Genomic DNA, 57,671 nt, shown 5'->3' with positions numbered 1-57,671 from the left:
AATAGCATCATCCATATACATCATTGGCATTTTGGTTTCTGAAGATAAAAAGCATTCATATTTTTTGTCGGCAATAGCTTTATAAAAAATATCAACCGCATAATCTGTAGTTCCGCCACCGGGAGGCGTAGACCAGCTGATTAAACCTGGATAACGTATACTGCGAACATCGACTCCGTAAATGTTATGGTAATATTCGCACCATCTTTCACCGGCTTGCTTGCTGATTCCATAAACCGTCGAAGGCTCCATAATGGTATATTGTGGTGTGTTTTCTTTTGGCGTAGTAGGTCCAAAAACCGCAATGCTCGATGGCCAGAATATCTTTTTTATTTTTTTTGCTTTAGCAAGATTTAAAACGTGAAAAAGCGAATTCATATTCAAATCCCAGGCAAATGCCGGATTCTTTTCGGCTGTTGCTGATAAGAGAGCCGCCATCAAATAAATATCGGTAATATGATGAATTTCTACAAGATGTTCAATCTGATTAAAATCCAAAGCATTAATCACTTCAAACGGACCGGAATTTACAACATCATTGTTTAATTTTCGAATATCAGAAGCAATTACATTTTCCGTTCCATATAACTTGCGTAGTTTTTGAGCCAGTTCTGTTCCAATCTGACCGCAAGCGCCAATGATTAATATTTTTGGATTCATTTGAATAGATTTAAAATACAAATATAGGTTTTTCGCAAATAAATATGTTTTTTATAAAGTTAAATTATTTATTTAATAATATTAAATACTGTTTTTTAAATTATTCTCTATGTGAAGCTTTATAATTTTAAAACCTTAATCACACATTTTGCAGAGTAAAATGATTTTTTATTACTGTTAGAGGATATTTATTTAAGAAATTATCTCTGTTAATGTGTGAAATCAGCGGCAAAAAAAGACAAGGATTTATAAAATTTGTAACAAAAAACAGAATTCGTAATTGTAAATTTACTTTGTAACTTTGTAGCTTAACGTTTTATCAAATGAAATACAAAATATCTCTTTTTCTTCTCTTAATTTTTATACTGAATTCATGTCAGGATGAAAATGAAAAACGTATCGCTGAAAATAAAAAGGAAGCGAAAAAGAAAGAAGTCATTTTTAATAATATAAATAAAGGCTGGTCGTTTATTGACGAACCAATTAATGAAGTTTCAGAACAAAATGAAGGCTCCTGGACTGAATGGCGTGAATTTTTAAAAGAGTTAGGAGGAAAACCCAGAAATACAATTGGTGCTTTTCAAAAAAAATCTTCTGCAATTGCTAAAAAGGCAATGGCATTAAACAATAATATTCCGGCACAATTTAATCAGCCTCAGATAAGAAGCCGAATTTCTATTTTGATTACTAAAGTAAGAATGATGGATTTGTTTATTCATTTGGATAAAATTCCGGATGAAAAAGTGACTTTTTTAATTGGAGAAATCAATAAAGAATTGGTTTCATTGGAAAGGCAAATGGATAAAATTGTTGAAAAAAGCAAAATACCAAAAGAAGAAGGAGAATCGGATTTCTTACGAATGCTGGATACGGCACGTGCTATTCCGAATACTATTGTAGATCCAAATTTACCTAAAGTTGAGTAAAAACGCCCTATATACTATTTATGACAATTTGCCAAAAACACAGCAGATTGCAACAAATTTACTGGAAGGAAATCAGATAAAAATGCACCTTAACGGTTTGCTGGGATCCGCAGTTTCATTTGTCATTCGCTCAGTTTTCAAAAAAACGGAACTGCCTTTTTTGATCGTTTTAGACAATAAGGAAGAGGCAGCGTATTATCTGAACGATCTCGAACAAATGATTGGTGAACAGGATGTTTTGTTTTATCCGGGTTCATTCCGCCGTCCGTATCAGATCGAAGAAACTGACAATGCCAATGTTTTGCTTCGCGCTGAGGTTTTAAACCGAATTAATTCCCGTAAAAAACCAGCCGTAATTGTTACGTATCCCGAAGCACTTTTTGAAAAAGTGGTTACGAGAAGAGAACTCGATAAAAATACTTTGAAAGTCGCCTTGAATGATAAAATTTCAATTGATTTTATTAATGAGGTTTTATTTGAATATGAATTTAAAAGAGTTGATTTTATTACGGAGCCAGGTGAATTTTCGGTTCGTGGAGGAATTGTTGATGTGTTTTCTTTTTCAAACGATCATCCATACCGAATTGAGTTTTTCGGTAACGAAGTCGACAGCATCAGAAGTTTTGATGTAGAAACACAACTGTCTGTCGAAACACATAAAAAAATCACGATTATTCCAAATGTTGAAAACAAGATATTTCAGGAAAACCGAGAAAGTTTCTTAGATTATATTGCTGAAAAAACAATTCTTTTTATTCAAAATACGGATGGGCTTTTTAGTCAGTTAGACAAACAATTTGCCAGGGCGGAAGAAGCTTTTGAGAAATTATCAAAAGAAATAAAACATGCAGAACCTGAGAAATTATTTTTAAATCAGGCTTCTTTCATTAAACGGGCTCTAGATTTTTCGATAGTGGAATTGCACTCAAAGCCAATTTTTAAAATAACAAAAAAGTTTGATTTTCATATTCAGCCTCAGCCATCTTTCAACAAACAATTCGATTTGCTGTTGAATAATCTGAGTGATAATCATTTTAACGGATACAAAAATTATTTGTTCTGTTCGAATGAAGCACAGGCAAAACGTTTTCACGATATTTTTGAAACGTTGGACGAAGCCAATTCAGAGAATATCCGAAAACAATATCACACTATTGTATTGCCTTTGTATCAGGGTTTTATTGACGAAGAAAATCAAATAACCGCATATACAGATCATCAGATTTTTGAGCGTTATCATAAATTTAATATCAAAAACGGCTATTCGAAAAAGCAAAATATTACGCTAAAAGAACTTACAGCACTTTCGGTTGGGGATTATGTAACGCATATTGATCACGGAATCGGTAAGTTTGGCGGATTGCAGAAAATTCAGGTGGAAGGCAAAACACAGGAAGCTATTAAATTGGTTTATGCCGATAATGATATCGTTTATGTAAGTATTCATTCGCTTCATAAAATCTCAAAATACAACGGAAAAGACGGAACGCCTCCTAAAATATACAAACTAGGATCAAACGCCTGGAAAATTTTAAAACAAAAAACCAAAGCACGTGTCAAACATATTGCATTCAATCTGATTCAGTTGTATGCGAAACGCCGTTTGGAAAAAGGGTTCCAATTTGCGCCGGACAGTTATCTGCAAAATGAATTGGAGAGTTCTTTTATTTATGAAGATACTCCCGATCAGACCAAATCAACGCAGGAAGTAAAAGCCGACATGGAGAGTGATCGCCCGATGGATCGTCTGGTTTGTGGAGATGTAGGTTTCGGAAAAACGGAGGTCGCAATTCGTGCCGCCTTCAAGGCTGTTGATAATAGCAAACAAGTTGCCGTTTTGGTTCCGACAACTATTTTGGCCTACCAGCATTACAGAACTTTTACAGAACGATTAAAAGATATGCCAGTTTCAGTTGGTTACTTAAACCGATTTAGAACTGCAAAACAAAAAGCCCAAACCTTAAAAGATTTAGCTGAAGGAAAACTTGATATCGTCATCGGAACACATCAATTGGTTAACAAAAATGTGGTTTTTAAAGATCTTGGTTTATTGATTGTTGATGAGGAACAAAAATTTGGAGTGAACGTAAAAGACAAACTTAAAACGATTGCTGCGAATGTAGATACGCTGACTTTAACGGCAACGCCAATTCCGAGAACGCTTCAGTTTTCGTTAATGGCAGCACGGGATTTATCTGTAATTACAACACCTCCTCCAAATCGTTACCCAATAGAAACGAATGTGGTCAGTTTTAATGAAGAAATAATTCGTGATGCAATTTCGTATGAAATTCAGCGAAACGGACAAGTTTTCTTCATCAATAACCGAATCGAAAATATAAAAGAAGTAGCCGGAATGATTCAGCGTTTAGTACCAAATGCACGAGTTGGAATTGGTCACGGACAAATGGAAGGTGCGAAACTTGAGGAATTGATGTTAGGTTTTATGAATGGTGATTTTGATGTTTTGGTTGCAACCACAATCATCGAAAGTGGTTTGGATGTACCAAATGCCAATACAATTTTCATTAATAATGCCAATAATTTTGGATTGTCAGATCTGCATCAGATGCGTGGCCGGGTAGGACGTAGCAACAAAAAAGCATTTTGTTATTTTATTTGTCCTCCGTATTCCTCCATGACCGAAGACGCCAGAAAACGTATTCAGGCATTGGAACAATTCAGTGAACTCGGAAGCGGTTTCAACATCGCCATGAAAGATCTTGAAATTCGTGGTGCCGGAGATTTATTAGGCGGTGAACAAAGTGGTTTTATCAATGAAATTGGTTTTGATACCTATCAGAAAATCATGAACGAAGCCATTGAGGAGTTGAAAGAAAACGAATTCAAAGATTTGTATCCTGAAGAGAATAATATTGATACCAAAGAGTACGTAAAAGACCTTCAGATTGATGCTGATTTTGAATTGTTATTCCCTGATGAATATATCAATAATGTTTCGGAAAGATTGGTTTTATATAACGAACTAGGTGCTATAAAAGACGAAGCCGGTTTGCAGGAATTCGAAAGAAAATTGATTGACCGTTTTGGACCATTGCCAAAACAAGCAACGGCATTACTAAACAGCATTCGTATAAAATGGATTGCAACGAGAGTTGGAATTGAGAAATTAGTTTTGAAACAAGGCAAAATGATTGGCTATTTTGTGTCTGATCAACAGTCAGATTATTATCAGTCATCTAAATTCAGAAACGTTTTGCAATTTGTGCAAAAGCAAAGTAGTTTGTGTAAAATGAAAGAAAAACAAACGGTAAACGGATTACGTTTATTATTGACTTTCGAGAACGTAAAATCAATCAAAAAAGCATTGGAATTGATGGAGTTATTTGAATAATAGGTGATTATAGTTTTTCTGCAATGCTCACAATTACCCAAGCCAAAGGGATGTAAAGAAATTGTCCCAATATAGTTCCAAGAATTCTTGCAAGTATTATGTAGGTCAGATGTCTTCTAAAATATGATTCTTTAACCGTTCCATCAATCACTTTGTCTGTAAGCGTTCCATGATAGGGTTCTATAAAAAGAAGCATCCCAACAGACCCCAATCCAACGGCAATCCCGCTCAATGATAGTGAGGTTGTTCGAAGATTAGGATTAAGATAACCTGCATACAAACAGGACAGTACACTAACAGTAATAAAACTATAAACCAATACATTCATAAAAATTAGTTTTAAGTATAAATCTTTATACTGTGTTAATCTGGTAAAGTTTTCTTTTCGGGGCAGAGATACACTTTCTTTAAAATGATAATAGGTTTTTTTTCGGAAAGATTTCATTAATACCCCTATAATTGAATTGTTTTCGTAAAGCGACTTGACTCCTTTTGCCATAAATCGATGTGTAGTAGGAATGGCGAATGCACCCAAAGTACATCCTAAAGTGGCACAAAAAATAATACTTCTAAATAAGAATTCATTAGGCTGAAATCCTGATATAATTGTGTTCTCAATAGATTTTGTTAACAATGGCGCTTGTATACTGCTTGAAAATTGGGCCGTTAGAGCAATAATATTAAAAATAGAGGCAGAAGAAGCAACTCTGCGTGTTCTTGTGCCTACTATCTTTGATGATAAACTAATAATACTGATAAAATGGATAACAAGAGTTAGAATACAAACGAGTACAAGGTTATTATTCATCTTTTATTTTAAAATTATTTAAGTGTTTTTTTAATAAAGGCATAACTTTTTGGAAATTTATAATTTAATTTTCATAATCATTCGAAAAGTAATTTTTATAATAGTTAGATAATTATAATAATTGAGTTTATATTTTCCTCGCTTATTATTGTTATACTCTTTAATTACTCTTGAATAGGTGTTTTCTAATTGGGTTACTATCGGCAGAAAATCGGCTTCTTTCCTAATAAAATTAGAGACTTTTAAGATGTTTTCTGCATCATATTTCTTGATCTCACGAACGATTAAATCAGTTTGTATTTTATTAGTCATGAGTTTCATTCCAAAATTATATTTTCTGTAATGAAGCATATTTTCGGGGGTTACTATCTCTGCCAATCCTCTAAAATCACATACAATCACGGCGGCACCTGTTGCCATAGCTTCTATTGCTGCTTTTGCCTTTCCAAATATAATGTCGTATTGTCCAAGAATATTTTCCGGAGTTGTAGTAGCATTACCATTACCGCTTCCTATCAGGTCTATTTCGATGCCCTGAGATAAACATGCTTCTTTTATAGAGGGGAAAATATTTGTTTGTGACATATAATTAGAAAATGCCAAAGCTTTTCTGGGTATCGCTGAAATTGTTTTACGTAGTTTAAAACGTGATAGATTTGCCCAATTATAAATTATTTCAATATCATCGTTTTTGAATCCGTTTTCCTGATAGCGTTCTTTGCAGTTGTAATCTACAGCTACATATTGTAAAATGTTAGCGTGTCTAAAAGGATAATCCAGAAAATGTGTCCTGTCATGAATAAAATATACAATTGGAGTTTTTTTAAAAAAGTGTGCAGCTTTGAGGGTTACAATATTATGATGGGCATGAATACAGTCAGGTTTCTTTTTTAATTTTTTTAAATCGGTACAAACATGTATTCCATTTTCAATTAAGGATTTTGCTAAATCTCCCATTGATAAGGTAAATATTTCAACATGATGTCCACGATTGTGCAATTCTATAGCTAACTCGTACACATACGTTTCTGTACCTGATGGTGAATTTATAAAACAATTCGTGATTAAAATATTCATTTCGTTATACGGTTGTTGCCAAACAAACTTCTGCGATGGGTTTGATGTGTTTCTCAAATTCAATGCAGGTTTTATATGCACCTGATGCTACTCGTTTTCTTCCTATTTCTTCATAATAAGGAAGTGGATTTTTCCAATTGATAATTTGGTTCAAATCCGTAATTCTAGTGTATGATTCCCATGAAAAAGCAGAAACTCCAAAACGTTCAATAGCCATTTCTATTTCTGTTTTTAATTCGGGATAATTTAGACCAGCCTTTATTTTCATTTCCAGTTCGAGCGGAGAAAGTTCAAAAGATAAATTATGGATGTGTTTTTTTTGGGATAATATATCTGGTGCTTTGTCAAGTACGAAATCATAATTTAGAATCGATTTTGAAGGATTACTTTTTTCTAACTCAGCAACGATTCCATTAATGATATATCTGCAAATATCATGAGTTGGATTAAAACCCTCTAAAGCATCACCATATATTTCATCATAGTTGTTTTCTTTTATCAAAATTAAAAGCTGCTCCTTTACTTGTTTAATTTTATCCAGGTCGCCGGATAAAATAATGTTATATAATTCCTTATCTGTAAAAGGATTAAAGGTATTTTTGTAAGTTGCACCTAATGATTCTATTAATTTTATAGATTGATATAATCGCGAATCATTATTTTGTCCGGAACCGTCTGTTAAAATATATACATCAGGCTTTGAATCTTTTAAAAATTTGAAAGCTCTTAATTCATGACCCGGATGCCCAATTATCAATGCTGATTTAGTTTTCATATTCTACGGATATTTTTTAAAATAGTTTATACACAATATAAATGAATTTAAAATATAAAACAAGTAAATATATTGATTATAATTCTTACAAATTACTCAAATGCATTTCTTTTTAGCACTAGGCTACAATCATTTTACCTAATAAATATTTGTTGTTTTATTTTTAAGTTACAAAGAGCAATTTCAATTAAGCTATATTGTATATATCATTGACCTTTTTTTATTTACTATGATTTTTTAGATTTAAATTTGTAAAATGTCAGATTCACCTATTTATCGAAAAATAATCCATATCGATATGGACGCTTTTTATGCTTCGGTAGAGCAAATGGATAATCCTGCTTTACGAGGAAAGGCTATTGCAGTTGGTGGTTCAGAAAATCGTGGTGTTGTTTCGGCAGCAAGTTATGAAGCTCGTAAATTTGGGGTTCGAAGTGCCATAAGTGGTGTTTTGGCCAAAAAATATTGTCCCGAAATTATATTTGTTCGTCCCCGTTTTGATCGCTATAAAGAAATTTCTACAAAAATTCATGAAATTTTTCATGAATACACGGATATGGTAGAACCTCTTTCACTTGATGAAGCTTATCTTGATGTTACTCAAAATAAAAAAGGAAATCCAAGCGCATCATTGCTGGCTCAGGAAATCAGGTTACGAATTTTCAATGAGGTAGGAATTACAGCTTCTGCGGGAATTTCAGTAAATAAATTTGTTGCCAAGATTGCCAGTGATTATAATAAACCTAATGGGCAAAAAACGGTAAATCCTGATGAAGTAATTCCGTTTTTGGAAGAATTACCTATTCGGAAATTCTACGGGGTTGGAAAAGTGACTACTGAAAAAATGTATCAACTGGGAATTTTTACCGGATTAGATCTGAAAAGTAAATCGGTGGAATTTTTGGAAAAGCATTTTGGAAAATCCGGAGGCTTTTATTTTAACGTTGTACGTGGTATTCATAATAGTGAAGTGAAAGCATCAAGAATTACAAAATCAGTGGCTGCCGAACATACTTTTGATGTCAATCTTTCCTCAGAAATTTTTATGCTGGAACAACTTGAAAAAATTGCTGTTTCATTAGAAAAAAGATTAAAAAAGTACAATATATTAGGGAAAACAGTCACTCTTAAAATTAAATACAGCGATTTTACACAACAAACCAGAAGCAAAACTTTGCCTTATTTTATTGCGGATAAAAGTTTGATTTTGGAGACTGTTGAAGAGTTGTTGTATCAGGAACGCATGAAAGATTCAGTTCGATTATTGGGAATTTCTTTAAATAATCTAAACACTGAACAAAAAAAAGCAGTTGTTGTACAGTTAAAATTTGATTTTTGAAAAACGAAACAATCATTAAATACTACAAACGTTATGTGTTGTAAAGTAATTTCTATCTAACTTTGAGCAAAAGTATTTTATGGATGCTGTAAATTATTATGGTGAATCTTTTGATGAATTGGATACAAATTTAAATTGTAACTCAGTTCCGATACTTTGTTGGGATTTTCATTATGAATCTATAAATGAATTAAAAATATTTTCTTCGGATATAAAAAAAATCAAACAAATTGCGAGTCAATTTAAATGGGATGAAGGAAGTTTAGATATAAATGAACGTCTGAAGGATGAGGTTGTTTTAATAACTGATGTGGAGCAAAAAATAATTTTTGCATCCGAAGGAATTTGTAAAATGACTGGTTATACTGAAAAAGAAGTTTTGGGGAAATTACCAAAAATGTTTCAGGGACCAAAGACTTCAACTGTCGTTTTAAAAGAAATTAGAATAGCAATTGAAAAGCAGACACCTTTTGAAAAGACAATTTTAAATTATAAAAAAAATGGTGAAACCTATAATTGCATTATTCATGGTTTCCCTGTTTTTAACGTCAAAGGAGTATTATCGCATTTTATAGCTTTTGAAAAAGCTGCATAAAAAAAGCCTTTTTGAATTTCAAAAAGGCTTTCGTTTTATAGAGTTCCAGAAAATTTAGTTTTTACTGGATAGTTTTGATAACAATCTTAAGAATTCAATATATAACCAGACTAAAGTTACCATTAGTCCCATAGCTCCGTACCATTCCATGAATTTTGGCATTCTTTCCTGAACACCTTTTTCAATTTGATCGAAATCTAAAAATAAATTTAAAGCAGCAATAATAATTACAAAAACGCTGATTCCGATACTCATCATTGAATTTCCGTAATGTACCGGAGTGAAATTGAAAATCAAAGATGCTAACCAGGAGAATAGGTAATAAGTTGCAATTGCCAGTGTAGCAGCAACAACTACTGATCTGAATTGCTCATTGACTTTCACAATTTTAAATTTATATAAACCTAAACAAACTAAAAAAGTCACTAATGTTGCACCAACTGCATTGATAACAATTCCGGGAAACCTGGCTTCAAAGATGGCCGATATTCCTCCAATAAATAAACCTTCAAACAAGGCATAACCTGGAGCTAAATAAGGAGAAGCTTGTGGTCTGAATGCTGCAATTACAACTAAAATAAGTCCAACAATAGCACCACCAATAGTTGGCAGCATTGCATTTAAACCATTAAATGCCATCCACCATGTTATCATAGCAGACCCGCATAATATTAAAAACAAAACAGCTGTTTTATTGATAGTCCCGGATATAGTCATTTCCTGATTATAATCAATAATTTGTGCCTGATGCACTTCTTCAGCTTTTGAAACAGCATTTGATGAAAAACGCTTGTTGCTTAAAAATGGATTTTTCGAATTGAAGCTCATATTTCTAATACATTTAATTGTACTCAAATATATGGAGTTTTTTTGATGTGAAGTTATTTCTGTAATTTTTTTAACATGATTTTTTCTTCTGAATAAATTCCTCTTAAAATAAAAATCCATCAGCGAATACTGATGGATTTTTATATATCGGGTTCGAAATTTTTATTTCAATAAATCTAAAACTAAAGAAGGAAACAACCCTAAAGCAATATTTAGAATAATAGAAATTACCGCAACAGCATAAATAAGAAATGGTTTTCCGGTACGCTTTTCATTTGCTTCTTTTGAATACATTGCCAAAATTAGTTTGAAATAATATCCAACACTAATAATTGAGTTTACTACTGCTACAATTACTAAAGCAATATAACCAGCCTGAATAGTTTGGTTGAATAAGAACAATTTGGCAAAAAATCCTGAAAAAATTGGAATACCGGCCATGGATAATAATGAACCTGTAAGTATAGCTGCCAGTAATGGATTTGTTTTTCCTAAACCATGAAAGTTTGTAATGTCTTCGTTGTCCTGATTTTTACAAACGTATAAAATAACACTAAACGCAGCGATTCCAGATAATGCATATGCAGCTGTATAGTACAATAAAACACCTGCGGAAGTTGCAATGCTTAATAAAGTCATTAACATAAAACCTGCATGCGAAATTCCTGAAAATGCCAACATACGTTTCACATTTACCTGACGCAATGCCATAATATTACCAACCGTCATCGAAGCAATTGATACAATTACTACAATTGTTTCGAAAGTTCCTAAAAGATCCTGGTTTTCAAGTGATGAAATTAAATTTAACCCACTGATTAATTTATATAAAGTTGCAATTGCAATAACTTTTGCCAAAGTACTCATTAATGCAGTTGTCAACGCAGGAGAACCTTCGTAAACGTCCGGAGCCCAAAAATGAAAAGGAACTGCGGCAACTTTAAATAACATTCCGATTACCATCAAAATCATTCCGATTGGAAACCAGATTGGCAATTCTGCAGATAAAGAGCTTTCATGTATTTCAGCAACGTCAAAACTTCCCATTGCACCATAAATCAAACAAATTCCGAATAAAATAATTCCTGATGCAAATGAACCCATCAAGAAATACTTCATACCTGCTTCGTTACTTTTTAAGTTTAAGCGTTCACTAGCCGCAAGTACATACAAAGCGATTGATAAAATTTCAATTCCTAAGAAAAACATAGCTAAGTTTCCAAAAGATACCATCGCTACACCACCGGCTAATAAAAATATTTTTATAGCAACAAAATCTGAGATTTTTGTTTGATGATTTTCATAAAAATTATGACTTAAGGCTACCAGAAATATTGTCAGAATAATAAACAATGATGAGAATGCAGTTGAGAATTTGCTCACTGTAATCATATTGTTATAATAACTTCCTGTCGACCCAAATTCAGAAAAATTAAGTGCCAAAACAGCCAAAAGTCCAATAATGGTAAAAGGAACGATGGCTTTCCTTAAATTAAGAATTTCAAATAATAGGCAGAAAATACCCAATCCCGTTATAGCTATTAATGTATTCATTTTTGTTTTTTTGATTTAGGAAATCTAAAACTAATGATGCCCTAATTTATTTTTATTTAAAATATTAATTTTTATTGATAACGTTTAAAATGGTTTCTAAACTTGGTGTAATCAAATCTGTAATTGGTTTAGGGTAAAATCCGAAGAAAATTAAAACAGCAATAATTGCTACTAAAGAAATTCCTTCATTTACTGAAATATCAGCGAATGTTTTTGGATTTGTTTCTCCTAACATTACATTTTGAAACATTTTAAGCATATAATAAGCTCCCAAAATAATAGTCGTTCCGCCTAAAACAGCAAACCAAACATTAATTTGAGAAAGACTATATAAAACGGTAAACTCTCCAACAAAGTTAAAAGTACCTGGCAATGCAACTGATGCCAAAACCAAAATTAAAAACATCGAAGTGAATTTTGGAGATTGTATACGTATACCACCCAATTTAGCAATTTCTCTGGTTTCAAATCTTCTGAAAATAATTTCAGCAGCAAAGAATAATCCAACTACAACAAAACCGTGAGCGATCATTTGTAAAACAGCTCCGCGTAAACCATCAACAGTTAAAGTATAAGTTCCTGCAGCAATTAATCCAACGTGGGCTAAAGATGAATAAGCCAATAATTTCTTTAAATCTTTTTGTCTTAAAGCTACTATTGAACCATAGATAACACCGGCAATTCCTAAAGCGATAAAAATATTCATGTATTCTTTTGCTGCAAGAGGAGCAATTGGCAATTGCCAACGAATAACACTGTACAATCCCATTTTTAGCATGATCCCGGATAAAAGCATTGTTCCAACAGTGGGTGCTTTTTGATACACATTTGCCTGCCATGTGTGGAAAGGAATGATTGGAATTTTAATTGCATATGCAAAAAAGAAAGCTAAGAAAATCCAGAATTGCTCACAAGCAGATAAGTTTAATTTATATAAATCTTCGATAAGGAAGCTTCCTGCTTTTTGATATAAATAGATAAAAGCAACTAACATAAATAAAGAACCGGCAAGTGTGTAAATAAAGAATTTTACCACTGCTTTTCTTCTTTCTTCTGCATCACCATTACCCCAAATAAGAGCAATAAAGTAAATTGGAATAAGAGATAATTCCCAAAAAATATAATATAACAAACCATCTGCAGCAAGAAATGTTCCTGTCATTGCAAAGGCCATAAATAAAATTAAAGTGTAAAAACCTTTTGCATTTTTATATTCATTTCCAAAAGAAGAGAATATAATAATTGGAGTTAAAGTAACTGTTAACAAAAGCATTGCCATTGCTAATCCGTCAGCATTTAAAACAAATGAGATTTTAGGTTGTGTAATCCAGGCGTTGATTAAGCTAATGTTTTCACCTGCGTTAAAGTGACTTAACAATACCAAAGAACAGCCCAAAGCTGTTAAACTAAAGAACAAGGCTACTTTTGAAGCTAGTTTGTCACCAACAAAATAAGTGACAAATGCACCAATTAAAAGAATAATTAATATAAGAGAAACGTTCATAGTTATAAAATTATTGAGCTAAAAATATATAGGAAACAATGGCGCAAAGACCCAAAACAAAAACAAAAAGATATAATCCGATACTTCCGTTTTGTAATTTTTTACCTTGAAAACCTATTTCATTGGTTACTTTACCTAATCCGAAAATAAGAGCAGATAAACCAGTTTCGATGTAATCCCTGAAGAATTTAGATAATGCGTTTACTGACCTTACAAATATTGCATCATAAGCTTCATCTACATAATATTTGTTATATAAAACTTTAGTCAAACCTGTAATATTTTCATCTGCTTCAGGAATATTATCTTGTTTAAAATATTTGATGTAAGCAATGAAAATACCGATAAATCCGCCAAGAACAGCAACTCCCATTAAAGTATATTCTGTAGTGCCTAAATGGTGTTCTTCGCCCGCTACTTTCGTGAAAAGTGGAGCTAAATAGTCATTTAACCAACTGTTTCCGGGTAAACTTATTAATCCTCCAAATGTCGCTAAAAGAGCTAAAATCATTAAAGGGAATGTAATCAAACCGTCACTTTCATGTAAATGATGTTTTTGTTCTTCTGTACCTCTAAAGTCTTTAAAGAAAGTTAAGAACATTAATCTGAACATATAAAAAGCAGTCATAATTGAAGCAATAGATCCAATAACATATAATGCTTTGCTATGGTGAAAGGCTGTCATTAAAATTTCATCTTTAGAGAAGAAACCCGAAAATAATGGAACTCCTGAAATTGCTAATGATGAAACTAACATTGTCCAGAAAGTGATTGGCATTGCTTTACGCAAACCGCCCATTTTACGCATATCTTGTTCTCCATATAAACCATGAATTACAGATCCGGAACCTAAGAACAAACAAGCTTTGAAAAATGCGTGTGTGATGACGTGAAAAACAGCTACTTCATAAGCACCAAATCCTAAGGCTAAAAACATTAATCCTAATTGAGAAACGGTAGAGTAGGCTAATACTTTTTTAATATCAGTCTGAACCAAACCTATTGTTGCAGCAACTAATGAAGTTACAGCTCCAATAACTGCGATTACGTTCTGAACATCCGGGGTTAAATCAAAAACAAAGTTTAATCTTGTTACCATAAAAATACCAGCTGTAACCATTGTTGCAGCGTGAATCAATGCAGAAACAGGAGTTGGTCCGGCCATCGCATCAGGTAACCATGTGTATAAAGGAATCTGAGCTGATTTACCACAAGCTCCAATAAATAAACACAATGCAGCTAATGAAAGTAATGGTAAATTTAAATTTGTTGCACCGGAAATTGCAGTTTTTAATGTTGCATAATCTAAAGTGGAGAACATGAAACCAATGATGAATATTCCGATCAAAAGACCTAAATCTCCAATTCTGTTCATGATAAAAGCTTTTTTTGCCGCATCATTGTAATCCTGATTTTTATACCAAAATCCAATTAATAAGTACGAACAAAGCCCTACACCTTCCCAACCAATAAATAAAACCAATAAGTTACTGCCAATTACAAGTGTAATCATAAAAAACACAAACAAGTTCAGGTAGGAGAAGAACTTGTGCATGTTTTCGTCATCATGCATGTAACTAATAGAATATAAATGTATCAATGATCCAATACCAGTTACAAAAAGCAGCCAAAGCAGAGACAATTGATCTAATAAAAATCCAAGATTAATATGAAGATTACTGATTTGAATCCAGTCAAATAATGTAATTTGAATGGCTTTTTGAGTTTGGGTAATTTGATTGAAAAAGAAAATCGTAACTAGAAAGGAAACCACTACAGAAGCAGTCCCGATGATTCCCGAAACTGTTTTGCCTAAGCTTTTTCCAAAGAAAACATTGATTAAAAACCCTAAAAAAGGAGCTAATACTAATACTAAAGCTAAATTGGTATTCATTTCCATTTATCCTTTTAATTTTTTTAAATTATCGATACTAATCGAACCTAAATTTCTAAAGATCGAAACTAAAATAGCCAATCCCACCGCAACTTCAGCTGCAGCAACTGCCATCGAAAAGAAGACAAAAACCTGTCCCTGAGCATCTTGATGGTAAGTCGAAAAAGCTACAAATAAAAGGTTAACTGCATTTAGCATAATTTCTATAGACATGAAAACAATAATAGCATTTCGTCTGTACAATACACCAAAAACACCAATACAGAAAAGTACAACACTTAAAAAGATGTAATTTTCAATACCTATTTGATTTAATATATTACCCATTATTTATTTAATTTTTCTTTTTTAGACAATAATACAGTTCCAATCATCGCTACCAAAAGTAAAATCGATGCAAATTCAAACGGAACCATATATTCGTTCAATAATATTTTACCTAATACTTTAATCGATTGAAAATCTTCACCGGTTGAATCATATGCACCAACAATTGGTTTCGAGTTAATAAAGATTGTAATCAATACAATACATATCAAACAAAATGAGACAATGGCGCCCAAACGTGTAATTCTTGGTCGGTGTACTTCTTTTTGTTCATTCAGGTTCATCAACATGATTGTAAACAGGAATAAAATCATAATCGCTCCCGAATACACTATAATATGAACAATAGCCAAAAATTGAGAATTCAATAATAGATAATGACCGGCAATCGAGAAGAAACAAATTACTAAATAGATAGCACTATGAATCGGATTTCTGCTAAAAATGGTAAGGAAAGCGGTAATTACTGTTATAAACGCAAGGAAACAAAATATAACTTGTACAGTAGTTGCGTGTGCAAAATCAGGAATATGTATCATTAATTAGCGTTTTTAAGTTGAGCATTTTTCATAGCCATATCTAAAGGCATCACTAATTTGTCTTTTCCAAAAATGAAATCTTCTCTTTCATAACTTGAAGGCACCAATACTTTCGAAGTAGTCAGATAGATTGCATCTTTCGGACATGCTTCTTCACATAGACCGCAAAAAATACAGCGAAGCATATTTATTTCATAAATCGAAGCATATTTTTCTTCTCTGTATAAATGTTTTTCGTCTGCTTTACGTTCAGCAGCCTTCATAGTGATAGCTTCAGCAGGGCATGACAAAGCACATAATCCACATGCAGTGCAGTTTTCACGACCTTGTTCATCACGTTTCAACTGGTGTTGACCACGATAAACAGGACTCATTTCACGTACTTGCTCAGGATAATGAATAGTAACTTTTTTTCTGAATAAATGTTTAACAGTAATAAACAATCCTTTCACAATCGCCACAAGATACAATCGCTCTAAAAAAGTCATCTCTTTGTTCGAGACTAACTTTTTTCTACCCGATAATGATATAGTTTCTATTGACATTTTTTTAATTTTTATTTTGAAGCTTAACCTGCTATCCGTTTGTATCTTTTTTGGCAGAAAAGCCAAAAAAGGATACCACTTCTATCAGGGCTAGGGCATTTTGGTATTAATATTATTATTTTTTATAGCCTATTTTGGTTCTTTCGATTTTATGCTCTTGTTTGTCCATCAACTCATCAAGATAAGTAAAGACTAATTCAATGTTTTTGTCGTGATTGATTAATTTTTTCTTAATCATATCCACTTCCAATTTTATATTCAAATTATCAGTCAATAAATCTCCCATACTCACAAAGACTTCAATAATCTTGATACTCATTTGAGTCGCTCTTTCACTTTTCAAGACACTTGCTAATTGCAAAACGCCATGTTCTGTAAAAACATAGGGCAGTGAACCTCCAAGACTTTGATTAGAAGGTATCGCATTTTGCGATACCATTAACTCAACTTCTATTTCATTTAATCGGAACATAAAATGCTCAGGGAATTTTGTACTATTCCTTTTAACTTGTTCCCTTAATCTCCTAGATTCTACCATAAATAATTCTGCTAAATCTCTATCAAGCATCACCTTTTGGTTTCTAATAAAATATATTTTATTAGTTATTATTTCGTTAGGAATGATTATTTGACTCATTATTTATAGCATAAAAATATAATTTCTTTTCTAAGGTGTCGCATTTTGCGACACCTTACAGTTTCCAGTTTTTTATATGTGGTTAAAATTCTGACTCCCTTCTTTTTATTATGAGGTGTTAATTATAAGTTTCTTAAATTTTTAATAATCTTAAAATCCTAAGGCAGCCGCTATATCATGTCTCAAAATAACAACACCTGTAATCATAATATTGATAATCGAAAGCGGAATCAAAATTCTCCAACCCAAATTCATCAATTGGTCATATCTGAATCTCGGAATTGTCCAGCGAACCCACATATAGAAAAATATGAAGAAACATATTTTTACAAACAGAACTGCAATTCCTAAAAGATTAGCTGTATTTACACCAACATTTTCTACCATCCACTGCATTCCCGGATAATTATACCCTCCAAAAAACAATACAGATATAATTGTTGCCGAGATAAACATATTCGCATATTCAGCAAATAAATAGAATCCCATTTTCATCGATGAATATTCTGTATGGTATCCACCAATCAATTCCGACTCACATTCTGCCAAATCAAAAGGAGTTCTGTTTGTTTCTGCAAAAGCACAAATTAAGAAGATCAAGAATGATAACGGTTGGTATAATATGTTCCAATGCCACTCTGATTGTTGTAAAGAAATCTCTTTTAAGCTTAAAGTTCCGGTCATCATCAATAAAGCAATCATCGATAATCCCATGGCAACTTCATAAGAAACCATTTGCGAAGCGGCACGAACAGCTCCCATCAAAGAGAATTTATTGTTTGAAGCCCATCCACCAATCATGATACCGTAAACTCCAACTGAAATTACTCCAAAAACATATAATAAAGCAATGTTGATATCCGTAGCCTGCAAAAGAACGTCTCTTCCAAAAATATGCAATCTGTCTCCCCACGGAATGACAGCACTGGTCATTAAAGCGGTACTCATGGCAATTGCCGGTCCTACAATAAATAAAAATCGGTTTGGTGTATTTGGGAAAAATTCTTCTTTGGAAAATAATTTCAAACCATCGGCAAGAGGTTGTAATAATCCTCCCCATCCGGCTCTGTTAGGTCCTACGCGATCTTGTAAAAATGCTGCTACTTTACGCTCAGCCCAGGTAGAATACATCGCCATGATCATCGTTACGGCAAAAACCACAACAATTACAACACTCTTTTCTATAATAAACGCACCATCTACCATCATTAAGAAATTTTGTTGTTAGTGTTTAATGGAATTTCAGCCATACTAATTTTTTTACGGTCTTCATCTCTGCCTAAAAGAATATTTTTTTCTGTAGCGATTTCTACTTTCTCTAATTTCTGAGTATAGTTATTTTGGTTGATAACAGAATCTTTTTCAAATTCTCTTGGTCCTTCAATAACCCAGTCATTCACATTTTTATGGTCAAAACGACAAGAATTACAGATGAATTCTTCCACTTCGTGGTACTCATCTTTACGACCGGTTACACGTTGAATTTCTCCCCCAAACATCCAGACAGTTGTTTTTCCACAGCATCCCGGAGTAGTACATTCTCTGTGTGCATTATAAGGTTTGTTGAACCAGACTCTTGATTTGAAACGGAAAGTTTTATCAGTCAATGCCCCAACAGGACAAACGTCAATCATATTTCCGGAGAATTCATTGTCGATAGCTTTTGAGATTCCAGTTGAAATATTAGCGTGATCACCACGGTCCAATACTCCGTGAACTCTGTTGTCTGTCAATTGATCTGCAACTTGTACACATCTTTGACATAAAATACAACGGTTCATATGCAGTTGAATATTCGGACCAATATCTTCTGGTTCAAATGTTCTTTTTTCTTCTATAAAACGTGATTTTGGATTTCCGTGTTCGAAACTTAAATTTTGAAGATCACACTCACCAGCCTGATCACAAACCGGGCAATCCAATGGGTGATTAATCAATAAAAATTCAGTCACGGATTTACGGGCTTCGGTAACTCTGTCAGAAGACTTGCTATTTACTTCCATTCCGTCCATGCAGCCAGTCACACAAGATGCCATTAGTTTTGGCATTGGTCTTGGATCAGCTTCACTTCCTTTAGAAACTTCAACTAAACAACAACGGCATTTTCCCCCGCTGCCTTTTAATTTTGAGTAATAACACATGGCTGGAGGAACTAGGTCTCCTCCAATCATACGTGCAGCCTGCAGGATGGTAGTTCCTGGTTCTACGTCAATACTTTGACCGTCTATGGTTACTTTCATCTCTCTTAATGATTTGAATGTCGAAAGCTTAGATATTCAAAAGATTTGCTGTCCTTTTAATACTACTTACTTTGTAACTTTCTTTTATAATTTTATTTATACGATTATTTTACCGCCTACCAAATGCTTCACTTGTGAAAAAGGTTCGGCTGTAAAATGATCTCTGTGTTTTATTTTTTCAGGGAAACGAACGTGGTATTCAAACTCTTCTCTAAAATGACGAATAGCTGCTGCTACTGGCCACGAAGCTGCATCACCAAGCGGACAAATCGTATTCCCTTCGATTTTACTTTGAATACTCCATAATAATTCGATATCCTCTTCACGGCCGTGACCGTTTTCAATACGATGTAATATTTTTTCTAACCAGCCTGTCCCTTCACGGCAAGGTGTACATTGTCCGCAAGATTCGTGGTGGTAAAAACGAGCAAAATTCCATGTATTTCTCACTATACAGGATGTGTCGTTGTACACTATAAACCCTCCTGAACCCAACATCGATCCGGTAGCAAAACCACCATCACTCAAAGATTCGTAAGACATTAAACGATCCTCGCCATTAGCTGTTTTAAAAATTAATTCAGCAGGTAAAATAGGCACTGAAGATCCTCCCGGTACTAATGCTTTCAAAGGTCTGCTTGAAGACATTCCTCCTAAATATTCGTCAGAATTCATGAATTCATCTACGCTTAGACCTAATTCAATTTCATAAACTCCAGGATTTTTGATGTGCCCGGAAGCTGAGATTAATTTAGTTCCTGTAGAACGACCAATTCCAATTTTAGCATATTCATCACCAGAATTGTTGATAATCCATGGCACAGCAGCAATTGTTTCAACATTGTTGACCACGGTTGGATTTGCCCAAAGTCCCGAAACAGCCGGAAATGGTGGTTTAATACGAGGATTTCCTCTTTTACCTTCCAAAGATTCAATAAGTGCAGTCTCTTCTCCGCAAATATATGCTCCGGCTCCACAGTGTACGTATAGGTCTAAATCGTAACCTGTACCTAATATATTTTTTCCTAACCAACCCGCAGCTTTTGCTTCGTTGATTGCTTTTTCCAAAATTTTATAAACCCACATATATTCCCCACGGATGTAGATATATGAGAGGTTTGCACCCAAGGCAAAACTTGAGGTAATCATTCCTTCAATCAATAAGTGAGGAATAAATTCCATCAAATAACGATCTTTAAAAGTCCCTGGCTCAGATTCGTCGGCATTACAAACTAAATGTCTTGGTTTTCCTGATTTTTTATCAATAAAACTCCATTTCATTCCTGCTGGGAAACCAGCTCCACCACGACCACGGATACCTGATTTTTTTACTTCTTCAACAACTTCGTCCGGTGTAAGCGTTTTTAATGCTTTTTCTACAGAAGCATAACCACCATTTTGGCGATATACTTCGTAAGTTTTAATGCCGGGAATATTGATTTTGTCTAATAATATTTTTTTTGACATCTTATTTATCGTGTAATATTATTTTATCATCTCTGCAATCAGCGATTAACTGATCGATTTTATCTTCTGTCAATTTTTCTTTGTAGAAATCGCCCAACTGCATCATCGGAGCATATCCGCAGGCACCTAAACATTCTACTCCGGCAATGGTAAACATTCCATCCGGAGTTGTTTCACCCATTTTAATGCCTAATTTTTCAGAAGTATAATCCATTAAATTTTCGGCACCATTTAAACAACAACAAGAAGTCTGGCAGAATTCGAACATGTATTTTCCAATTGGTTTTTGGTTGTACATGGTATAAAAAGTAACCACTTCGTAAACCTCAATTGGCTTGATATGTAAAATTTCAGCAACTTTATCCTGCAATTCAATACTCAACCAGTTATCATGAGCATCCTGCACTTCGTGCAAAACGGGCAACAAAGCTGATTTTCTTTTATCTTCCGGATAATGACTGATTAATTCATTGATGCGATTCATCAATGTTTCAGTCATATTTATTTCTTGTTTGTAATGTTTTCTTTCCATTCTTAATTTTAGATTTTAGATTTTAGATTTTAGATTTTTTCAATCTTCAATTTATAATCTACATTCTGCAATCTTTTATTAGTTTTTAGATTTTTCAATCTGAATTCTACAATCCTTGAAATATTAGTTTTAGATTTCTTCAATCTGAATTCTAAAATCTACAATCTTTTTACGCGTCTAATTCTCCGGCAATAACATTTAAACTTGATAAAATTACAATTGCATCTGATAATAAAGCACCTTTAATCATTTCGGGATATGCCTGATAATAAATAAAACAAGGTCTTCTGAAATGTAATCTATATGGAGTTCTGCTTCCGTCTGTCACTAAATAAAATCCCAGTTCTCCGTTTCCGCCTTCAACAGGGTGATAAATCTCTGCAACCGGTACAGGAACTTCTCCCATTACAATCTTAAAGTGATAAATTAAAGATTCCATAGAAGTATATACATCTTCTTTTGGAGGAAGGTAATAATCAGGAACTTCAGCATGGTATTCATTTCCCGGAGGCATTTTATCCAATGCTTGACGAATGATGCTTAAACTTTCCCAAACTTCTGCATTACGAACGCAGAAACGATCGTATGTATCACCTGATTTTCCAACAGGAACAATAAAATCAAAATCTTCGTAAGATGAATATGGCTGTGCAACACGTACATCGTAATCTACTCCGGCAGCACGTAAATTCGGACCTGTAAATCCGTAAGACATTGCTTTCTCTGCTGAGATTGCGCCTACGTTTACAGTTCTGTCAAGGAAAATTCTGTTTCTTTCGAATAAATTTTCGAATTCTTTCCAGGCAGCTGGAAATTCTTCAAGGAAAGTATCCAGTTTTTTGAAAGCGGCCGGAGTCCAATCTCTTTCAAAACCACCAATTCTTCCCATATTGGTTGTTAAACGGGCACCACAAATTTCTTCGTAGATTTCGTAAATTTTTTCTCTAAATTGAAAAACATATAAGAAACCGGTATAAGCACCAGTATCAACTCCCAAAATTGAATTACAAATTAAGTGATCTGTAATACGTGCAAGTTCCATTACGATAACTCTTAAATATTGGGCTCTTTTAGGAACTTCAATATTTAATAATTTTTCTAAAGTCATCCACCATCCCATATTATTGATAGGAGAGGAGCAATAGTTCATACGGTCTGTAAGTGGCGTAATCTGATAAAAAGGACGATTTTCGGCAATTTTTTCGAAAGCTCTGTGAATATAGCCAATAGTTGGTTCAGCCTCAAGAATTCTTTCACCATCCATTAACAGGATATTCTGAAAAATACCATGAGTAGCCGGATGTGTAGGCCCTAAATTCAGTACTGAAAGCTCGCTTCCGTCTTCGTTTAGTTTTTCCTTAATTATTTTAGCATAACGATGCTCTGGTGGTAATAATAGTTCTGACATTTTATAATGTTGAATTATTTTTTAGCAATTTGTTGTTGTTCTTCCAAAGAATCTGTCGTCTTTATCTGTTCTTCCGCTGTCTTCCATTGGAAATTCTTTTCGCATTGGGAAAGATATCATTTCATCCATATTCAAAATACGTTTCAGTTGTGGGTGACCAATGAAGTTCACACCAAAGAAATCGTATGTTTCTCTTTCCATCCAATTGGCGCTTAAGAAAATATTTGAAATCGTTTTTATTTCCGGTTTTTCGCCGTTAAGATACACTTTGATTTTAATACGTTTGTTTTCGTACCAGTTGTGCAAATGATATACTATTGCAAACTGATGATCTGTTTCGTTGTCCGGATAATGAATTCCGCATAAATCAGTTAAAAAGTGAAAACGTAAATCTGAATCGTTTTTCAGAAAAAGAATTAAAGCAGTGATTTTATCAGCTGTTGTCTCTAAAGAAAAAATATCTCTTTCCTGTTGAAAGTTAAAAACACTTGAATCAAATGTTTCTGTAAGTTTATCTTGAATAAGGGTGTTTTCTAAAGCCATCTTATGAAATATTATAGGAAGCCAGTAATTCCTGGTATTCTGGAGAGCTTCTGCGTCTTACAGACTCGCTTCTTACCAATTCTTGCAGTTTCATTACGCCATCAACAATTTGTTCCGGTCTCGGAGGGCATCCCGGTACGTAAACGTCAACCGGAATTACTTTGTCTATTCCTTGCAAAACTGAGTATGTATCGAAAATACCACCTGATGAAGCACATGCCCCAACTGCAATTACCCAGCGTGGTTCAGACATTTGTTCGTAAACCTGTCTTAAAATCGGCGCCATTTTTTTAGAAATAGTTCCCATAACCATTAACATATCTGCCTGACGGGGAGAAAAACTCACACGCTCAGAGCCAAAACGTGCCAAATCATAATGAGAAGCCATTGTTGCCATAAACTCGATTCCGCAACAAGAAGTTGCAAAAGGCAATGGCCAAAGAGAATTCGCGCGTGCCATACCTACAACATCATTTAGTTTTGTGGCGAAAAAACCTTCACCAACAACACCTTCAGGAGGGGCAACCATTTTTACATTTGAATCGCTCATTTTATTTTAGATTTTAGATTTCAGATTTTAGATTTGGATAAATCGTAAAAAATTAAAATCAATTTTAATATCATTAAATCTTTGCATTTGAGAAATCTAAAATCTGAAATCTCAAATCGTAAATTGTTATTCCCAGTCTAATGCTTTCTTTTTGATGATATAGAAAAAACCAACTAAAAGCAAAGCCATAAAAACAATCATTTTTAGCATTCCTTCAATGCCAAGTTCTTTAAAGTTTACTGCCCAGGGATAAAGAAAAATTACTTCTACATCAAACAATACAAATAAAATGGCTACCAGGAAGTATTTTACCGAAAATGGAATACGGGCATTACCAACAGATTCGATACCGCACTCGAAGTTTTTGTCTTTAACTTCTGAGGTTCTTTTTGGTCCTAATTTCCCGGAAATAATGATAGTACCAACCACAAAACCAACTGCTAAAATTAGCTGCATTAAGATAGGAAGGTAACTGTATTGATCTGATTGCATAAACTTGGGTTTTTTACTTAAAAAATAAGCCACAAAGATAGCTTTCAACTCTGTAAATCACAAGCTAAAAAATGATTTAAGTTTAGTCAGAAACAAGGTTTAAGTGTAATTTTTATTGATTATAAATAAAAGCTCAGACTTTTACATTTTTTTAACAAGAAAACAAAAAAAAACGTTTCGAAATAAATCGAAACGTTTTAAACCATTCAGAGGCAAAAAAAATAAATTGCTATATTTTTCTTAGATTACTGCTACTTTAGCAGCAACTTTCCCTTTTCTTCCTTCTTCTTCTTCGTAGCTTACTCGGTCACCTTCGCGTAATTCTTCCGCGTTAATTCCTGAAGCGTGAACGAAGATGTCTTTTCCTGTTTCTTCGTCTGTAATGAATCCATAACCTTTAGACTCATTGAAAAATTTTACTGTACCTGTACGCATTGTAATTGTAATAATAATTTATAATAAAGCAAATGTAATATATAAATTCATACAAAAGACACTAAGGTGTTAATTTTTTGTAAAAATTATTGATTTACAGTGTTTTCGGTATTTATATTACATCAAATTTGAGATGGATGACCTTAAATTAAGAATCATTTATTATCGTTTAAGTATTTTTTACAGTTATTTTGCTGTAATAATTATACTACGTATTGTGTTCGTTTGATTTTTTAAATTTAATTAGGATTGAAACAATAAAAAAACAGCAACTATAATTTATAATTGCTGTTTTATATTTCAAATTTTGATATAAAACTATTTCAAATCCAATTTAATTGATAATTCTTTCAATTGCGAATCATCAATTGCAGCCGGAGCATCAATCATAACATCACGTCCTGAATTATTTTTTGGGAACGCAATGAAGTCTCTAATCGTTTCCTGACCGCCCAAAATAGCAACCAAACGGTCTAAACCAAATGCTAATCCACCATGAGGCGGCGCACCAAACTGAAAAGCATCCATTAAGAAGCCAAATTGTGCTTTTGCTTCTTCTTCGCTAAAGCCTAAATATTTGAACATTAATTGTTGAGTGGCTTTATCGTGGATACGAATAGATCCTCCTCCAATTTCGTTTCCGTTTAAGACCATGTCATAAGCATTTGCACGAACTTTTCCCGGTTGCGTTTCTAATAAATGCATGTCTTCCGGTTTTGGAGATGTAAACGGATGGTGCATAGCGTGATAACGACCGCTTTCTTCATCTAATTCCAATAATGGGAAATCAATAACCCATAACGGAGCAAATTCTTCGGGTTTACGCAATCCTAAACGAGTAGCTAATTCCATACGAAGGGCAGAAAGCTGTCCGCGTGTTTTATCAGCAGGACCGGAAAGTACAAAAATCATATCGCCGGATTTTGCTCCGGTAATTTTTGCCCATTGCCCTAAATCATCCTGATCGTAAAATTTATCTACAGAGGATTTAAAAGTTCCGTCGTCGTTACATTTTACGTATACCATTCCTGATGCACCAACTTGTGGACGTTTGACCCAGTCAATTAATCCGTCAATTTCTTTACGGGTATAATTTCCTGCACCGGGAACTGCAATTCCGACAACTAATTCCGCAGTGTTAAAAATCGGAAATTCTTTATGTTGTGCAAATTCGTTTAATTCGCCAAATTTCATTCCGAAACGAATGTCCGGTTTGTCATTTCCGTATGTCTTCATGGCATAATCGTAGGTAATTCTTGGGAATTTATCTACTTCGATACCTTTTATTTCTTTTAATAAATGTCTTGTCAGTCCTTCAAAGACATTCAAAATGTCTTCTTGTTCTACAAATGCCATTTCACAATCGATTTGTGTAAACTCAGGTTGACGGTCTGCACGTAAATCTTCATCACGGAAACATTTCACAATCTGGAAATATTTATCCATTCCGCCTACCATCAAAAGTTGTTTGAAAGTTTGTGGTGATTGTGGCAATGCATAAAATTGCCCTTCGTTCATACGGCTCGGAACCACAAAATCCCTTGCTCCTTCCGGAGTCGATTTTATTAAGTAAGGAGTTTCAACTTCGCAGAAATCTAAATCAGATAAATATTTACGAACTTCCATTGCCACTTTGTGACGGAATAATAAACTGTTTTTTACGGGATTTCTTCTGATATCTAAATAACGATATTTCATTCGGATATCTTCACCGCCATCAGTTTCATCTTCGATAGTGAATGGAGGCGTTAAAGCAGCATTTAAAATAGTTAATTCAGAAACTAAAATTTCGATTTCACCAGTCGGAATGTTTTTGTTTTTGGCTTCACGTTCAATAACAGTTCCTTTTACCTGAATAACGAATTCTCTGCCAAGAGTTTTTGCCAGTTCAAAAACAGTTTTATCGGTACGGCTTTCATCGAAAATAAGTTGTGTAATTCCGTAGCGGTCGCGTAAATCAACCCAATTCATAAATCCTTTATCGCGTGATTTTTGAACCCAACCAGCAAGTGTAACTTCGGTATTAATATTTGAGGCATTTAACTCGCCGCAATTATGACTTCTATACATTGATCAAAATTTTAGACTGCAAAAGTAAACACAAAAAACAAAATAATATAGTAAAGTATGCAACTTGATGAGTATTAAAATAAAATATTTTGTTAACGGGTAAATTTCTCACATATAATTTCTTTAGATTTGAAGTATTAAAAACAAAACAATGTCAATTATGAAAAAAGTTTTTCTTTATAGTTTGATTGTTCTCAGTGCTTTTAGTGGTATTGCCCAGACAAAAAAACAAATAAAATTTACAGCTAAAATTACTAACAGAAATAGTGATACTTTGGTCATTAGAGGAAGAGATAATTTTAAGCAGGTGATTCCGATTAATAAAAAAGAAGTTTTTGTTGCTGCTTTTGAAGCTCCAAAAGGATTTTATCAGTTTTCTGATGGAAAAGAAGTTTCCAGTTTGTATTTAAAACCAGATTCTGAAATTAATTTAACAATGGATGCGAAAGAATTTGACGAAACAATTGTTTATAAAGGTAAGGGTGTAGCCGAAAGTAATTTTTTGGCACAATATGCATTGAAAGAAGAACAATTTCAAAAAGAAGCTTTTACAAAAGAAGCAACGGTTTTTAATACATTATTAGAAGCAAAGAAAAAATCGGATATAGAAAGTATTGAAAAAGGAAATTATGATCCTGAATTTAAAAAGGCTTTATTAAGTTCATTTGAACAGTCTCATCAATATGCTTTGCAAGCTTATGAAAGTGCCGCAAAAGCAAATAAACTTAACGGAAAACCTTCTCCGGATTTTGATTATGAAAATCATAAAGGCGGCAAAACGAAACTTTCGGACTTAAAAGGTAAATATGTTTATATTGATCTTTGGGCAACCTGGTGTGGGCCATGCAGAGGTGAAATTCCTTTTTTACAAAAGATCGAGGAAAAGTACCATGGAAAAAACATTGAGTTTGTGAGTATTTCAATAGATACTGCAAAGGATAATGAAAAATGGAAAAAATTTGTAGCGGATAAAAATTTAGGGGGTGTTCAGCTATTTGCTGATAAGGACTGGCAATCTGATTTTGTTACGAGTTATGGCGTAACGGGAATTCCAAGATTTATATTAATAGATCCAAAAGGAAATATTATAGATTCAGATGCAGACAGACCATCTTCTGCTGAATTACAAGAAAAATTAGACACTTTATTGAAGTAATTGATTAAATTTATAACGTTATAGTGATTTATAATATATTCTAAAACACCAGTAAAACCAATGCTTTAGCGTTGGTTTTTTTGTTTTGTATAAATTCCCAATGTTAAGCTTTTATCCAATGTTATCAAATTGTTAAGTAAAAGTTTTTTTAATGTAAACATTTATCTATATTTGATAAAGATTTGATAACATTAATACCTACAAGATATGAAAAAGTGTGTAATTTTAGTTGCAATATTGTTCTCTGGAATTTTAGTTGCACAGGAAACAAAACCTCAATTGGAAGCTGTTGGAAATAAAGTAAGAGCTACTTACTATTATGAAAATGGTAAAGTACAGCAAGAAGGTTTTTTTAAAGAAGGAAAATTAGATGGGGTTTGGGTGTCGTATGATGTAAATGGAAATAAAAAAGCCATTGCTGAATATTCAGACGGATTGAAAACCGGAAAATGGATTTTCTTTAATGAAAATAATATTTGTCAGGTAGATTATTCAAAAAGCAAAATTAATTCTGTTAAGAGCTTAGAAGAAAAGGTTTTAGCAAATAAATAAAAAATTAATATACACTTAGTTTTAAAAAAAGGGAGCAAAATTTTAGTAAAATTTGCTCCTTTTTTGTGTTTATAGATTATTGCTTTTTTATTTGTTTTCTTTCGGTTTTAATGAAAAAGCTACATACAATGTGATTGAAGCTAAGACAATCCAAAAAACATCAATAAAGAAAATCTGAACCTGATTTTGTGCAAAAGTTTTCCAAAACCAGTTTCCTGTACAGAAACCATTTGCAATTGGAATCATAAACCCTAAAATACTTCCTGAAATTAAACACCATTTATTTGTGAAGTTAATATCTCTCTTTAAAAGAAAAAATATAATTAATACCAGCCAACTGATAAAATAAACAGCATAAATATTTGATTGATTTAACGGATAAAATACTTTACTAGCGATAAACGATAAGGCAGTAACAGGGTACATACTTAAACAAACGGCCAAATATATTCGAACTACTGTGTTGTTAAAACGACGTTTTTTCTCCGGCATGTTTTTCTTATCCCTGGCAACCAACCAAATCATAACTCCGGATATGATTACGAAGCAAGTAATAATGCCAAGTACAAAACTGATTATTTTTAGTGCATAACCACCATAATCACCAAAGTGAATCCGGTATAAAACATTCTTGACTCCATCCAAATATTTGTTCTGGGTTATTGGATCTTTTTTAGCAATAATTTCACCATTGGCAACTTTATAAATTATTTTTCCAACGGCCGTAAATTTCTTGTCATAAGGCATTTTACCTTCAACAATAATATGCATGTTGGTATCTCCGTAATTCTGAATCTGTACAGTGGAAATTTCAAAATCTTTCCAGGTATTTTTTGTTTTTGCAACAAATTCATTAATACTGAAAGGATTGGCTAATTTTTTATTTTCAAATTTAAAAACAGGATTGTTATATTCTAAATCATCATATAATTTATTTTCATCTCCTTTATACAGAGCCATTACGCTTGGTGCCACAATAAGGAGTTTGATCATAAAAAATGCACCGGTAACTGCATAAACAAACTGAAAAGGCAGGCCAATCATCCCTAATGCCGTATGAGCATCAGTCCATAATGTTTTTAATTTTTCTTTGGGGCGGAAAATATAAAAGTTGGATATTATTTTATTCCAATGTAACAGGACTCCGGTAACAATAGCAAATAAGAAAAATAAAGCAATAAAACCAGAAAGGTAGTAACCAACCGGATAGGGAATCTGTGCGAGAAAGTGAAGTCGGTATAAAAATTCGCCTAAAGAATAGGATTCTTCATAAGTCTGCGTTTTGAAATTTTTGGTGTCTAAATAAAAAAACTGGCTTTCTTTTAGTTTAGCAGGAGCCAGAGTATCTTTGGTACCTTCCATGTAAATATTTACACGTCTTTCATTACCGGATTTAGAAATAGAAATGTTTCTTCCGGCTAATATATATTTCCTGTTTAAAGTGTCTAAAGTTACATCGTAGTTAATCTGGGTTTCTTTGTATGGAGAAACAGATTCGCCTCGTTCCCAATTGATGGTTTCGTCCCTGAAAAAAGAAAAAGATCCTGCAAAGAAAATAACAAACAATACAACGCTAATTACAATACCGCTTACAGTATGCGTATGAAAATAGATATTATAGTTTCTGTTATTCATGAATTATTTTATAATAGGGTTATAGGTTTGTCCGAGATAAATGATACCACAGAAAAGTAAAGTCAGCAGTAAATAAATTCCCCAGATTTTCCATCCATTTTTTGCTAAAAAGGCAATAACCATTAAGGCAACCCAAAGAATAAATCCGCTATAAGCCATTGTAATTATAATATTTACATGATTAATCCAAGATGCCAAAGCCAGATGAAAACTGACCGAAACAAAATAGCCGCCAAGTATGGCTGCTGTTATTTTGGCAAAACGCTGCCATTTTGATTGCGTTAAGTATTTAGGATTTGCAGGCATATTTAGGCGTAATAAAATTCTAATAAACCTATTATTATTAAAAGGATCAATAGTGTTGTGTGACTTATTTTTTTTAGGGGGGTTAACAATACAATTAAACTTCCAATTACCATTAACTGAATAAAGAACATAAGAGTTCCACAACCTAAAGATTGTGTAAAAAGCCAAAAGCCATATGCAGATAAAAGCAAACTTAATCCGATAATTTTGGTTTGCTTTGGATTTTTTTGCATCCATTTTTCAAAACCTGAATCATACGACAAAACTGCTTTTTTTGAAGTGTAATATAAGGTGTAAAAAGCTAAAAAAACGATAAGGCTGGCTATTGTTATCATAGTTTTAAAGTTTAAATATCTTCATAATCATTTAGAATCGTTTTTGATATTGCAAATCTAATACATGAATCAAAGTAAAGCAAATTATTTTTATTTATTCTAAATAAAGAATTCTAAATAAAAAAGCCTGTTCATTAATTTGAACAGGCTTTAAAATCTAAAATTAAATTATGTATTAATGGGTATGTTTCGGATTAAAACCGTCTTCACTTAATTCAGCATGCACATAATCGGCAACCATTTCAGCTTCGTAGTCGATTTTTTCTCCATTAGAGAATTTATGAATGATTTTCTCCATGATATTATAAATTACTGGAACAACAATCAAGGTTAGGAATAACGAAGAAATTAATCCCCCGATAATTACCCATGCCAAACCATTTTTCCACTCAGCTCCTGCTCCGGATGCCAATGCAATTGGGAACATACCGAATACCATCGCAATTGTAGTCATCAAAATCGGACGCAAACGAGCATGGTTTGCCTGAATTAATGCTGTTCTGATCGATTCTCCGGCAGCTCTTCGCTGATTGGTATAATCGACAAGCATGATCGCATTCTTACACACCAGACCAATCAACATGATAATACCTAATATCGTAAAGATGTTTAATGTATTGTTTGTTAAAGCCAGTGCTAACATCGCTCCGATAAATGATAGCGGAATAGCAAATAATACCACAAACGGGTGAACGAAACTGTCATATAAACCAACCATTACCAGATAAACTAAAATAATAGCAGCCAGTAAAGCGATTCCTAAAGTACCAAAACCTTCACTTTGATTTTCCTGATCACCTCCCCAGATATAGTTTACACCAACTGGTTTTTTAAGCTTGTCTAATTTTTCCTGCCATTGGGTAACAATTGTTCCTGAAGCAACCCCAACGTTTTGTCCCTGTACTGTTACCGAAGCTGATTTATCTCTTCGTTCTAACTGGCTAGGCCCTGAACCTTCGGTAATCGTTGCAAATTGTGATAACTTAATTTGTTGACCAGCTGAATTAATAAAAATCAAATTACTAACGTCAGTAACACTTTTTCGATCAAAAGCATTATACTTAATATTGATGTCATATTCATATTCGCCGGCTCTGTATTTACCATCGGTGTTTCCACTATAAGCTGTTTGCATCGTTGTACCAACAGTTTGTAAAGTCAATCCTAAAGCGGCCATTTTATCACGATCTACCTTAACGTTGATTTCAGGATTACCGTCTTCAACTGTTAATTTAATCTCTGTTGTTCCGGGGATTTTACGTAATTCAGCTTCAGCTAATTTAGCAAAAGCCATGGCGCTTTCGGTTGAAGGACCTGTTACGATCAAGCCTAGAGTTGCATTATCAGCAGTTCCTAAAATACCAACCGGAACCGTTTTAACTTTGGCACCAACTAATACTTTTTCTAATTTACGTTTGATTTTAGCAGCGTATACAGAAGCTCCATCAGTACGATCTTTTTGCTCAATCATTTTAACATCAATCTCTGCTTTGTAAGCTGTAGCTTGCGATGCTCCAAGTCCTTCACTGGTTTGTCCTACAGTTGTAATTTGACTGTGAACATATTCTTGTGTTTTCAAAAAGGCTTCTGCTTTTTGTGTCATAAAGTTAGTTTGTTCTAACGAAGCATCTTTTGGCATTTCGATCTGAACTAAAAACTCACCACTATCAGATGCAGCAAAAAACTCACCACCAATGAAACCTCCACCCATTAATCCTACAGTTGATCCAAAGAATAAAACCAATACAATTAAAATGGTTTTAATATAATGATCTAAACACCAGGTCAATAATTCAGAAACCCAGTTTGTAAAACGTGTTAAATAATTTTCGAAACCAAGAATGATTCTTCCAAATAAATTTTTCCCTTCAATATGTTCTAATTTACCATAACGAGATGATAACCATGGAATAATAGTGAATGAAGCTAAAAGCGATAGTAAAGTTGAAATAATTACGGTAACACAAAATTGTGTAATAATATTAGAAACCAAACCGGAACTCATTGCAATAGGCAGGAATACCACCACAATTACCAATGTAATCGAAGTTACAGTTCCACCAATTTCGGCGGTACCATCATAGGAAGCACGAATTTTGCTTTTACCCATTTCCATGTGCCTGTAAATATTCTCGAGGACCACAATGGCATCATCGACCAGAATACCTACAACCAGAGATAATCCTAACAAACTCATTAAGTTCAGGGTGTATCCCATTAAATAAATACCAATAAATGTTGCAATCAAAGATGCCGGAATAGATACCATTACAATCAATGAGTTTCTAATACTGTGCAGGAAGAACAACATTACGAGAGCCACCAAAATTACTGCAATCAATAAATCGTGTACAACAGAATCTGCCGCTTCCAAAGTAAAGATTGTACTGTCTTTTGCAACTTCTAATTTTAATTTATTTTTTTCATAATCTTTTTCAAGAGTGGCAATCGTTTTCAATAATTGCTCACTTACCGCAACCGCATTTGCATCTGATTGTTTGATAATTTGTAAAACAATGGCACTTTTTTGATCAACACGGGATATTTTTTCAGCGATTTTTTGAGTATCCTGAACGTCTGCGATATCACTTAAACGAATTTGAATTCCGTTTTGAGATGAAACCACCAAGTTTCTTAATTCCTCAACATTTTTATATTTACCTGCTAAACGAATTAATATTTTTTGATCACGGGTCTGGATGTTTCCTGTTGGGAAATCTAAGTTCGAAGTCAAAATAGTTTGCTGAACCTGAGGAATCGAAAGTCCGTATCCCTGCATTTTTACAGCGTCAAGGTTAACCTGAATCTCACGTTCCTGACCACCAATAATGTTTACCTGTGCCACACCTTGTACACGGGATAAGATTGGTGCAATTTTTTTGTCAATTAAGTCATAAAATGCTGCCTCGTCCATTTTTCCATTGGCACCAATGGTCATAATTGGCAAATCACTCAACGAGAATTTGGTTAGCGAAGGCGTTTCAGCATCGTCCGGCAAATCACTAATGATGGCATTGATTTTTCGCTGAGCGTCATTCATAGAGAAATCGACCTTTGCATTTGATGTCAAAGTGATTGAAACGATTGACAAACTCTCGTAAGATTTCGAGTCGATTTTCTTGATATTCTCTAAGGATGCAATCGCATCTTCAATTTTCTTAGTCACCGTGTTTTCTACCTCACTCGGAGAAGCTCCGGGATAAATAGTAGAAATTGTAATAACGTTTTGTTCAAATTTTGGAATCAGCTCATAGCCTAACTGGCTGTAGCTGAACAATCCACCAAGAGTCAGAATTGTAAACAATACAATTACCAACGACGGACGTTTTATGGATATTTCGGCTAATTTCATATATTTTGCTTTAGGCTTTAGGCTTTAGGCAATAAGCTTAATGCTTATGGCGTATAGCTTAATGCTTTAAATTATTTTATAATTTCTATTGTATTTCCGTCTTGTAAGTTAATTTGACCAGTCACAATTACCGATTCTCCGTCAGATAATCCGTTGATAATTTCTACCTGATCTCCCAAAATTCTACCTGCAGTTACTTTTCTTAATTTTGCAATACCTTTTTCAGCTACAAAAATCTCATTACTGCTTACACTCCCTACAAACGCATTTCTAGGTACAACCATAAGATTTTGTTTTTGTCGGTTAGATGCAAAATTTGCTGTTCCATACATACCTGCTTTCAGGTCATTATTGGAATTATTTGCGATTTCAATTTCAACAGGGAAGCTTAAAGTTTCATCTGCTTTTGAAGCTATAAAAGTAATTTTTCCGGAAAAAGTTTTATCAGGATAAACACTTGCTGTTACATTTACAGGGTTTCCTAATTTTAAACTTGCCACCTGATTTTCGTTTACAGTAACCGTTAGTTTTAATTTAGAAACATTTACAATGTCAAACAATTCAGTTGCTGGTGTAGCTGATAAAATAGATCCCGGTTCGATATATTTTTTATTGATGAACCCGTTTATTGGAGCTTTAACTCTGGTATCTCCAACATTAATATTGGCTTGTTTAAGACTGGATTCAGCATTTGTTAAAGCTAATTTTGCCTGATCCAGTTGTTGTTTAGTAACACCACCTGTTTTAAAAGCATTTTCATATCTGCTATAATCCGATTTTGCGTTTTGGTAAGTTGCTTGTGCTTGTTGTGCACTTACATTAATTACATCTCCTCTAACAGTTAATAAAGCCTGGCCTACTCTTACATAATCGCCTTCTTTTACTAAAACACTGATTACTTTTCCGGATTTTTCTGCAGAGAAAGTCAATTCCTGAATAGGCTCAAAGTTTCCGTTAGCAACGAAATCCAATGAAACTTCTTCTGTTTTTACAGGAGATACTTTAACTGATACTGCCGCATTTTTCTCTGCTACAATATCTGTTTTAGCTTTATTCTCCGCTTTATTTTTAGTTAATACGAATCCAATTAGTGCTAATGCTCCAACTATGACTACAATCGATATAATAATTTTTCTCATTTTGTTAGTTATTTAATAAGTGTTTTAAGTTCGCCTTTTGATTTGATAAGTGCTACTTCAGCTAATTTGTAATCTAATATTGCTGAGGTATAATTGTTTTGTGCTTCGATAGATGCATTTTCTGCATCTAATAAATCTGTTAATGAAGCCAGTCCCTGTAAATAATTATTTTTAGTATTATTCAGAATTTCGTCTGCCAAAATCATATTCTCTTTTTGATTTTCAATCGTAGTCAAACTATTCTGAATTTGAGTCGTTGCATTTTTATATTCTAAATCAAGTGAAAGTTTGGTGTCTTTAATATCTTCCTGAAGTGATCGGATTTTTACATCTGCCTGTCTTACTTTTGCACGGGTACCAAATCCTGTAAAAATTGGTACTTTTAAATTCAATCCAATTGATGAGTAATCTGACCAATACACTCCATCTGCCGGTTTTGCAAACCAAGGTAATTCAGGACCTTGTCCTATATAATTATATCCGGCAGTCAATGAAAGCGTAGGATAGTATTCTGCTTCAACTGATTTTTTCTGAAAGTTTAGCAATTCTTCTTGTTTTTTCAAAAGCAAATACTCAGTTCTGTTTGCAGTATTCGGAGCTTCACTTAATGCAGCCGGAGTCACTTCAAATTCAGATTGTGGAATCTCGATTTGAGTTTCCATAGGCATTCCAATATAAAATTTTAAAGAATTTTCCTGTAACTGTACAGCATTCAAATTTTGCTGACGTTGTGTACTGATGTTTGACAGTTTTACATTTACTCTGTCCAAATCAATTTTCTTTGCCAGTCCGTTATCAAATTGTCCTTTAATAATGTCACGAACTTTAGTAGTATTGACATAATTGCTGTCTAATAAAATTAATTTCTGACGTTGAACATACACCTGATAATAATTATTTGCGACTCTTTCAATTACTTGTTCTTCTGTTAACTGATCATTGATCTGATAAAATTGACGGGTAGATTTAGCTGCTTTTAAACCTGTAAAAACAGATTGATCAAACAAAGCCTGAGTTAATGAAATCCCGGCTCCTGAAGTCCATTTTTGACCAAAAGCGGCCTGAATTGTTGTTCCTGGCTGACCAAATCCTGCTCCATCAATTACTGTAGTTTGTATAATCGGATTATGTGTTAAATTTCCATTTGCTGAAATTTGTGGTAATGCGCGGGAACGAACTTCCTGAATTTGATATTCACTGTTTTCAACGTCTAATTTTGCTTTTTTTGCATCAGCTTTATTTTGAAGTGCATAAGTGACAGCATCTTTTAGTGTTAAAGTTGTGACTTGTGCATTGACTGACAGACCAATTGTACACAAAAATATAAGAATTATTTTTTTCATAGATTATAGATTGATGATTATGTAGTAATTTTTTTGAGTTGTTTTTCTAATTCTGTTATGCCTTCAGGTGTTGCCATTGCTCTGGTATGATATTCCAAAGCTTCTAATTCCATTTTTTGGGCTTCTTTTTCCGAAACTGTATTTTCGTTAATATGAAAAATCAAAGTGTAATAAAATTTAACATAAACCTCTTTATTTAAATCTTCACGATATAATTTTTCCCGAATTCCTTTTTCGATATTCTCTTTAAACCATTGACTGCACAGATCAATTTCCGTAGTCATTATATTATGATAGATTTCCGGATAATGCTTTTTTAACTGATATATAGGAGAAGAATCAATATTGTTTTTAAACATGTCACAGAACATTTCTCTGATTTCAAAATTTTCATGAATAGCATTATGATTTTTAGCAACTATGGTATCAATAATTTCATGTACCTGCTTATGAACCATTGAAGTGCTTTCTACTATTAAAACCTCTTTATTGCAGAAATATTTGTAAATCGTTTTTTTAGAAATACACATTTCACCTGCAATATCATCCATGGTGACACTCTTAAAACCAAGTTTTAAGAACAGTTCACTCGCTTTGGCTATTATTTTATCTTTCATTTTAATTTTCAAATTGACTTACAAATATAAGAAGGAAACTTTTCCCGTAAAAATAGTTTCCGTTATTTTGTAATAATTTTACATTAATTTATTCTTCTAAACTTAAGATTTATATGCTAAATTCTAAATTGGCAATTAGTTTAATATCTTTCCCCAGCGCTAATCCTCCATTATGATTATATGAATTATAATCCAGCCCAAAGTCTTGACGTTTAATATCCGCTTTAATTTCAAAAGCTACTTTTTTTTCTCCATTGTAGGTGTTAACCCCAATAAATTCAGCATCAAGCTCAACTACTCTGGTAACATCTTTTATGGTTAAATCACCTTTAAAAAAATTAATGTTATTGTTTACTTTTTGAAAAGAAGTAGATTTAAAGCTTATAATTGGATGTTCATTTACATTAAACAGATCGTTGAGCTGCAAATGCGTATCAATTTGTTGAAAACTGTCTTTCTTATTGTTTATGTCCAAAGAGAATTCAACCGAAGCATCTTCAATTTCGTTGTTTTCAATATTTACATAACCTTCAAATTGGTTTGTAGTTCCTCCCATGTAGGCAATGATCGAATGTCTCATTTTTATCAAAACATCTGATTGGCTAGAATCTATGGTCCATGTAGTTTTCATAAATATTTGGTTTGTTTTAGTTTATATATCATCTAAACCTTTCCTTGGAAACTTTTTCAGTGTTTAGAGTTTCCAATTGAAAGCGCAAATATAAACAGGAAACTTTAAAAACCAAAAAAGTTTCCAAGTTTTTTTTAAAATAATTTTGAAAAGGCTTTTTTTGAAAGTAATTTTTAAATTAGAATCCCTTTATAATTATTAAAGTAATAATTCATATATGAATTGTATCTTTGAGCCTCGCAAACCAGATTTCATTTTATGCATACTATTAGTCAATACCAGGATTTTTTTATCAGTTATTTAAAAAACCAAAACATACATAAAGAGCCGGAAAATCTCTACGAACCTATTGAATATATCTTAGGACTTGGCGGTAAACGCATGCGTCCGGTATTGACTTTGATGGCAGCTGAAGTTTTTGACGCCAATTATAAAATAGCGCTTCCGGCAGCGATGGCAGTAGAGGTTTTTCATAATTTCTCCCTGGTGCATGACGATATTATGGATGATGCACCTTTGCGAAGAGGAGAAATAACCGTTCATGAAAAATGGAATATTAATACCGGAATTCTTTCCGGAGATGCGATGCTTATTCTTGCATACCAATATTTTGAACAATACGAGCCAAATGTGTTTGTTGCTTTAGCAAAATTATTCAGTAAAACAGCACTTGAAGTTTGTGAAGGGCAGCAATGGGATGTCGATTTTGAAACCCGCAAGGATGTTACAATCCCGGAGTACCTGAAAATGATCGAATACAAAACAGCGGTTCTGGTAGCTGCTGCCATGAAAATGGGGGCTATTGTAGCTAACACTACTGAAAAGGAGGCCGATTTAATTTATGATTTCGGATTAAATTTAGGTCTTGCATTTCAACTTCAGGATGATTATTTAGATGCTTTTGGAGATCCTGAAACTTTCGGGAAACAAGTAGGAGGTGATATTATAGAAAATAAAAAAACCTATTTGTACCTTAAAGCATTAGAGTTTGCCGATTTAAATGACAAACAACGATTACTGGAATTGTTTGAAAGTGAAATAGAAGATAATTCAGTTAAAATTGAGCAGGCTAAAACTATTTTTATTGCTTCAGGAGCAGATAAAATAACTCAGGAAGCTATAGAAGAGTATACATTAAAAGCTTTCAGTACTCTGGATAAAATGAATATCGATAACGATAAAAAAGAAATTTTAAGAAGTTTTGGTCAAAATTTAATGCAAAGAAATGCATAGTTTTTAACCTTAAAGAGTACGCTTTTCAATATAAACCTGATGGATAAAATAGAAACGGTTTTTTTAAATTCTGAAACAAATAATGTAAAGCTGCAATTCTTTTTTGCAATATGTTTTCCGTTTTTCACAGTTTTGGCATTAGGAATTGATTCTGTTTTTTTTACAGAACACTATTTTGACGCGAGACAGCTTACAAATCTGTTAAGCATCCTTTATTTTGCAGGTTTCTTTTTTGCCTCAGAACCTCGCTTAAGAAAACTGATGCTTATTATGGTTGGACTTTCCTATATTGGGGAGTTAATTTTTTGTAAACTATTAGGAATGTATGAGTATAGAACTCCAATGATTCCTTTGTATGTGCCTTTTGGACATGCTATTGTTTATGCCTCAGGTTATGTTTATGCAAATACCAACTGGTCAATTAATAAAGAGTCTTCTTTAAGAAAATATTTCCTTTGTTTTTTTGCTGTTCTGTTTTTAAGTGTTGGAATATTTTTAAAAGATTATTTTTCGTTATTTTTTGGAATCCTGTTTTTTTTACTTTTAAAAAGAAAAAGCTGGCAGAATCTTTATTGTTTTATTGCGCTTTGTGTTATATTTATTGAGTTGGCAGGGACTTATTTTAAGTGTTGGGCATGGAATCCTGATGTGTTTGGATTTATTCCCACATCAAACCCTCCAATGGGAGCTGTTTTTTTCTATGCCGGCGGAGATGTATTACTGGCTAAAATTGTAGGTGCCTGGGAAAATAAAAAGAAAATAGAATGAATTTCATTGCTCCAAAATCAACTGAATTATTGCTTCGGGAAGCCGAAAGTGAGGCGTTATATCTAAAATTAATTGAACAAATTAATAAGGATTTTAATCTTGCAAACGAAGGAATTGATTTTCCGTTGAGTATTACTCCCGATGAATTAAAAATCCAGCTGCACGAAAAAATCTATCGAATGATTCAATATAAATTTGCTGAATATCTGAATCTCCTTTATATAATAGACGTTTCGGAAATCGAAATAAAACAACTCGATGGCTCTGATTTAGTAATTTTAGCCGAGCAGGTTTCTTTTTTAATCTTAAAAAGAGAATGGCAGAAGGTTTGGTTTCGAAATAATTTTAAATAGAGGTGCAAAGGCACAAAGTTGCAAAGTAACAGAGGTTTCTCTTTACTGTCATTAAAATGCAATATAAAACTTTGAACCTTTGTTGCTCTGAGCCTTTGAACCCTTTTTAAAAATAAACCCTCACAAAAGGCATAAAAGCAGATCCGTAAAGACTTCTATCAGCATTAAACAAAATATCATAACGACCGCCAATAGTAACGTTTCCGGTTCTGTAACCGGCTCCCAGAAACAATGCGGTATTCCAATAATTTTCTGAAAAATCTGCACCAACATATTCGTATTCTGTGTTTACACGAACTTGCTCTAACTCAGCTGATAATTGAATTTGCGGAATCGGATTTACCAATCCTATAAGACTTCCTCCATACACATAAGAATGATATTCGTTTTTAGATGACAAATAACCAAATTGCAAACCAACACCAACTGCAACGATCTCATTTACATTATAAATCGCACTCGGCATTACTGAAATATCAGTATAACCGGAACCAATTCCGAGACCCAATCCGCCTCCAAACTGAACCTTATCCCAAAATTGATTAGTGTTATCGATTACATTATTTTGATCCTGAGCATTTATAAGATTTGAAAACAGACAAATCAAAATCACAAAAAATGATTTGAAAACGACTGAAAGATGAATTTTTCTCATAGTTAGGTCAATTTTTAACAAATTTTTACGTAAAAGTACGTAAAAAAACGATTTAAATAATATCGATTGTTGTACTTTTGCCATTCTATTTAACAAAAAGTATATTCACACATATTATGGATAGGTTTTCATTTTTAAATGCAGCGCATACAGAGTTTTTCGCACAATTATATGATCAGTATTTAGTAAATCCGGATAGCGTTGAGCCAAGCTGGAGAAGTTTTTTCCAGGGTTTCGATTTTGGAATGACGACTTATAATGACGAAAATCCGGTTCAGCAAATCGTTGAATACGTAACTAGCGACAACACAGATTACAGTAAGGTTTCAGAAAAATTACAAAAAGAATTTAATGTTTTAAAATTAATTGATGGCTACCGTTCACGTGGTCATTTATTCACTAAAACAAATCCGGTTCGTGATCGAAGAACTTCATCTCCGACTTTGGATATAGAGAATTTCGGATTGACAACAGCTGATCTTTCTATAGTTTTTGATGCTGCACAGGTTATTGGTGTTGCACCTTGTACATTGCAGGATATTATTACCCGTCTTAAAGCAATTTACTGTCAGCATATCGGTATTGAATATATGTACATCAGAAATCCTGGTGTTGTAAAATGGATTCAGGATAAATTAGCTGTAAATGTTAATCAGCCTAATTTTTCTACAGAAGAGAAACAAACTATTCTTAATAAATTAAATCAGGCCGTTTCTTTCGAGAACTTTTTGCATACTAAATATGTAGGTCAAAAACGTTTTTCATTAGAAGGTGGAGAAACTATTATTCCTGCTTTGGATGCTTTGATTGAAAAAGCTGCTGAAAAAGGAGTAGAACAATTTGTAATGGGAATGGCTCACCGTGGTCGTCTGAATGTTTTGGCAAATATCTTTGGCAAATCAACTCAGGATATTTTTGGTGAATTTGACGGTAAAGATTACGATCAGGAATATTTTGACGGTGACGTAAAATATCACTTAGGTCTTACAGCCGATAAAAAAACAAGAACAGGAAAAAGCATCAATATCAATTTAGCACCAAACCCTTCTCACTTAGAAACTGTTGGAGCTGTTATTGAAGGTATTACAAGAGCAAAACAAGATAAATATTATGCTGATGATTTCTCAAAAGTATTACCTATAGCCGTTCACGGAGATGCTGCAATTGCAGGTCAGGGTATTTTGTATGAAATTATTCAGATGGCACAATTAGACGGTTACAAAACCGGAGGTACAATTCATATCGTAATCAACAATCAGGTTGGTTTTACAACAAATTATCTTGATGCCCGTTCATCAACTTATTGTACAGATGTTGCCAAAGTAACACTTTCGCCTGTATTACACGTAAATGCTGACGATGCAGAAGCGGTTGTACATGCAGTATCTTTTGCATTAGATTACAGAATGGAATTTGGACGTGATGTATTTATCGATTTATTAGGATATAGAAAATACGGTCATAACGAAGGTGATGAACCTCGTTTTACGCAACCTGTTTTATATAAGATTATTGCAAAACATCAAAATCCAAGAGACATTTATGCAGAGAAATTATTGTCAGAAGGAGTTATCGATGGTAATTATGTAAACGGATTAGAAAAAGAATACAAAGCAGATCTTGAACAAAATTTAGAAGCATCCCGTAAAAAGGCTTTGACAATCATAACACCGTTCATGCAAAATGAATGGAAAGGATTTGAGCAGGTTTCTGATGATGCGATGTTAAAAAAAGTAGATACATCTTTCGCTAAAAAAGGACTGGATTCTATTATAAAAACAATATCAACTTTACCATCCGATAAAAAGTTCATTAACAAAATAACCAAAATTGTATCGGATAGAAAAACAGGGTATGATAATAATACTTTAGATTGGGGAACGGCAGAAGCATTAGCTTACGGTTCACTTTTAACTGAAGGATTTGATGTTCGAATTTCAGGTCAGGATGTTGAGCGTGGTACTTTCTCTCACCGTCATGCGGTAGTTAAAGTAGAAGATTCTGAAGAGGAAGTAATCTTATTGAACAATATCGAAAACAAAAAAGGGAAATTCGGAGTCTTCAATTCTCTTTTATCAGAATACGGAGTTTTAGGATTTGATTACGGTTATGCTTTGGCAAACCCAAAAACCCTAACTATTTGGGAAGCACAATTTGGGGATTTCAGTAATGGAGCGCAAATTATGATTGACCAGTATATTTCTTGTGGAGAAGACAAATGGAACAACCAAAACGGTATTGTTTTATTATTGCCACACGGATACGAAGGCCAGGGTGCTGAACACTCTTCGGCAAGAATGGAGCGTTATTTACAACTTTGCGCAAGACATAATATGTATGTAGCCGATTGTACAACGCCAGCGAACTTCTTTCACTTGTTGAGAAGACAAATGAAAACGAATTTCCGTAAACCTTTAGTTGTTTTCTCTCCAAAAAGTTTGTTGCGTGATCCAAGATGTGTGTCTTCAGTTGAAGAATTAGTAAAAGGAAGTTTTCAGGAAACCATCGACGATAATACTGTAAACAAAAAAGATGTAAAAACATTAGTTTTCTGTACAGGTAAATTCTATTATGATATTGTTGCCGAAAGAGAAAATAATGGAAGAAAAGATGTTGCAGTAGTTCGTATCGAGCAATTGTTCCCTTTCCCGGTTGATCAGATCAAAGAAATTATCGCACAATATCCAAAAGCTGATGATTATGTTTGGGCACAGGAAGAGCCTAAAAACATGGGAGCTTACAGCTTCATGTTAATGAACTTTGACCTTGTAAAATGGAGATTAGCATCATTAAAAGCTTATGCTGCTCCGGCTGCAGGAAGTTATACACGTGCAAAACGCCGTCACGCAGATGCAATCAGAATGGTATTCGATAAAAATTTATTCAGATAAAAAGAATGTTTCAAGTTTAAAGTTTCAGGTTTAACGCTAACATGAAATTTTAAACAATTAAAACTTTAAACAAAAATAAGATGATTTTAGAAATGAAAGTCCCATCACCAGGGGAATCAATAAAAGAAGTAGAAATTGCAACTTGGTTAGTAAAAGACGGAGATTATGTAGAAAAAGATCAGGCTATTGCCGAAGTTGATTCAGACAAAGCAACTCTTGAATTACCAGCTGAAATGAGCGGAATCATTACGTTAAAAGCAGAAGAAGGTGATGCAGTAGCAGTAGGAGCCGTAGTTTGTTTAATTGACACAAGTGCAGCAAAACCTTCAGGAAACGCTCCGGTAGCTGAGGCTCCAAAAGCGGAAGCGCCTAAAGCAGAAGCACCAAAAGCGGAGGTTAAGGCAGAGGCTCCAAAAGCAGCACCAGCTGCAGCAGCAACATATGCTACCGGAGCTCCATCTCCTGCAGCAAGAAAAATATTAGACGAAAAAAACATAGCACCGGCAACAGTTTCAGGAACTGGAAAAGGTGGAAGAATTACAAAAGATGATGCTGTAAATACAGTGCCTTCAATGGGAACTCCAACTGGTGGAAGCCGTGGAACTGAGCGTACAAAATTATCAATGCTGCGTCGTAAAGTAGCTGAAAGATTAGTAGCTGCTAAAAACGAAACAGCAATGCTGACTACTTTCAACGAAGTTAACATGACGCCAATCAACCAGATTCGTAATGAATACAAAGATGCTTTCAAAGCAAAACATGGTGGTCTTGGTTTAGGCTTTATGTCGTTCTTTACAAAAGCAGTTACAAGAGCTTTACAATTATATCCTGATGTGAACTCAATGATGGATGGTGATTATAAAATTGCTTACGATTTTGCAGATATTTCAATAGCGGTTTCAGGACCAAAAGGATTGATGGTTCCTGTAGTTCGTAATGCTGAACTTTTAACTTTCCGTGGAATCGAAGCTGAAATTAAAAGATTGGCTTTAAGAGCACGTGACGGGCAAATCACTGTTGATGATATGACTGGTGGAACATTTACTATTACAAATGGTGGTGTTTTCGGAAGTATGTTATCTACACCAATTATCAACCCTCCACAATCAGGAATCTTAGGAATGCACAACATTATCGAGCGTCCGATTGCTGTAAACGGTAAAGTTGAAATTCACCCAATGATGTACGTAGCACTTTCTTATGACCACAGAATTATCGACGGACGTGAGTCAGTTGGTTTCCTGGTTGCTGTTAAAGAAGCATTAGAAAATCCTGTAGAATTATTGATGAACGGAGATGCTAAAAAAGCATTGGAGTTGTAATTTTTATAATAATTTCTATAAAAAAGCCGTTTTTGTAAACGGTTTTTTTAGTATTATTAGTCACTTTAAAGCGGATTTATCCCATAAAGTAGTTGGGATGAACTCAAAAAAACTTTTTTAGTCCAAAAGGATGACAAAAAAATGGCTATCAAAAATAGATGTTTTTGATAGCCATTCTTCTATATTAGGACTTTTTATTAATTATCCATTAACAATAATTGTTGGATCCCATATAAAATAACCATACAATTGCATTGTACCAGATTGTCTGTTTAAAACATAAAGAGCAAAACTAATGTTGTATTGTTCTGTACCACTTGTAATCACATCTGCCTGATAAAACCAATAAGTCATTGAATTAACAATTTGAATAGGCAGAGGAGAAGTTCCTACTGAAGGTTGGATTCCTGGGGCAGTAAATACTTTGGACGTAAAATCCCCAAATACATTTGAACCTCCAAATTTTTGTATATTATAGATTATGACAGCATTGTTGAAATTGTCATATTCAGATACAGCATTAAAGCGAACTACATCTCCGGAAAGTGCATTAATAGTTAGATCAGCAGTACCGCTTCCTGTACTTCCGGCCAGATTAGAACTCACCATATATTGGTATTGATGTCCTATTCCTGTTGGATTGTTGGAGTCTTTACTTCCTCCATTTGGGTAATCATTCTGGATTTTATCCGTATCAATAATTACTTGGATGTTGGTAATTTGTGCAACATTGTTTAATGCTGCTTCTAGAATTTGCGAGTTTTTTAATTCTGAATCCATTTTATTTAATTTTTTGATTTTACCTACTCTTTTTTCAGTTTTTCGGTTTTCACTGTTGTTATATTATAAGGCTAAATTAAAATAGTATTTACAATCTAATTAGCGTATAAATACCTGATTTTAAATTGATTAAAAATAATTTTTGTTCTAATGTTTTACTTTTCAATTTACAATTGAAAATTTAGCTTCATTTTTTTAATCTTAATAAAAAGCTAACACAAGATTTTTTTTAGCCAAAGCCAAAGAATAAATGGGTTTATATTCCCAGAATTGTTTTTTTTAACCTGAGTTCGATTATTGTCTAGATGCCAATGCGATGATTATCATTGGTTACAATAAAATAAATTGCGTCTGGCTTTAACCAGATGTTAAAATTTACAAATGAATAAAGGCTTTAGCCGAAACTTTATTGGTCTCAGGTCGGGGTTTAAAACCCTGCAATTTATTGCAGTACTTTAGTAATGCGAAAAAATATAAAACATTAGCTTTAAATTGACCTAATATCAGTTTTAAAATAGAGAGACTTTCAGTCTCTCGTAAAATCAAACCTCTGCACTGAAAGTGCAGAGTGGTTTAGTAAAATTTGGCTAAGCCAATTTACATCTTCCTTTTAAAAATGGGCTAAAGCCCATTCCTATTGATTTTTTTACTAAAACAATAATCAACCGCTTCCGCTTATATCTCCGACGTGAGTACACCTGAAAACAGAGCCAAAAATTTCGGAATGATTGGTTCCGCTTTTGGATTAGGGTTTATAATTGGGTCTGTTATAGGAGGTATTTTAGGTCATTACGGATCCAGAATTCCATTTTATGGAGCAGCAGTTTTATGCTTACTGAATTTCTTATATGGTTATTTTATTTTGCCGGAATCATTATCAAAAGAAAGCAGAAGACCTATTAATTTGAAAAGAGCCAATCCAATTGGCGCCTTTTTAAATTTAAAGAAATACCTGCGCTTTATGGATTATTGTTTGCGCTGTTTTTAATTTATGTTGCGTCCCATGCGGTAGAAAGTAACTGGAGTTATTTTACAATGTACAAATTTAGCTGGGATGAAAAAATGGTAGTATTTCGTTAGGTGTTGTCGGGGTTCTAGTAAGTTTGGTTCAGGGTGGTTTGATACGATGGACAAGCAGAAAATTAGGAAATGAAAAAAGTATTTATATTGGAATGACATTATATGCCATTGGAATGTTTTTGTTTGCTTTTGTTTCAGAAAGCTGGATGATAATTCAATTTGAATTCAACCCATTCACTTTCGTTTGGTTGTTTAATCAAATCATTTACGATATTTATTAACTTTTTTTGCTCCATAATCAAATAACCATCAAATAAGAATATCCAGTATTTACTGGGGTTACAAGTAAAAACACATCTATTTGTCAAATAACTATCAAATAAGGCTCTTTTTTTACTTTAATTTGTTAATAACTTTTACTTTATTTTTAATAGGTTTTGTTTAGTCGTTGTTGTATTAATTATTTCAAATACAAATAATGGTTATAATAATCAATAATACCTTTACCTTCCATCAAAACATCAGCGCCAATAATGCCGTGAACAGATTTTGCTTTGTATTGCTGTAAAGCTTCATTGACATGTGAAAGGTCAAAAATCACGATACCGAAATCAGTATTTTTCCAGGAACCTATTTGCATGGAATTATGCTTAGAAATTTGTGTTTCCATTCCGGTTCCGCCTGCTCCGGAAGCCTTGGTCTTTGAATTTTTTGTAGTTAATTTAAATCGTTCAATACTTTCAAAACCCACACAGGAATTGGAAGCTCCGGTGTCTAAAATAAAATTTCCTGAAACATCATTTATTTTTACTTTAATCAATAAATGTTGTGTTTTGATGATTTTAAATTTTATTTTTTTGTATTTTTCTTTTTTGAGGACTTTCTGAAGATCTTCCATTTCGATAATGATTGAAAATCAAAAATAAACCAATTGCGGTCAATATACTAATGATATACACGATATAATTTGAAGATTTTTCAGGATTAGAAATAGTTCCGTAATACACAAAAGCACTCCAATAGTAAGGTGATTTTTTAGCATTTGAAATATTTGAATCATTTAGGAAATCGCGTTTTGCATTGGCATTTGCTTCAAAATAGGATTGTTTGTTTTTGATGTTTTGATAAAAATCAGCCATAAAAACAGAAGTCGTATAATCGTTTACTTTCCATAACGAAAACAATAAATTTTGAGCTCCGGCAAACTGAAAACCTCTTGCAACACTCATCGCGCCTTCGGCTCTATACAATTTTCCTATTCCGGTTTCGCAGGCACTCAAAACTACCAAATCCGGTTTTATATTAAGATTATACAACTCAGAATATAATATTTCCTGATCATAGAATTTAATACTCGCTGGCGTTTCTGTATCACCCGAAGAAGCATGTGTGCTCAAATGCAGAATAGAATAATTAGCCGCATTGTTTTTGAAATTTGAAAACGTTGCATTATTATTTTCGAAAAACTGACCTTCAAAATTCTTCTTGATTGATTGTAATTCATTCTTAGAAAATGTTAAGGCAAAATTGGTTTTTTCGAAAACCGGAAAAATTCCCAAAACTGTTTTTTTAGTATTTGAAAATGGAATTGAGTTCAAATAAAATGAAGCAGAATTGTTGTAAGCAACATTAAAATCATTTAGCAAATAATGCATTTTTGCAAAATTTGTAGTTTTGGATTCTTTTGTAATCAAAGCTTCAAAAGGCAAAAAACTCAGAATACCATCAGGAATAACGATGAGGTTTTTATGCTTTTTATAAGACGGAATTTTTAATATTCGGTATATGCTTTCACCAATCCGATTATAATTTTGAGGATTATCTGCTATCGCATTTGGATTATTGAAAAAGCGGATAAATCCCATCAGACTTGTAAAGCAGGTGCCTTCCAGAGAAATATAATGAAGTGTTATTTTTTTATTCTCAATTGTAAAATTATAAATGCAATTGGCACCAAAAAAATATTCAACCATCGTCGCCTTGTCTTCCTCTAATTTGACATATAATTTTTGTAAATCAAACTCGCTATTGGTTTCTTTGGCAGTTTTGGTTTGATCTTTTTTAAGAAGCAGCATCAATTCGTTTTGTTTTTTGATGGCTTCATTAATTTTAGAAATATCGGCCAATTCCAGTTTTTGCTGTTCTTTTACAATAACCGTATTCCAGTTTTGAAGCTGCTGCAGAATGAGTTTTTCTTCTCTTGAAAGAATTTGATGATCATTGAGTCGACTCTTTAAAACAACAGATTTGGTTTGTTCCGAAAGTAAAAAAGCGTTTTCGATATAACTTATTTTCTTTTCTTTTTCATAAAGAGAATAATAAATAGCTATACATTTTTCAGTTCGGTTCCGATTTCTGATTTGTGTTACGATTTTGGAATTTTCATACACCAAAAGTGACTGGAACAAATCTTCGATATAAAACGAAAGTGTATAACTTTTTAATGCATTTTTAGGCTGGCTTTGTACCAGATAAATTTCAGCCTGTAAATCTAAAACATCAAGTAAAACAGTTTCTGCATACAGCGAATTTTGATTAGGCAGGACACTTTTTATATTCGAATAATTTGGAAGAAGCGTTTTAAAAACAGCTGTAATATTCTGGTTTGCATCACTTATTTTTCTTTGCTTGAAAGAAATAAAAGCAGCTTCGTAATAAAACTGCGCTATTTTTCGGGGTTCCTGATTTGGTATTTTATTGAATTCAATTTTGGCTTTTTCAAAATATTCCGTGGCTTTATTCAAATCATTGCGTTCCATGTTTAGTTTGGCTAAATTTCGGTAAGAATTGGATAAAGTTTCAGTTTGTGATTTATCATTTTCTAATAATGAAATAGCTTTCAGAAATGAATTTTCAGCCTTATCAAAAGCATTTGTTTTAATTAAAAAACCTTTCGTTGTCAGGAAATAATTAGTTCCTAAATTGTTTAATAAAAGACCTTTTTGAGTTGGGGTTAATCTTTCTGTTTGAATTGTCTTTTCGATTAAATCAATTGCTTTGTAAACATTCCCCGTGTTTTGATATACGTTTGATAAATTAAGAATTGCTGCCACTTTCTGAGGTTCATTTTTCTCCAGGTTTGCAATAAAATAATATTGTTTAATGGTGTTTTCGGCATTGTCGTAATCGCCCAAAATGGTATATAAATTACCTAAAGGTTTCAGGCAATATTCGATAATATCGTAATTTCTGAGTTTGTTTTTTTGGTAAATCTGCCAGGCTTTTTCATAGCTTTTTATTGCATTTTCCGATTGTCCAAATTGGTTTTCATAATAAGCTTTGTTGCAATTTAAAACCGCAATCGCCAATAACTCATCTTTAGATTTTGGTTTTGGGCTTTTCCAGAAAGCGGTTTCAGTGTTGGTAAGATTTTGTAACGCTTTCGCAGAAGGATGAGCAACAAAAACATCAATTGCGTTATATATTTTATCTTCCTGATGTTGTCCCCAAACTGTTAGGTTTAGGAAAAGAAAAATTAAAACATATAAGTTATTTAAGTTCATATTATAGTTGGAATAGTATTGTGAAGTGTCCGTCTGAGCGGAGTCGAAGACCTTTTCAATTATGAAGCCTTCGATTCCGCTCAGGGTGACATTTGAATTTTAAAATTTCCAAATTCCATAAAACTGGAAATAATTAAAATTCTGTTCAAAATTAATTACATAACGCGCCCCCAGACTTGGGCCAATTCTGGCAAATCCGGCTGTTAAATCGAATAAAAGCCCTGTTTTTAAATTTGTCAATGAGTTTTTAGCTGAGTTTGATTCTGTTCTTGTGCTAATTATGAGTTTATCCGAATCACCCTCAAAAAGGTCTATTCGTCTACTCTGATTCTGCTCTTGCGAAACATTTATGTTAGTTTGAAAACCGGCACCAATTCCTATGTAGTTGTTAATGTTGTAGCGAATAAGAACCGGGACTTCCCAATTGACACTTTTGTTTTCGGTACTTGTAGTGGTACGCTGTCTTTGTTTTACACCGTTTGCATTGGTAATTGTTTCATCAACTACATTAACCGAACTATCATATTTATTTAAGCTATTGACCCATTCTGCCTGCCAGTAAAAGCGATACGACTTGAAAGGTGAAATAGTTGCACCAACAAAATAACTGGTCGAATTATCTAAATTAGGATAGAAATTATATCCGGCTTTAACACCAATCGATATTCCTGGTAAAAATCGGGTAGTGGCGTAGTTGGTAATAATAGGTTCATTTTTGTCGAAAATAATTGCCGTTCTGCTTCTGGTGTTTACTTTATGAAAGTCTTCGTTGAATTTCATTGAATACCGGACAAAACCTTTGGTTGAGTCTTTTTCATGTACATTTTTTTGTTCACTTCCAGGTAAATAAATATTTTTAAACGTAAAGAAAATTTGTTTTTGTTTGATAATCGTATCCAAACAGCTTACGGTTGGTTCTTCGCCTTTTGGACAAATTGGGCATTCAGGATACATGCCTTCAATTTGAAATGTTTTTTTATCAAACATATCCGGAATATCGGTTTCTAAGCGAATCATCCTTGCTGGTCCTTCGCCATTATTCTGAAAACGAGTTTTAAATTTTACTCTTTTAAACCGTACCAGACGATAGTTGATTAAACTTCCGTTAGACCCCATTTTATTAGGATCGTGAGAGGTTACGATTTCCATTTCGAGGTTTTTTATTTTATGGTTTTTAAAACTTCGGTTTGGAACAAATATCCCTCGCATAGTTACCGTTGCGCTGGTATCCTTAATCATTTCGGGTGTAGTTTTAAAAGTATAAAAAACATTATGGGTTTCACCGGGATTGACATCGTCAAATTCTAAAACAGAAACATTATGATAGGTTTTATGGGCGTCTGATAATGATGCATCGAGATCTTCTTCGGTAGTTGTGTTTCGGTATTTTTTTATTTTTAAAGTGTTGTCGGCTGAAGCCAGATAATTTTTGGTGTCATCAAGATCGTCAACAGCTGCGACAATGTTTTCTTTTATTTCGCGTTCGTTGGCATACGTTCTAAAATCGACTAATTCGAAATTATTGCTTTTGAATTGTTTTTCGTTATAAAAAAGATACAGCTTACCGCTGGAAACATAGTTCTCTAAATTTTGATAACCCACTACAACGACCATTTCCTGTTCCGGAATTGGGTCGCAATTTTTCAGGATTTCGAATCCGTTTTGATCGGCAATTGATGCAATATCTTTGTAATTAGTATCGGTTATGTCATTTACAGCCACTTTTTTTGGGCGTGTAGCCGGAGGTTTTCCGTTGTCGTAATTATTGGTTACGGCAAGTCGGGTGGTATAAGTTCCTTTGTTTTTGTAAACATGTTTTGGTTCGGCTTCTTTACTGAAATGACCGTCGCCCAGTTCCCATAAATACGAATAACTTGGTTTTGGAGCACCCGCAATCGGAATTAAGGGCGGAGTTTCGGGTTTAAAAGTAACCTGATTTCCGTTTTGGTTGTAAATGATATTGGCTCTTCGGGTTATGGTGTCTTTTACTTTGATTTGCGAGAAGGAGACAATTGAAAACAGAGCAAATAAAACAGATAGTAGTGGTGGTTTCATAACTAGAGAGGTTTTTAGCCCTGATGGAAGTGGCATCCTTTTGTGCCGGAGTTCGGCATAAAAGATACAACGGACAGCAGGATTAGCTTCTGAAAATCATCAGAATCAATTTAAAACAGGTTTAAATGTAAAAAAAAGTGATGAGCAAATCATCACTTTTTCTTAAAAAAGTATTTGTAAGTTACTGAATAGCATTGATTGCGGCTACCAGTTGAGCTTCGCTGCCGACTGTTGTTTCTGCTAAAGTAAAGCTGTAGGTTTGGTTTGCAGCTATTGTTACACCTTTGATTGCATAACGCCATTGACCATTATCTTCTGTGGCAAAAATGATGTGACAAGCCAATCCAACCGGGATTTGTCCGTAGTGCTCGCTGAATAATCCTGCTGCTGTATAAGTATCTAATTTTGCTAAAGCATTTTGCCCTTCTCCATCGTATGATAAATAAATCGCACAATTATCATTGTCGTAACCTTCGGGAGCATCAACAAGTATAGTAGTTTTAGGTCTTGGATCACTGTAGAATTTATCAACGTTTGTCCATCCAAAATTTCCAAATGTTACATAATAATTGTTTCCTTCACCCTGAACACCGCCTTTTCCTCCGGTACCGTCAGCACCATCTTTGGCTTCTCTCCAAACTAAATCGTCTGCATCCTCAGTGTTTCCAAACCATAGTGTCATGGCATTGTCCAAACCTCCTGTTAAATTTGTTGGTACCAACAGATTGATGCTGCATGTAGTAGCTAATGCTTGTCCGCCTTGTGTGGCTTTGATGAAAAATTCACCACCTGAAATTAATAAGTTTTTGTTTCCGTCAGCCATTAAACCCATGGTTGGTTTATTGGTTACAAGCATATCGCCTTTGTCAAAAAGCTCTACATATTCAATATCGATTGCTCCGGTTACGGCATTTCCTGCTTTAGTCAGACAACTTCCGTTGATATTGATTTTAACTCCTTTTGCAGATGTAAGCGTGATAACTCCTGCTCCGGCTGTTGCCGTAAAATGTTGTGTTTTTCCTGCCAAAGCTTCATCTCTGACAGCAGCAAATTCTGTTGATGATGGTGGCGTAACTGTATTATCTCCATCACTGTCATCACAGCTTACAAATGTTGCGATTGCTAAAAATAATAATCCGATTTTTTTAAAATTTGTGTTCATGATTTCTAATTTTTTATAAATCTGTCTTGAAAAATTTCAAGTGGTTTCAGATTCCGGTTGTTAATTATCGTTTTTGTATTCTTATATCAATTCGGGTTTGATATTGTTACCCTTGTTTTTAAAATTTATTTTCTAATCCTTTTTATATGGTTATATCAATTGGCTTTTTAAATTGTTACCCCTGTTTTTAATTTTTTTTTAAAATTTATTTGGAGAGGCATTTTTCTTCAAAAACATTTCCGTCTTCATCAAGGGCAACAAGTATTTCTTTATTACCTGAAAGTTTAATCAGTATATAAAACCAGACGATTGACCAAAGCCCCAGAGTTATAAAAACCAAAGCCAGATGAAATGAAGGGTCCATTTGTTTTTTGGCTTTGCTTAAAACAACATACGGCAGTTTATCATTACGTTCTATTATGACAAATCCGTTACGGATTTTGGCTGAAAGCGTTTCCTGGAATTTGGCAAAATCTTTCTCGGTTGTAAATTGATAACTTTTCATTTTGATGTGATTTTGATTCTTAAAAAAACATTTGTTAGGCTATATCAATTTGTTTTTATAATTGTTACCCCTCTCCTTTGATTTTTTTTCAGATTCTTTTTTTTACTTTAGCTGATAATTTTTAATATGGAAAAACAGACAATTCATCCTGACCAAATGTATATCGAAGGACTGGCGAATAATAATTCGGCAGTAATTCAGTCTATTTATAAAAAGTTTGTTCCTAAAGTTGTTTACTTTATAAAGAACAACTCGGGAGATGAAGATCAGGCGCAGGATGTTGTTCAGGAGGTCATGATTGTACTTTTTAATCAGGCAAAAGCCAATACGCTGCAGCTGACTTGTCCGTTTGATGCCTATTTCTTTTTGCTGTGTAAAAGGAGATGGTTGAATGAATTGAAAAAAACATCAAATAAAGGGGTAACAATCAACGAGGATTTGGCATCTATAAAAGAATCAACTCAGGAAATGGTTTTACAAACCGAAGCTTTCGATGAAAAACAGCAGCTTTTTGATATGATGTTTCAAAAGTTAGGGGATAAATGCAAAGAACTTTTACAATGGAGTTTTACGCTTAAAACCATGGAAGAAGTAGCCGAAAAGCTCAATGTAACCTATGGTTATGTCCGTAAAAAGAAATCGTTGTGCGTAGGACAGTTAACGCAGTGGATTCAGGAAGCCAATTCTATAAATCGTTAAAAAGAACCCCATCATGAACGAAGAAAAATACATATTGTTTGATCAGTATCTTCAAAATGAAATGACAATTGAAGACAAAAAAGATTTTGAACGCCAATTGGCGGAAGATAAATCGTTTGCTTCTTCGTTTGAAACTTTTAGAGAAATGCATTTTCAACTGGCAAATAAATTTGGGATTGAAGAAGAGCGTGAAGCTTTTAAATCAAACCTTAAAACTATTTCTAAAGCACATTTCAAATCGTCTGAAGCAAAAGTAATTAAACTTAAACCATGGTATGTGGCTGCTGCAGCATCGGTTGCTGTTTTAATTGGGATTTTCTTTTTTAATCAGAATTCAAATCCAAATTTTGAAGATTTTAATCAGCAGGAACAAGCTTATTTTGCCGAAAGAGGTGATGTCAATGTAACTTTAAAACAAGCAGAAACAGCTTTCAATGCTAAAGATTATAAAAAGGCAATTCCGCTTTTTGAAATCATTTTGAAAGATAATAAATCTGCTGAAATTCAATATTTTTATGGAATTTCCTTATTGGAAATGAATCAGTTTTCGAAAGCGGAAGCTATTTTTAACCAATTAAAATCGGGGACTTCCCTCTACAAAAATAAAGCAGTCTGGAACCTGGCTTTGTCTAAATTAAAACAAAAAAACTATAAAGCCTGCAAAGAAATTTTATTGACTATTCCTTCTGATTTCGAGAATGAAGAGCAGGTTCAGAAATTGTTGAAAGAGTTGGATTAAAATTTCTACCATAAAAAAAAACAGAAATTACAAAAGAGACAAATTCACATTGTCTCTTTTTTTGTGCTAAAAAGTAGAAATCAAATTTTAATATCTAAATTCGGTTTATCTAATCTGCCAAAAACGAAACTTCTTTTCATGAAAAAAATTACCCTGTTACTACTTGTTGTACTTTCTCAAACCATATTTGGAAATACCAAAATTTCTGAAACCGAAAAACTGACTGCTACCTGCAAAGTCTGGGGTTTCTTAAAATATTATCATCCAAAAGTTGCCAATGGCGAATTTAATTGGGATCAGCAGCTTATTGATGTTTTACCAAAAATAGAAAAAGCTCAAACCAAAGAAGAGTTTTCATTAGTTCTGGAAAACTGGATTGATAATCTTGGGCCAGTCAAAGAAATTGCACCAATTGTACAACCAAAAGATGTTGAGTATTTTGATGAAAATTTCGATTTAAGTTGGTTTAATAATAAGTTGTTTTCTAAAAAACTTTCTAAGAAACTGAAGTTTATTGAAGATAATAGATTTCAAAGTAATGAGGAATTCGAGATGGGTTTTGATGCTTTAAAAAATGTGAAAAATTACTTCGATCTTGATTATAATAATAAAAGCTCCAGAATAGTAATGTTGTTTGCCTATTGGAATTTAATAGAATATTATTTTCCGTACAAATATGTAATGGATCAAAAATGGGATTTGAGTTTAGAGCAAACCTTACCACTTGTTATTGATGCTAAGAACGAAAGCGATTTTTATATTATAATGAGAAAATTGTCGAGTAAACTCAATGACGGCCATGTTGAGTTTTATATATATCCTTCTCCGTCAAGTTCTGAAATTAGGAGATATTTTCCCGCTGACGGAAAGATAATTAATGAAAAAATGGTCGTTACAGCAATTTTGGGCGATAGTTTGGCTCAGGCAGATGATATAAAAATTGGTGATGTAATTACTAAAATAAATGATAAAACAATAAGAGAGATTATCTTAGAAAATAGAGATTTGATTTCCGCTTCGAATGAGCCTAAATATTTAGACAAGTTGGTTGAGAAAATTTTATTAAGCAATTCGGATACTGTGAAAGTAGAGTTTTTAAAAGATGACAAGTACATTACAAAAACAATGACGTGGTATAATTATCATGATTCTCACAGAAATGAATTTAAGAAAGGAGCTATTAAAAAAAAGGAAAAATTTAAACTTCTGGATAATAATATTGGTTATGTCGACATGGGTGTAATAAAGGACAGACATGTTCCAGATATGATTGAAGCTTTAAAATCCACAAAAGCAATTGTTTTTGATATGAGAAATTATCCAAAGGAAACGTACGAGTCGATTTCTAATTTTTTAAATCCGCATGCAAAAGAATTTTGTATTTACACCATGCCTTGTCTTAATTATCCGGGTCGATATGTTTGGACAACAGAAGGAAGAAAAGCTGGATTTGAAAACAAAGATAATTATAAAGGAAAAGTTATTGTATTGCTAAATGAAAAGTCAATAAGTCAGTCAGAATGGACGGCTATGTGTTTCCAAACGGCAGGCAACACAACAATTATCGGAAGTCAAACGGCAGGGACGGATGGAAATGCAATAGATATTGATTTTAAAAAATTTCATACCAGATATACAGGAATTGGTGTTTATTATCCAGATCGTCGTGAAACACAAAGAATCGGTATAGTTCCGGACATTGAAGTAAAACCAACCATAAAAGGAATTCAGGCAGGAAAAGATGAGGTTTTAGAACGTGCTTTGGTATTTATTGAAACTGGGAAATAGTTTTATTTGTCATTTTCTGTAAAGGTTTAATT

General features: G+C 33.4%; 51 protein-coding genes and 1 pseudogene (1 of these 52 running past the window's edge). 15 read left to right on the top strand and 37 right to left on the bottom strand.

Going from position 1 to position 57,671, the window contains the following annotated elements; genetic code table 11:
* A protein-coding gene (locus PMI10_RS14250; protein ID WP_035631907.1) for an L-threonine 3-dehydrogenase crosses the window boundary here: on the bottom strand, window positions 1-660 show its 5' portion. The gene continues 279 nt to the left of window position 1, outside the view; the window shows 660 of its 939 coding nt (coding positions 1-660); it begins with the start codon at window positions 658-660; its stop codon lies beyond the left edge, outside the window.
* Window positions 661-983: 323 nt separating this feature from the next.
* Between PMI10_RS14250 and PMI10_RS14245 the strand changes: the two genes are divergently transcribed.
* Window positions 984-1,586: a hypothetical protein gene (locus tag PMI10_RS14245; RefSeq protein WP_007809142.1), complete on the top strand. Its 603-nt coding sequence runs from the start codon at window positions 984-986 to the stop codon at window positions 1,584-1,586.
* Entirely contained in the window at window positions 1,579-4,941 is a 3,363-nt protein-coding gene (gene mfd, locus PMI10_RS14240; RefSeq protein WP_007809140.1) for a transcription-repair coupling factor, read from the top strand. Before PMI10_RS14245 ends, mfd begins: the two co-directional genes overlap by 8 nt.
* 7 nt (window positions 4,942-4,948) lie before the next feature.
* On the opposite strand, the gene PMI10_RS14235 is transcribed toward mfd, so the two are convergent.
* The 3 genes from PMI10_RS14235 to PMI10_RS14225 are packed head-to-tail and all read right to left on the bottom strand — an operon-like array spanning window position 4,949 to window position 7,601.
* A complete protein-coding gene (locus PMI10_RS14235; protein WP_007809138.1) occupies window positions 4,949-5,749 on the bottom strand; it encodes a lipid II flippase family protein in 801 nt (266 codons plus the stop codon).
* 57 nt (window positions 5,750-5,806) lie between these two features.
* The gene (locus PMI10_RS14230) at window positions 5,807-6,826 is read right to left on the bottom strand and encodes a glycosyltransferase (RefSeq protein WP_035631906.1); all 1,020 of its coding nucleotides are present in this window, start codon (window positions 6,824-6,826) and stop codon (window positions 5,807-5,809) included.
* Between the two features lie 4 nt (window positions 6,827-6,830).
* Window positions 6,831-7,601: a hypothetical protein gene (locus PMI10_RS14225; RefSeq protein ID WP_007809135.1), complete on the bottom strand. Its 771-nt coding sequence runs from the start codon at window positions 7,599-7,601 to the stop codon at window positions 6,831-6,833.
* A 256-nt stretch (window positions 7,602-7,857) separates the two neighbouring features.
* On the opposite strand from PMI10_RS14225, the gene dinB reads away from it, so the two are divergent.
* Together dinB and PMI10_RS14215 are read left to right on the top strand one after the other, a co-directional pair.
* Window positions 7,858-8,940 carry a DNA polymerase IV gene (gene dinB / locus PMI10_RS14220; protein WP_007809132.1) on the top strand — a complete coding sequence of 361 codons (1,083 nt, stop codon included), beginning with the start codon at window positions 7,858-7,860 and terminating at the stop codon, window positions 8,938-8,940.
* A gap of 79 nt (window positions 8,941-9,019) precedes the next feature.
* On the top strand, window positions 9,020-9,535 hold the full coding sequence (locus PMI10_RS14215) for a PAS domain-containing protein (protein WP_007809130.1): 516 nt from the start codon (window positions 9,020-9,022) through the stop codon (window positions 9,533-9,535).
* A 54-nt stretch (window positions 9,536-9,589) separates the two neighbouring features.
* Here the strand turns inward: PMI10_RS14215 and PMI10_RS14210 are convergent, their stop codons facing one another.
* From PMI10_RS14210 to aspS, 18 genes are all read right to left on the bottom strand, one after another.
* Window positions 9,590-10,363 carry a Bax inhibitor-1/YccA family protein gene (locus PMI10_RS14210; RefSeq protein ID WP_007809127.1) on the bottom strand — a complete coding sequence of 258 codons (774 nt, stop codon included), beginning with the start codon at window positions 10,361-10,363 and terminating at the stop codon, window positions 9,590-9,592.
* Between the two features lie 162 nt (window positions 10,364-10,525).
* Window positions 10,526-11,917: an NADH-quinone oxidoreductase subunit N gene (locus tag PMI10_RS14205; RefSeq protein WP_007809125.1), complete on the bottom strand. Its 1,392-nt coding sequence runs from the start codon at window positions 11,915-11,917 to the stop codon at window positions 10,526-10,528.
* 64 nt (window positions 11,918-11,981) lie between these two features.
* Window positions 11,982-13,421: a complex I subunit 4 family protein gene (locus tag PMI10_RS14200; protein WP_007809123.1), complete on the bottom strand. Its 1,440-nt coding sequence runs from the start codon at window positions 13,419-13,421 to the stop codon at window positions 11,982-11,984.
* Window positions 13,422-13,431: 10 nt separating this feature from the next.
* Complete coding sequence (gene nuoL / locus PMI10_RS14195) at window positions 13,432-15,315, bottom strand: NADH-quinone oxidoreductase subunit L (protein ID WP_035631915.1); 1,884 nt, start codon at window positions 15,313-15,315, stop codon at window positions 13,432-13,434.
* Between the two features lie 6 nt (window positions 15,316-15,321).
* Window positions 15,322-15,642, bottom strand: a complete 321-nt coding sequence (nuoK, locus tag PMI10_RS14190; RefSeq protein WP_007809119.1) for an NADH-quinone oxidoreductase subunit NuoK — start codon at window positions 15,640-15,642, stop codon at window positions 15,322-15,324.
* Window positions 15,642-16,181 (bottom strand): NADH-quinone oxidoreductase subunit J family protein, encoded by a 540-nt coding sequence (locus PMI10_RS14185; RefSeq protein ID WP_007809117.1) that lies wholly within the window; start codon window positions 16,179-16,181, stop codon window positions 15,642-15,644. The genes nuoK and PMI10_RS14185 overlap by 1 nt, the downstream gene beginning before the upstream one ends.
* Entirely contained in the window at window positions 16,181-16,726 is a 546-nt protein-coding gene (locus PMI10_RS14180) for a NuoI/complex I 23 kDa subunit family protein (protein ID WP_007809115.1), read from the bottom strand. Before PMI10_RS14180 ends, PMI10_RS14185 begins: the two co-directional genes overlap by 1 nt.
* A 115-nt stretch (window positions 16,727-16,841) precedes the next feature.
* Entirely contained in the window at window positions 16,842-17,363 is a 522-nt protein-coding gene (locus PMI10_RS14175) for an ORF6N domain-containing protein (RefSeq protein ID WP_007809113.1), read from the bottom strand.
* A 150-nt stretch (window positions 17,364-17,513) separates the two neighbouring features.
* A complete protein-coding gene (nuoH, locus tag PMI10_RS14170; RefSeq protein WP_007809111.1) occupies window positions 17,514-18,572 on the bottom strand; it encodes an NADH-quinone oxidoreductase subunit NuoH in 1,059 nt (352 codons plus the stop codon).
* Window positions 18,572-19,603, bottom strand: a complete 1,032-nt coding sequence (locus PMI10_RS14165) for a 2Fe-2S iron-sulfur cluster-binding protein (protein WP_007809109.1) — start codon at window positions 19,601-19,603, stop codon at window positions 18,572-18,574. Before PMI10_RS14165 ends, nuoH begins: the two co-directional genes overlap by 1 nt.
* 96 nt (window positions 19,604-19,699) lie before the next feature.
* Complete coding sequence (gene nuoF, locus PMI10_RS14160; protein ID WP_007809107.1) at window positions 19,700-21,070, bottom strand: NADH-quinone oxidoreductase subunit NuoF; 1,371 nt, start codon at window positions 21,068-21,070, stop codon at window positions 19,700-19,702.
* A 1-nt stretch (window position 21,071) separates the two neighbouring features.
* Window positions 21,072-21,602 (bottom strand): complex I 24 kDa subunit family protein, encoded by a 531-nt coding sequence (locus PMI10_RS14155; RefSeq protein WP_007809106.1) that lies wholly within the window; start codon window positions 21,600-21,602, stop codon window positions 21,072-21,074.
* A 169-nt stretch (window positions 21,603-21,771) separates the two neighbouring features.
* On the bottom strand, window positions 21,772-23,010 hold the full coding sequence (locus PMI10_RS14150) for an NADH-quinone oxidoreductase subunit D (protein WP_007809104.1): 1,239 nt from the start codon (window positions 23,008-23,010) through the stop codon (window positions 21,772-21,774).
* A gap of 21 nt (window positions 23,011-23,031) precedes the next feature.
* Complete coding sequence (locus PMI10_RS14145) at window positions 23,032-23,553, bottom strand: NADH-quinone oxidoreductase subunit C (RefSeq protein ID WP_007809102.1); 522 nt, start codon at window positions 23,551-23,553, stop codon at window positions 23,032-23,034.
* 1 nt (window position 23,554) lies between these two features.
* On the bottom strand, window positions 23,555-24,103 hold the full coding sequence (locus tag PMI10_RS14140; RefSeq protein ID WP_007809100.1) for an NADH-quinone oxidoreductase subunit B: 549 nt from the start codon (window positions 24,101-24,103) through the stop codon (window positions 23,555-23,557).
* A gap of 126 nt (window positions 24,104-24,229) precedes the next feature.
* Window positions 24,230-24,595 (bottom strand): NADH-quinone oxidoreductase subunit A, encoded by a 366-nt coding sequence (locus tag PMI10_RS14135; RefSeq protein WP_007809098.1) that lies wholly within the window; start codon window positions 24,593-24,595, stop codon window positions 24,230-24,232.
* A 240-nt stretch (window positions 24,596-24,835) separates the two neighbouring features.
* Entirely contained in the window at window positions 24,836-25,030 is a 195-nt protein-coding gene (locus PMI10_RS14130; RefSeq protein ID WP_007137066.1) for a cold-shock protein, read from the bottom strand.
* Window positions 25,031-25,348: 318 nt separating this feature from the next.
* Entirely contained in the window at window positions 25,349-27,100 is a 1,752-nt protein-coding gene (gene aspS, locus PMI10_RS14125; RefSeq protein WP_007809089.1) for an aspartate--tRNA ligase, read from the bottom strand.
* Window positions 27,101-27,260: 160 nt separating this feature from the next.
* On the opposite strand from aspS, the gene PMI10_RS14120 reads away from it, so the two are divergent.
* Entirely contained in the window at window positions 27,261-28,256 is a 996-nt protein-coding gene (locus PMI10_RS14120; RefSeq protein ID WP_035631912.1) for a TlpA family protein disulfide reductase, read from the top strand.
* 207 nt (window positions 28,257-28,463) lie between these two features.
* Window positions 28,464-28,808, top strand: coding sequence for a toxin-antitoxin system YwqK family antitoxin (locus tag PMI10_RS14115; protein ID WP_007809085.1), 345 nt, complete (start codon window positions 28,464-28,466; stop codon window positions 28,806-28,808).
* Between the two features lie 87 nt (window positions 28,809-28,895).
* On the opposite strand, the gene PMI10_RS14110 is transcribed toward PMI10_RS14115, so the two are convergent.
* The 8 genes from PMI10_RS14110 to PMI10_RS14075 form a co-directional block, all read right to left on the bottom strand.
* The gene (locus PMI10_RS14110) at window positions 28,896-30,443 is read right to left on the bottom strand and encodes a PepSY-associated TM helix domain-containing protein (protein WP_007809083.1); all 1,548 of its coding nucleotides are present in this window, start codon (window positions 30,441-30,443) and stop codon (window positions 28,896-28,898) included.
* 3 nt (window positions 30,444-30,446) lie between these two features.
* Window positions 30,447-30,749 carry a hypothetical protein gene (locus PMI10_RS14105; protein ID WP_007809081.1) on the bottom strand — a complete coding sequence of 101 codons (303 nt, stop codon included), beginning with the start codon at window positions 30,747-30,749 and terminating at the stop codon, window positions 30,447-30,449.
* Window positions 30,750-30,751: 2 nt separating this feature from the next.
* Window positions 30,752-31,084 (bottom strand): hypothetical protein, encoded by a 333-nt coding sequence (locus PMI10_RS14100; protein WP_007809078.1) that lies wholly within the window; start codon window positions 31,082-31,084, stop codon window positions 30,752-30,754.
* Between the two features lie 175 nt (window positions 31,085-31,259).
* A complete protein-coding gene (locus PMI10_RS14095) occupies window positions 31,260-34,436 on the bottom strand; it encodes an efflux RND transporter permease subunit (protein ID WP_007809075.1) in 3,177 nt (1,058 codons plus the stop codon).
* Between the two features lie 71 nt (window positions 34,437-34,507).
* On the bottom strand, window positions 34,508-35,575 hold the full coding sequence (locus PMI10_RS14090; protein ID WP_007809073.1) for an efflux RND transporter periplasmic adaptor subunit: 1,068 nt from the start codon (window positions 35,573-35,575) through the stop codon (window positions 34,508-34,510).
* A gap of 8 nt (window positions 35,576-35,583) precedes the next feature.
* Window positions 35,584-36,918, bottom strand: a complete 1,335-nt coding sequence (locus PMI10_RS14085; RefSeq protein ID WP_007809071.1) for a TolC family protein — start codon at window positions 36,916-36,918, stop codon at window positions 35,584-35,586.
* A 17-nt stretch (window positions 36,919-36,935) separates the two neighbouring features.
* The gene (locus tag PMI10_RS14080; protein ID WP_007809069.1) at window positions 36,936-37,535 is read right to left on the bottom strand and encodes a TetR/AcrR family transcriptional regulator; all 600 of its coding nucleotides are present in this window, start codon (window positions 37,533-37,535) and stop codon (window positions 36,936-36,938) included.
* Window positions 37,536-37,644: 109 nt separating this feature from the next.
* A complete protein-coding gene (locus PMI10_RS14075) occupies window positions 37,645-38,166 on the bottom strand; it encodes a YceI family protein (protein ID WP_007809067.1) in 522 nt (173 codons plus the stop codon).
* Window positions 38,167-38,424: 258 nt separating this feature from the next.
* Here PMI10_RS14075 and PMI10_RS14070 point away from each other — a divergent pair, with 258 nt between their 5' ends.
* Genes PMI10_RS14070 through PMI10_RS14060 form a run of 3 tightly spaced genes read left to right on the top strand, consistent with a single transcriptional unit; the run spans window position 38,425 to window position 40,520 of the window.
* On the top strand, window positions 38,425-39,399 hold the full coding sequence (locus PMI10_RS14070; protein ID WP_007809064.1) for a polyprenyl synthetase family protein: 975 nt from the start codon (window positions 38,425-38,427) through the stop codon (window positions 39,397-39,399).
* A gap of 39 nt (window positions 39,400-39,438) precedes the next feature.
* Complete coding sequence (locus tag PMI10_RS21735) at window positions 39,439-40,167, top strand: hypothetical protein (RefSeq protein WP_007809062.1); 729 nt, start codon at window positions 39,439-39,441, stop codon at window positions 40,165-40,167.
* Window positions 40,164-40,520 (top strand): hypothetical protein, encoded by a 357-nt coding sequence (locus tag PMI10_RS14060; RefSeq protein ID WP_007809060.1) that lies wholly within the window; start codon window positions 40,164-40,166, stop codon window positions 40,518-40,520. Before PMI10_RS21735 ends, PMI10_RS14060 begins: the two co-directional genes overlap by 4 nt.
* Window positions 40,521-40,626: 106 nt before the next feature.
* Here the strand turns inward: PMI10_RS14060 and PMI10_RS14055 are convergent, their stop codons facing one another.
* Window positions 40,627-41,175 (bottom strand): hypothetical protein, encoded by a 549-nt coding sequence (locus tag PMI10_RS14055; protein ID WP_035631910.1) that lies wholly within the window; start codon window positions 41,173-41,175, stop codon window positions 40,627-40,629.
* Window positions 41,176-41,291: 116 nt separating this feature from the next.
* Between PMI10_RS14055 and PMI10_RS14050 the strand changes: the two genes are divergently transcribed.
* Window positions 41,292-44,066 (top strand): 2-oxoglutarate dehydrogenase E1 component, encoded by a 2,775-nt coding sequence (locus PMI10_RS14050; RefSeq protein ID WP_007809056.1) that lies wholly within the window; start codon window positions 41,292-41,294, stop codon window positions 44,064-44,066.
* Window positions 44,067-44,146: 80 nt separating this feature from the next.
* On the top strand, window positions 44,147-45,388 hold the full coding sequence (gene odhB, locus PMI10_RS14045; protein WP_007809054.1) for a 2-oxoglutarate dehydrogenase complex dihydrolipoyllysine-residue succinyltransferase: 1,242 nt from the start codon (window positions 44,147-44,149) through the stop codon (window positions 45,386-45,388).
* A 201-nt stretch (window positions 45,389-45,589) separates the two neighbouring features.
* On the opposite strand, the gene PMI10_RS14040 is transcribed toward odhB, so the two are convergent.
* Entirely contained in the window at window positions 45,590-46,168 is a 579-nt protein-coding gene (locus tag PMI10_RS14040; protein ID WP_007809052.1) for an inclusion body family protein, read from the bottom strand.
* A gap of 661 nt (window positions 46,169-46,829) precedes the next feature.
* On the opposite strand from PMI10_RS14040, the pseudogene PMI10_RS14035 reads away from it, so the two are divergent.
* Window positions 46,830-47,409: pseudogene (locus tag PMI10_RS14035) on the top strand (MFS transporter); the annotation flags it as partial.
* 239 nt (window positions 47,410-47,648) lie between these two features.
* Here PMI10_RS14035 and PMI10_RS14030 read toward each other — a convergent pair.
* From PMI10_RS14030 to PMI10_RS14010, 5 genes are all read right to left on the bottom strand, one after another.
* A complete protein-coding gene (locus PMI10_RS14030) occupies window positions 47,649-48,086 on the bottom strand; it encodes a retropepsin-like aspartic protease (protein WP_007809047.1) in 438 nt (145 codons plus the stop codon).
* Window positions 48,031-50,691, bottom strand: coding sequence for a CHAT domain-containing protein (locus tag PMI10_RS14025; RefSeq protein ID WP_007809045.1), 2,661 nt, complete (start codon window positions 50,689-50,691; stop codon window positions 48,031-48,033). Before PMI10_RS14025 ends, PMI10_RS14030 begins: the two co-directional genes overlap by 56 nt.
* Window positions 50,692-50,790: 99 nt before the next feature.
* The gene (locus PMI10_RS14020; RefSeq protein WP_007809043.1) at window positions 50,791-52,746 is read right to left on the bottom strand and encodes a PKD domain-containing protein; all 1,956 of its coding nucleotides are present in this window, start codon (window positions 52,744-52,746) and stop codon (window positions 50,791-50,793) included.
* Between the two features lie 181 nt (window positions 52,747-52,927).
* Entirely contained in the window at window positions 52,928-53,908 is a 981-nt protein-coding gene (locus PMI10_RS14015) for a hypothetical protein (RefSeq protein WP_007809041.1), read from the bottom strand.
* 205 nt (window positions 53,909-54,113) lie between these two features.
* On the bottom strand, window positions 54,114-54,413 hold the full coding sequence (locus PMI10_RS14010) for a hypothetical protein (RefSeq protein ID WP_007809038.1): 300 nt from the start codon (window positions 54,411-54,413) through the stop codon (window positions 54,114-54,116).
* 126 nt (window positions 54,414-54,539) lie between these two features.
* Here PMI10_RS14010 and PMI10_RS14005 point away from each other — a divergent pair, with 126 nt between their 5' ends.
* The 3 genes from PMI10_RS14005 (at window position 54,540) to PMI10_RS13995 (ending at window position 57,639) form a co-directional block, all read left to right on the top strand.
* Complete coding sequence (locus tag PMI10_RS14005; RefSeq protein WP_007809036.1) at window positions 54,540-55,112, top strand: RNA polymerase sigma factor; 573 nt, start codon at window positions 54,540-54,542, stop codon at window positions 55,110-55,112.
* A 13-nt stretch (window positions 55,113-55,125) separates the two neighbouring features.
* Entirely contained in the window at window positions 55,126-55,851 is a 726-nt protein-coding gene (locus tag PMI10_RS14000; RefSeq protein WP_007809033.1) for a tetratricopeptide repeat protein, read from the top strand.
* 138 nt (window positions 55,852-55,989) lie between these two features.
* On the top strand, window positions 55,990-57,639 hold the full coding sequence (locus PMI10_RS13995; protein ID WP_007809031.1) for a S41 family peptidase: 1,650 nt from the start codon (window positions 55,990-55,992) through the stop codon (window positions 57,637-57,639).
* Window positions 57,640-57,671 lie beyond the last annotated feature (32 nt).

Source organism: Flavobacterium sp. CF136 (assembly GCF_000282055.1).
Classification (GTDB): Bacteria; Bacteroidota; Bacteroidia; order Flavobacteriales; family Flavobacteriaceae; genus Flavobacterium.
Note: the sequence above shows the minus strand (reverse complement) of the source record. Positions and strands in the feature narration are given on the sequence as shown.

Bases quoted from the DNA above. Each gene is read 5' to 3' on its own strand.
- PMI10_RS14185 (WP_007809117.1), bottom strand. From the start codon at position 16,181: ATGATACATATTCCTGATTTTGCACACGCAACTACTGTACAAGTTATA.
- PMI10_RS14165 (WP_007809109.1), bottom strand. From the start codon at position 19,603: ATGAAAGTAACCATAGACGGTCAAAGTATTGACGTAGAACCAGGAACT.
- PMI10_RS14110 (WP_007809083.1), bottom strand. From the start codon at position 30,443: ATGAATAACAGAAACTATAATATCTATTTTCATACGCATACTGTAAGC.
- PMI10_RS14155 (WP_007809106.1), bottom strand. From the start codon at position 21,602: ATGGAAAGAAAACATTACAAACAAGAAATAAATATGACTGAAACATTG.
- PMI10_RS14205 (WP_007809125.1), bottom strand. From the start codon at position 11,917: ATGAATACATTAATAGCTATAACGGGATTGGGTATTTTCTGCCTATTA.
- PMI10_RS14230 (WP_035631906.1), bottom strand. From the start codon at position 6,826: ATGAATATTTTAATCACGAATTGTTTTATAAATTCACCATCAGGTACA.
- PMI10_RS14055 (WP_035631910.1), bottom strand. From the start codon at position 41,175: ATGAGAAAAATTCATCTTTCAGTCGTTTTCAAATCATTTTTTGTGATT.
- PMI10_RS14140 (WP_007809100.1), bottom strand. From the start codon at position 24,103: ATGAGCGATTCAAATGTAAAAATGGTTGCCCCTCCTGAAGGTGTTGTT.
- PMI10_RS14095 (WP_007809075.1), bottom strand. From the start codon at position 34,436: ATGAAATTAGCCGAAATATCCATAAAACGTCCGTCGTTGGTAATTGTA.
- PMI10_RS14090 (WP_007809073.1), bottom strand. From the start codon at position 35,575: ATGAGAAAAATTATTATATCGATTGTAGTCATAGTTGGAGCATTAGCA.
- nuoL (WP_035631915.1), bottom strand. From the start codon at position 15,315: ATGAATACCAATTTAGCTTTAGTATTAGTATTAGCTCCTTTTTTAGGG.
- PMI10_RS14135 (WP_007809098.1), bottom strand. From the start codon at position 24,595: ATGCAATCAGATCAATACAGTTACCTTCCTATCTTAATGCAGCTAATT.
- PMI10_RS14145 (WP_007809102.1), bottom strand. From the start codon at position 23,553: ATGGCTTTAGAAAACACCCTTATTCAAGATAAACTTACAGAAACATTT.
- PMI10_RS14020 (WP_007809043.1), bottom strand. From the start codon at position 52,746: ATGAAACCACCACTACTATCTGTTTTATTTGCTCTGTTTTCAATTGTC.
- PMI10_RS14005 (WP_007809036.1), top strand. From the start codon at position 54,540: ATGGAAAAACAGACAATTCATCCTGACCAAATGTATATCGAAGGACTG.
- PMI10_RS14025 (WP_007809045.1), bottom strand. From the start codon at position 50,691: ATGAACTTAAATAACTTATATGTTTTAATTTTTCTTTTCCTAAACCTA.
- PMI10_RS14070 (WP_007809064.1), top strand. From the start codon at position 38,425: ATGCATACTATTAGTCAATACCAGGATTTTTTTATCAGTTATTTAAAA.
- PMI10_RS14030 (WP_007809047.1), bottom strand. From the start codon at position 48,086: ATGGAAGATCTTCAGAAAGTCCTCAAAAAAGAAAAATACAAAAAAATA.
- odhB (WP_007809054.1), top strand. From the start codon at position 44,147: ATGATTTTAGAAATGAAAGTCCCATCACCAGGGGAATCAATAAAAGAA.
- PMI10_RS14175 (WP_007809113.1), bottom strand. From the start codon at position 17,363: ATGAGTCAAATAATCATTCCTAACGAAATAATAACTAATAAAATATAT.
- PMI10_RS14245 (WP_007809142.1), top strand. From the start codon at position 984: ATGAAATACAAAATATCTCTTTTTCTTCTCTTAATTTTTATACTGAAT.
- PMI10_RS14120 (WP_035631912.1), top strand. From the start codon at position 27,261: ATGAAAAAAGTTTTTCTTTATAGTTTGATTGTTCTCAGTGCTTTTAGT.
- PMI10_RS13995 (WP_007809031.1), top strand. From the start codon at position 55,990: ATGAAAAAAATTACCCTGTTACTACTTGTTGTACTTTCTCAAACCATA.
- PMI10_RS14000 (WP_007809033.1), top strand. From the start codon at position 55,126: ATGAACGAAGAAAAATACATATTGTTTGATCAGTATCTTCAAAATGAA.
- aspS (WP_007809089.1), bottom strand. From the start codon at position 27,100: ATGTATAGAAGTCATAATTGCGGCGAGTTAAATGCCTCAAATATTAAT.
- PMI10_RS14040 (WP_007809052.1), bottom strand. From the start codon at position 46,168: ATGGATTCAGAATTAAAAAACTCGCAAATTCTAGAAGCAGCATTAAAC.
- PMI10_RS14015 (WP_007809041.1), bottom strand. From the start codon at position 53,908: ATGAACACAAATTTTAAAAAAATCGGATTATTATTTTTAGCAATCGCA.
- PMI10_RS14215 (WP_007809130.1), top strand. From the start codon at position 9,020: ATGGATGCTGTAAATTATTATGGTGAATCTTTTGATGAATTGGATACA.
- PMI10_RS14050 (WP_007809056.1), top strand. From the start codon at position 41,292: ATGGATAGGTTTTCATTTTTAAATGCAGCGCATACAGAGTTTTTCGCA.
- nuoK (WP_007809119.1), bottom strand. From the start codon at position 15,642: ATGGGTAATATATTAAATCAAATAGGTATTGAAAATTACATCTTTTTA.
- PMI10_RS14180 (WP_007809115.1), bottom strand. From the start codon at position 16,726: ATGTCAATAGAAACTATATCATTATCGGGTAGAAAAAAGTTAGTCTCG.
- PMI10_RS14225 (WP_007809135.1), bottom strand. From the start codon at position 7,601: ATGAAAACTAAATCAGCATTGATAATTGGGCATCCGGGTCATGAATTA.
- PMI10_RS14105 (WP_007809081.1), bottom strand. From the start codon at position 30,749: ATGCCTGCAAATCCTAAATACTTAACGCAATCAAAATGGCAGCGTTTT.
- PMI10_RS14075 (WP_007809067.1), bottom strand. From the start codon at position 38,166: ATGAAAACTACATGGACCATAGATTCTAGCCAATCAGATGTTTTGATA.
- PMI10_RS14010 (WP_007809038.1), bottom strand. From the start codon at position 54,413: ATGAAAAGTTATCAATTTACAACCGAGAAAGATTTTGCCAAATTCCAG.
- nuoF (WP_007809107.1), bottom strand. From the start codon at position 21,070: ATGTCAAAAAAAATATTATTAGACAAAATCAATATTCCCGGCATTAAA.
- PMI10_RS14115 (WP_007809085.1), top strand. From the start codon at position 28,464: ATGAAAAAGTGTGTAATTTTAGTTGCAATATTGTTCTCTGGAATTTTA.
- nuoH (WP_007809111.1), bottom strand. From the start codon at position 18,572: ATGATGGTAGATGGTGCGTTTATTATAGAAAAGAGTGTTGTAATTGTT.
- dinB (WP_007809132.1), top strand. From the start codon at position 7,858: ATGTCAGATTCACCTATTTATCGAAAAATAATCCATATCGATATGGAC.
- PMI10_RS14150 (WP_007809104.1), bottom strand. From the start codon at position 23,010: ATGTCAGAACTATTATTACCACCAGAGCATCGTTATGCTAAAATAATT.
- PMI10_RS14080 (WP_007809069.1), bottom strand. From the start codon at position 37,535: ATGAAAGATAAAATAATAGCCAAAGCGAGTGAACTGTTCTTAAAACTT.
- PMI10_RS14085 (WP_007809071.1), bottom strand. From the start codon at position 36,918: ATGAAAAAAATAATTCTTATATTTTTGTGTACAATTGGTCTGTCAGTC.
- PMI10_RS14235 (WP_007809138.1), bottom strand. From the start codon at position 5,749: ATGAATAATAACCTTGTACTCGTTTGTATTCTAACTCTTGTTATCCAT.
- PMI10_RS14060 (WP_007809060.1), top strand. From the start codon at position 40,164: ATGAATTTCATTGCTCCAAAATCAACTGAATTATTGCTTCGGGAAGCC.
- PMI10_RS14200 (WP_007809123.1), bottom strand. From the start codon at position 13,421: ATGAACGTTTCTCTTATATTAATTATTCTTTTAATTGGTGCATTTGTC.
- PMI10_RS21735 (WP_007809062.1), top strand. From the start codon at position 39,439: ATGGATAAAATAGAAACGGTTTTTTTAAATTCTGAAACAAATAATGTA.
- PMI10_RS14100 (WP_007809078.1), bottom strand. From the start codon at position 31,084: ATGATAACAATAGCCAGCCTTATCGTTTTTTTAGCTTTTTACACCTTA.
- PMI10_RS14210 (WP_007809127.1), bottom strand. From the start codon at position 10,363: ATGAGCTTCAATTCGAAAAATCCATTTTTAAGCAACAAGCGTTTTTCA.
- PMI10_RS14130 (WP_007137066.1), bottom strand. From the start codon at position 25,030: ATGCGTACAGGTACAGTAAAATTTTTCAATGAGTCTAAAGGTTATGGA.